Genomic DNA, 56,157 nt, shown 5'->3' with positions numbered 1-56,157 from the left:
TCGGTGTACATCGCCTCGTAGACGACGAATCCGAGGACGAAACTTCCCGTCACGTTCGCGACGAACGTGCCGGTCAGTCCAGGAGCGGCGAGCCCGACGGCGTACCGCGCGTTCGCCCCGAAAAAGCCACCGACGGCGACGAGTAACGGAACCTCGAGGTCAGCGAACCGGGACTGGATTGCCATCTCCTGATACGGGACGCTTCTCTTCCAAAGAATTTCTGGAACGGTCACAGCTCGTATCAGCCACGCTTCGGAGTCGACGCCGGGCGTCGGACGTGACCGCCGCTCGCTGTCTGGCAGCGGCGAGACGGCACCGCCACCGATCGAAGGTGGATGGCTCCGGCCTGCGCCTCCCCGTCGTCACTGGTCGACCTCAGATCGGTCGAACGGGTACTCCAGCCCACTCGGATACGGACTCTCGTCGGTCGTGTCGAGCGTGAGGGCGATCGAGAATCGATCGAGACCGACCTCGATGCTCGCGAACAGCGCCAGTTCGACGATCTCTTCCTCGCTGAACACTGTCCGGAGTTCGTCGAAGAACTCGTCCGTAATTCGGTGGGGGTCTTCGGACATCTGGTCGGCCAGTCGGACGGCCAGCTCCTCGCGTCGACTCAGTTCGTCGGCGTCGAGTTCCTCGCCGAACACTGCCTCCTCTCTCGGTGCGACGTCCTCGGCGACGGCCTGGGTCCTGACCGTCGCACAGTAGGCACACCTGTGGACCTCCGCGACGCGAAGTCGCATCAACTCGAGCAGTTCCGTATCTATCGTCTCACTCGCTGGAAACGCGTCGAACGTGTCCATCAACTGCGTGAGAAGCCCTGGCTGGTGTGCCATCGCCCCGAAGAACGCCGAATCGCCGTACCACCCCTCTCTGGCTTCCTCGAGCCGTCGATTGGCCTCTTCGTCGTCCGTTTCACCTGGCTCGAGGACGTCAATCCTGGACGTCATATCGTGGCGTATGATAACATGAACAATAACGATGGCGGTGATCGCCGTCGAAACAGCGTTCGTCACGTCGTGGTGTCACGCCTCGTCCGATGCCGGCGGTTGGAGTCGGGCGTCGGTAATCCGAACCCGTCCCCAGGTCCCGGACCACTCCCGTTCGAACTCGAGTGTGATGGGACGTGACATGTGCGGGCCGTCGGTGACGATCGTCTCGAACTCCCCGCCCTCGCCCAGGAGGTGGACGCCGTATTCGCGGTGGAGGTCGTCCAGGTCGGCCAGCGCGTCGCGATCCAGTCGCCGACCGAGCCACGACTCGTCGAATCCGGGTGCCGTCACCTCGACGACGAGTATCTCGAGGCCGCCGTCGATCATCGTTTCCGCGAGTTCGCGCGGGTCTGCCTGCCACAGCGGCGCGAAGAAGTCACAGCCGAGCAGGTCGCACATCGATCGGAGGCGATCGGCCTGGTGCTCGCTCTCGACGGTCCCGGCGACGACACCACCCAGCCCATCGTCGAATTCGGCGTCGAGCGTCCGGAGGGCGGACTCGAGCGGTTCGATCTCTGTGTCACGCTCTGCGCTCGAGTCGTGGTCGGCCTCCCGTGCGACGTTGGGAGGTTCGACGTCGGTGATGGGGATGCCGACGTCGACGACGGGAATCCCGATGCTCTGTGCGGCCAGTCGGGCGACCGACGTCGCGGGCGCGTGGTACCTGTGCGATCCCGCCGGTGGGTGAACGATCGCGAGTCTGCGGACGTCGTGCCCGGCCTCGAGAGCCCGATAGAGCGCCCACGAGGACTCCTTGCCGCCGGAGAAGAGCGCGACCCATCCGCCGTCGGATCCGGACATACGCCTTCTTTTCTATCGGAGAGTAAACACCTTTGGTCGGTCGGCAACGGACGCTCACGTATTTCTGTCTCTGTCGCGAAAGACGACCGATGTACGAGCGCATTCTTCTTCCGACCGACGGGAGCGACGAAGCGAAGCAGGCGGCCGACCACGCGATCGACCTCGCCGAGAAGTACGACGCGACGCTCGACGTCCTCTCCGTCGTCGACACGAGAGCGTACGACACCGAGGGGATCACGTCGGTGGTCATCGACGGCCTCGAGGAACGAGGACGACGGGCGGTCGACGAATTCGCGGAGATGGCGTCGGATCACGGCCTGGAGCGGGTCGAGACGGCCGTCGAGCGCGGGATTCCGTCCGAGACGATCCTCGAGTACGTCGACGAACACGACGTCGATCTGATCGTGATGGCGACGCACGGTCGGACGGGGTTCAGACGGTACGTACTGGGGAGCGTCACGGAAAAGGTGGTCCGAACGTCGTCCGTTCCGGTGCACACGGTGCGCGTGAATCCATCTCTTGCCGATTGAGGGGCCTTTCCACGTTCGACGCAGGCGGCGTAGGGCGCCGTCGAAATCCCGCTCTCCGGGCGCACCGTGGCGCGAAACGCCTGCTCGCGCCGGATGCGAACTCAGCGGAAGCGGCGGTACGCTCGCAGGAGAAGCGAAGCGACCGTCCCGGCGCCGGGAAGACGCGAGGAAAGCGCAGCGGCACCGATCAACAGGAATCCGCTCAATCGCCGCCCGTTCGCAAATTCCAGCATCGCATCGATCAGCGTCGTCACGGTACTTGCGTTCTTGAGCATCTCGGACCGATCACTCGTTACTGTCATTGCTATCGGATTGGACAACGACCCCGACCGAAAAAACACGGCAGGCTTGCGCTCGCCGGGTGCGATACGGCGATTTTCGTTCCAATTGCGTTCCCCTGTGCTCACCGCCGAGCTGCCAGCCACCACCTCGGAGGAACTCGACGGAGCCGGAGAACGGATTCGACGGCGGCGACGCCGCCTCGGCCGGCCCTCGACGATCGGGGCGGGCGTTCTCGAGTCGTCGTCGACGTCGGGACGACCTCGCGTCACCCGAAGTACTCCTCGTCTGTCGGCTTTTCTCGCTTGTAGATCTCGTCGCGCTCGGCCTGGAACGTGTTGATCAGTTCCGCGACGGCGGTCGTGATCGTCTCGAAGTACTCCTCGCCCCGTTCGGGAGTCGCCTCGCTCGGATCGCCCCACGTTCCGGATTCGCTCACCCGGTAGAACGACGATTTCCCGATCAGGAGGTGGTCCAGGAGTGCGCCCGGATTCGAGATATCTCGTGGCATCTCCGGATCGTCGTGTTCGGCGGCGTCGAGGTCGACGAGGTCTTCGTCTATCGCCATCACCGCCGCCGTTTCGCCGACGTTCGCGTGCCATCCCGTGTCGAACGAGAGGTATTCGGCCATGTCCTCTGGATCGAGAGCGTCCCAGTACGGGAACGCGTAGACGTACTTTTCGGGCGGGAGATCGTGGCTCGCTTTGTTCGCGCCGACCTTGGCCGCGTAGTCGTTCGTGAGGTGGCCCGAAATGAGGACGACGTCCGTAAAGCCGTTCTCACAGAACGAGTAGGCGACGTCTCGAAGCGTCGTCGCCAGCGTCTCGTAGTTGACGTACGTCACCGCATTGTAGCCCGCGTGCATGTCCGAGGCCCCGTAACTCATCCGGGGGGCGACGAGTGCGTCCACCTCCGACGCGATGCGCCGGCAGATCTCCTCGGGAATGAACGCGTCGGTGCCAAGCGCCAGGTGCTGGCCGTGCTGTTCGGTCGTTCCGACGGGGACGAGTACGGTCGGCACGTCGGTTTCGTCGATGTACGATTCTACTTCTGGTAGTCGCATCTGCTCGAGTTCTCGCTGCGGCATAGCCGCGTGCTACCACACGTGGTGGCAAATATTTATTTAATGATATTATGGGATAACAAGTAAAATATCGGATGAGGTAGATTCTAGAGAAAGGAACTGGCAAATCGCCAGCGTTTCGCAACGGCGGGTGGCTGGGGGAGTGTCGGGTACGCGTCGCCGTCGAACGACTCGCACGCGCGATCGGGCCCCGTCGGGAGCGCACCTCACCCGTCGACGGCGAGTTCGGCATCGAGTGGCGGAACGTCCGCCCCCACGCTGCGTGCCACGTCGTCGGCGGCTTTCATCTCGAAGACGAAGTACGCTGCTGGCACCGTCTCGAGGATCTCCCGGTACTCCGTCAGCGGGTCGTGCTGGTCTGCAGTCCCGTCGTTGTCGTGGAGGTGGCAGACGCGGATGCGGTCGCCGAACCGGTCTACGAACTCGCGCCAGTCGTACCCGTTGACCTTCGCGTGGCCCACGTCCAGCGTGACGCCGAGGTGTTCGCCGTCGACTGGGACGGCCGCGAGCGCGTCGGCGAGGTCGTCCGGGGTGGTCGTGTAGCGGCGTTTGTCGCCGCTCCGGGGCTGGTTCTCCAGACAGAGCGCCACGCCGACCTCCCGGGCGTACTCGGCGCACTCGAGGAGCGACTGTCGGGCGTTCTCGGCCGCCTTCTCGCGAACCCACTCGGGGTAGCGGTGGGGAACGGACCCCCCGTGAACGACGACGGCACCGGCCCCGGCGGTCACCGCGTCGTCGAGACTCGCCTTGACCTGGTCGACGCTCGCCCGCCGGACGTCGTCGTTGAAACTGCCCATGTTCCAGTCGCGAAACGGGGCGTGGTACGTGATCGAGACGTCGTACCTGTCGGCCAGCTCGCCGAGATCGTCGGGCGTCGGCGCGTCGGGGTGTCCCTCGAGGTACTCGCGCTTGAGTTCGACGTGATCGAGGCCGAGGTCGGTGAGGTAGGCGAGAAACTCCTCGACGGAAGCACCAAAGCGGACGTCCATGGCCGCACCGAGTCGGCTCACGGCGATCCCTCCGCGCGATAGATCGGCTCGCCCGCGACGAACGCCCGCGTGACCGTCGGCGTCGGCTCCTCGTCGATCACGACCAGGTCGGCCCGACAGCCCTCGACGATCCGACCGCGCTCCGTGAGCCCGACGGCGTCGGCCGGCCGTTTCGTGACGCGGGCCACCCGCTCCGGCAGGGGTTCGCCGGTGTCGACGAACGGCGCGGCGAGCAGCGACGTGGGGTGGTAGTCGGCGACCAGGGCGTCGACGACGCCGGCGTCGATGGCGTCCGCCGTCCGCAGATTGCCCCACTGGCTGCCGCCGCGGACGAGGTTGGGCGCGCCCATCGTGACGGTCATTCCCAGGTCGTGTGCGCGCGCGGCCGTCTCGAGGGTGATCGGGTACTCGCTGATGTCCACGCCGACGTCGGAGAGCCGTTCGACCTCCGTCACCTCCTCGTCGTCGTGCGAGGCCGTCGGAACGCCGTGGGCGTGGGCCGTTTCCACGACGCGGTTTACTCGCTCGCGAATCGTAGACAGGTCGAGGTCGCCTCGCTCTTCGATCAGCCTGTGGGCTTCCTCGACGGTGTGATTCTGGGAGTTGCGGTAGTACTCGAGGAACGCCTCCTGATCCCGGAACTGGCCCTTGCCCGGAACGTGGCTCATCACGGAGACGAGGTCGGCGTCGCCGGCCGCGACGACCTCCTCGACGGCATCGACGCACCGTGCCTGTGTCACCTCACAGCGGGCGTGGATGCGGTGGTCGGCCATGAGGTCGTCGGCGCACTCGACGGCGTCGGCGATCTCCGCACCCAGTTCCGGCGAGCGGTTCTCGTCGGGGTCGACCTCGAAGGAGATGGCGTGGAACTTCGTCGTGATACCGGCGGCGACGTTCGCCCGGTCGGCAGACGCAAGCGCCATGTGCGTATCGACGCGCGCGCCCGACCGTGGGTGGAGATGCGACTCGATGTCGTCGCCGTGGAGGTCGATCAGCCCGGGGCAGACGAGCCGTCCTCGAGCGTCGACGGTTTCGTCCGCGCTCCGCCCGACGTCGCCGACGCCGACGATCCGATCGCCCTCGATACGCAGCGCCCCCTCGACGACCGCCTCGGGAGTGACGATGCGGGCGTTCTCGAGGACCGTCGTCGCCTCGCCGGCCGCGCGTTGATGGCTCATACGACGACCTCCCCTGCGTACTCCTCGATCGGAACGATCCGCTCGACGCGCGCGTCCTCGAGGACGACGACGCGATCTGCGACCGCCTCGACGACGTCGCGGTCGTGGAAGACGCCAACGATGGTCGTCTCCTCGTCGAGGTACTCGTGGAGCAGGTCGATCGCAGCCGCTCGCGTCTCCGGATCGAGCGCGCTGGTCGGTTCGTCCAGCAATAGCAGTCGCGGCTTCGGCGCGATCGCCTGGGCGAGGTTGATCCGCTGACGCTCACCGCCGGAGAAGGTGGCGGGATAGGCGTCCCACAGTTCCTCGGGCAGGCCGAGCCGCGAGAGCAGCGTCTCTGCCGTCTTCCGTGCCTGCTCGATCGGAATCCCACTCTCGCGTAGCGGTCGGGCGACGACGTCCACGGCCGGAACGCGGGGAATCTCGTCCAGGAACTGCGACGTGTAGCCGATGGCGTCGTCGCGCAGGGCGATGACGTCGCGTTCGCCACACGTCGCCAGGTCGACGTCGCCGTCAGCGCCGTGATAGACGACGCGCCCGGCGGTCGGCTGGTAGGTCCGGTAGATACACTTCAGTAGCGAGGACTTGCCGCTGCCGGACTCGCCGACGATGGCGAGGAACTCTCCGCCGTCCACCTCGAAGGAGACGTCGTCGAGCCCGACGACGCGCGTTTCCCCGAGGACGTGCATGTCGAAGGTCTTCGAGAGACCATCGACGGTCAGTACCGTCATTTATATCACCGAGTTGATGAGCGTCTGCGTGTATTCGTGGTGTGGGTCCTCCATGACGCGGTCGGTCAGGCCGGATTCGACGACCCGGCCGTGGCGCATCACGAGGGTTCGGTCGGCCAGCAGGCGGACGACGCCGAGGTCGTGGGAGACGACGATGGCGGCGACGCCCTCCTCTCGCTGGATCCGCCGGAACACGTCGAGGACGCGGGCCTGGACGCTCACGTCCAGTCCAGTCGTGGGCTCGTCGAGGATGACGAGTTCGGGATCGTTCGCCAGCGCGCGGGCGATCTGGACGCGCCGTTGCATCCCGCCGGAGTACGTGTGCGTCGGATCGTCCATCCGGTCGACCGGGATCTCCGTCTCACAGAAGAGTTCTCGGACCCGCTCGCGGACGTCCTCGTAACTGCGCCAGCCCGAGGACAGCAGCTTCTCGGCGACGTTGCCGCCGCCGGTGAACTCGAGGTTCAGCCCGTCGCGGACGTGCTGGTGGACGAGGCCGACCTCACCGTTGCGGAGTTCGTGGCGTGTCTGGTAGTCCGCCTCGAGCAAGTTTCCGTCGTGGCCGGCGAGTCGAACCGTCCCCGCCTGGGTTCCCTCCCGTTCGGGCTCGAGCGCCAGCATCTCGGCGAGACTCGACTTGCCGCTGCCGGACTCGCCGACGATGCCGAGCACCTCGCCGGCCTCGAGGTCGAGGTCGACGTCGGCACAGGCGACGACGCTTCCACAGACCGGACACTGGTTGGTGCCCGCTCCATCGCCGGTGCGCTCGCGACAGACCGGACAGCTCTCGCCGTAGACCTTGCTCAGGCCGGTCGCCTCGAGCAGGCTCATTCGTCGTCACCTCCATCGTCAGCATCTCCAGCGACACCGCCATCGCCGTCGGCGTCGGGAGTGCCCGGTCCCCAGTCCACCCCGGATCGCTCGAGGTGGTGGTCTTTCGGGAGTGTGGGATCGTCCTGGCGTTTCAGGCAGAAACTCGCGTCGTTGCACGCGAAGTGGCGCGTGCCGTCGTCTGTCTCGACTTCGGTGAGGTAGGTGTCGGTCGAGCCACAGGCGGCACACGACTGCTCGGGGAAGCGTTCGACCTGGAACTGCCGATCCTCGAACGCGAGCGGTTCGACGTCGGTGTGTGGCGGGACGGCGTAGATGCGCGCCTCCCGGCCCGCGGCGAACACGAAGAGGTTGTCCGCGTCGTCGAGTTTGGGGACGTCCCACCGCGGGATCGGCGACGGGTCCATCAGGTAGCGGCCGGCGACCATCGTCGGGTAGCGGGCGGCGATGTTGATCTCGCCCCATTCGACGACGTTCTCGTAGAGGTGGACCCACATCTTCCCGTAGTTCTTGTGGGCGTGTCGCCGACGATTCGCCGCGTCCGAGGAGTCGACTTTGCGGAGCGCGTCGGTGACCGGCACCTGCAAGACGAGGATCTGCTCGTCAGTCAGCACCTCCTCGGGAATGCGATGGCGCGTCTGGATCACGTCGGCGTCGGTCGTGTCGGTGGTCGTCGCCACCTCGGCAGTGTCCACCGCCAGCCGGCGGATGTTGGCCGCGTTGACGGACTCGTCGGAGCCCTGGTCGATGACCTTGAACGTCTCTTCGGGTCCGAGTAGCGACAGCGACGCCTGGATGCCGCCGGTTCCCCAGCCGCGAGCCAGCGGCATCGGCCGCGATGCGTACGGCACCTGGTGGCCCGGGATGGCGATCGCCTTCAGGATCGCCCGTCTGACCTCGCGTTTGGTGTGTTCGTCCAGGTAGGCGTAGTTGTACCCCTCGAGACCCTCCCCCTCGAGGTCCTCGAGGGCGGCCTCGATGGAGTCGGTCGATACTGCCGTCTCCACGTCGATATCGTCGGTTTCAGTCATCGTCGCTCGCCTCGATCGTCTCTCGATCGCTCGGTTCGCTTTCGCTCGACTCGCGCTCGGTCGGGTCCGTGCCGTCGTCGGTTGCGGGTTCGGCTTCGTCGTCCGTGGTCCCCGCGACCTTCCGCTCGCGAATGGCGCGGATGCGGTCCAGGATCGACTGGAACGTGACGTAGTGAGGGAGTTTGAGGTGCTCGATGAAGCCAAACGAGTCCATCCCGTCGACCACGTCGAGGACGAACTCGGCGTTCTCCGCGGGTTCGTCCTCGCTTTCGAGCTGGATCGAGGCGTCGAGGATGGTCATCGAGATGGCCTTGCGCTCGTTTCGCCCGAACGTCAGCCCGTAGCCGAAGGCGAACTGGGGGTCGTCTCGTTTCGCGTACACCGGGACGACCGCCTCGCTCTCGCTGACCGCGACGTCCGCGACGGTCACCTCGTCGCCCGTGTAGGGGTGCTCGATTGTCAGCGGTAGCTTTCCGACGCGGACTTCCGCCAGCGTCGGATGGACCTGTCCGTACCCTCGCAGCGCGGAGTAGCCGAGCGCGGTCACCGCACCCGTCTCTCCGCGTGCGAGTTCCTGGAGGACGGCGTCGCGCTCGACCGGGAACGTGACCGGCTCGCGGGTGGTGTCCGTCGGCGCGTCGACGTCCGGTTCGTCGGGTTCGGAGACCAGCCCCTCCTCGCGGAGCACGTCCACGACGTTTGTGAGCGTCGTCGGCTCGGCGTCCTCGAGGTCCCAGTCTGCCGTCGGGTCTTCGCCCTCGTCCTCGTCCTCGAGTTCGAAGTCGAGCAGCCGCTGCGTGTAGTCTTTCGTCGGCCCGAGGATCTGTCCGCCAGGGACGTCTTTGAACGCTGGCGAGACGCGCCGGGTGGCGAACATCGCCGACGGTTCGACGGGGACCGACTCGTCCCACCGCTCCAGCGTCGAGCGGTACGCACGCAGCAGGAAGGCCGCCTCGACGGTGTCGCCTTGCGCCTGCTTCACGGCGAGTGCGGCCAGTCGCGGTGCGTACAGTCCTGCCTCGCTCATCGCCTGGGCGGTGAGTCGCTCGAGCTGTCCCTCGAGCTGGTCGACGGTTATGGGGGCGTCCTCGTCGGCGAGGCGCTGTTTCTCGAAGAGGTCTTCGGCCCGCTGGATGAGCTCCTCGCCAGCCTTGACGGCGACGTAGCCCATCTAGCGCTCACCTCCGTCGTCCTCGGAACCGCGTTCGCCGTCGTTCGCGACCCGAAAGGTGACCGATCGCGGGAGGGCGGCGACTGCGTCGCCGCTCGTGAAGACGGCGTCGACGCCGCACGGATAGTCCGATTGTGCGTCCGCGAGCGCGGTCACCTCCGCTTCGGGCAGTCCGACACCGAACGTCGTCGCTCCGTCGACGCCAGGGCCGGTGACGGTGACCGCGGTCTGTCCGTCTTCCGGACTCGCCGCCAGCCCGTCGACCCGGTAGACGACCGTCGCACCCTCGCTCGGCTCGACGAGTGACCCGCGCTCGAGGTCCCGGACGTCCCACGAGGGCACTCCCTTCGTGTGGACGACGTCCGCCTCGGCCGGAGGGGCCGCCTCGAGTCGTCCCTGGCTGGCCAGCGCCTCGGTGAGTTCCTCGTCGCTCGAGTGGAACGTCACCTCGTGGTCGACCAGGGCGGCGACGACGGCGTAGTCGGCAGGCGCAGTCCGCGTTCGGTGGACGGTTCCGGGACGACTCATCGCGTCACACAGCGTGCGGAACGTCCGTCGCGTCCCGTGGACGGGGTCGACGTCGATCGCTCTCACAGGTCGTCCTCCATGGTTTCGAACTCGACGGCGGTGTGTTTGCTCTCCGCCCACTCGCGGGCGCGTTCTTCCTGATGGTTTGTGGCGACCTCGCCCAGCCGCGTCGCGATGTCGTCGGCGAGTCGATGACCGCCGGCGACCGCTGCGTCGACGATGGCACCCGAGAGTGCGCCTCGCTCGTCTTTGCCGGAGACCATCGCGAACCCGCGTTCGTCGCCCAGTTTCACTTCGGCCGGGGTGACGACGACCTCGCCGAGGTTGAACGGCCGCCGCTCGACGGGTTCGACGACCTGTTGCATCACGAGCTGTGGTGTCGGTTCCTGCAGGACGGACAGGGAGGGATCGTCCGCCAGCACCTGGTTCGCCAACCGGGCGAGCACGTCGCCGTCACACGCAGCGATGAGCTCGAACCGATCCGAACGGTCGTGTGGATTTTCCATGCAGTCACTCGGTGAGAACCACAACACCAGTGTAAGGCTTCGCTGGGTACTCTCTATTCCCCGCCGGCGATCCTGGACGCTTCCCGGGATCGTAACTGACAGTCCGGACCGGTCCAGACTGGTACGGACGCTCGGTACTCCAGCGAGGTGTCGGTTCTCGTTTCGGGTCCCGTTCGAGACGCTCCGGACTTTACTCAGTCAAGGGTTATTCGATCCCGTTGCCAGCCTTCAGGTGATGTCAGACGAGACCAGCGCTGACGCATCTACCATGCAGGACGGGCGAGAACGGACGATGACCGAACGGCTGAGCCGTCGCCGATTCGCGATCGGTGCCGCGACAGGCACCGCGGCGTTGACCGGGTTGGCCGGCTGTTCGGGCGTCATTTCCAGTGACGACGGCGACGTCGTGACGATGTTGCTGACGCCGGATACGCCCTCGGACGTCCGTCCGCAGTACGAACCGGTCCACGACATGCTGGAGGGCGAGATCGACGGTCTCGACCTGGAGATGGAAGTGCCCAACGACTACTCGGCGGTCCGACAGGCCCTGAACAGCGAACAGGGCGAGATCGGGATGGACGACGTGACGCTCATCTCGAATCCGGACGTGATGGACCTCTTCGGCACGGCAGTGACCGGCGGGACTGCGTTTTACTTCTCGATGATGCTCACCAAACCCGACTCCAACATCCAGGAGCGGACCGATCTGGAGGGCAAAAATGTCGCGTTCGCCGACCGCCTCTCCACGAGCGGGTCGATCTTCGCCGTCTACGCCCTGAAAGAGGCCGGGCTCGACGTCGGGGACGCCCCCGACGGCGATCCCGTCGATTTCGACGGGACCTGGTCGAACCACGCAGACGCCGTCCAGCGGGTGATAAACGACGACGCCGACGCGTGCTGTACGTGGAGCGGCAACGGGATGTCGTACCTCGCCGAGGGCCAGGAACTCCCTGAACGGGTCGAAGAGGAGGACTCGTTCATCGATAACCGCGGGGAGAAAGAGGAGACGCTCCGTCCGTTCTGGTGGTCGTTCCCCATTCCGAAACAGCCGATCTACGCGAGGAGTTCGTGGGACTCGCCGATGAAAGAGAAGATCCGCGAGACGCTGCTCGCGTCCGACGAGGAGCTGATCCAGGAGTACATGCCCGACGATTACAACGAGACCGACCTGCCGTTCACGACGCTCGAGGAGACGGGGATGGACAACTACGAGCCGGTCATCACGCGGCTCGACGACCTCGGTATCGAACTCGGGTAACGACCGACCGCGACAATTTCTCACAATGAGTACACTCACAGTGGAGAACCTGACGAAGGAGTACGGAGACGTGACGGCGCTAGACGACGTCTCCTTCGAGATCGAGGACGAGTTCGTCGTCCTTCTCGGGGAGTCCGGCGCCGGAAAGTCGACGATGCTGCGGTGTATCAACGGCCTCACCGAACCGACCAGCGGCGGCATCTACCTCGACGGGAACCCTCTCGAGGAGTCCCAGCCGTCGATCGGGATGATCTTCCAGCAGCACAACCTCGTCGACGGCGTCTCTGCGTACCTCAACGCGCTCACCGGTTCGCTGGAACGGACGGGGTTCCTGTCCAGCGTGTTCCAGTGGCAGGATCGAGCCGACAAGCTTCGGGCGCTCGAAGCCCTCCAGACCGTCGGCCTCCTGGACGAGGCCCACCAGCGCGTCTCGCAGATGAGCGGCGGCCAACAGCAGCGCGTCGGCATCGCGCGAGCGCTCGTGCAGGATCCCGACCTGTTGCTCGCCGACGAACCCGTCGCGAGCCTCGATCCCGCAAGTGCCGAGACCGTGATGGGCTACCTGCGGAAGGCTGCGGGCGTCCACGAGGTGACGGCGCTCGTGAGCCTCCACCAGGTCAACATCGCCGCACACTTCGGCGATCGATTCATCGGGCTGCGAGACGGCCAACTGCTCTTCGACGTCGGACAGGGCGAACTCACGCCCTCGCTGATCGACGACCTGTACGGCAGCGTCGAGACGGTCGGGCTCGCCGAGCAGAACTCGGGTGACGGCCCCGGCGACCGGACAGAGCCCCACACCGAGTGGAGGGTCGAAGCGTGAGTTCCGGCTCGCCGTCCGACAGCCGGAGTCTCCGAGAGTACTTCGGATTCGACGACGCCGGCGGATCGGCCGTCGACCGGAAGTTGACCGAACTGAAGCGCCGGAAGACGATCCGACGGCTCTGGACCGTCCTGGGTGTCGTCGTTGGCGGGATCGTGTTCTACCAGAGCCTCCTGACGACCGAGTTTACCCTCAGCCAGCTGTTCACGCAGTTTCCGTTCTTCCTCGACGCGCTCGCCGAGTACTTTCCGCCGACTACCTACTACGGTATCCCCTTCATCGACGTCGGACAGTACTGGAACTTCATGCAGGAAGCGGAACTGTTCCGCGCGTCGGGCGTGACGATGGCGATCGCGTTCGCGGGGACCGTTCTCGGTCTGCCGGGTGCGCTCCTCTTTGGCATCCTCGCGAGCGAGCGCGTCGTCCCGTACCCCTTCAACTTCCTCTTTCGCGCGACGATGAGCTTCATCCGGGCGATTCCGGCACTCGTCTGGGCGCTCATCTTCATCCCGCTCGGCGGCGTCTCGCCGTTCACGGGCGTGCTCGCGATCATGGTCGACACGACCGGGTATCTCGGGCGACTGTTCACCGACGAACTCGAGGAGATCGCGGACGGCCCGATCGAGGGTGTCGAGAGCACGGGCGCGAGCAAACCCCAGGTCATCTCGTTCGGGATGCTGAGCCAGGTCTTCCGCCAGTTCATCGCCTGGATCGCGTTCGACCTCGAACACAACGTCCGGGTCGCGATCAGCCTCGGCCTGATCGGCGCCGGCGGGCTGGGACTGGAGCTGGACATCCAGCGGCGGACCTTCAACTACACGGAGATGATGGCCTGCATCATCCTCATCGTCGTGCTGGCGGGTTCTGTCGAACTCGCGAGCCAGCGCGTTCGGTCGTACCTTCGCGACGACGACGAGGTCGAACAGACCGGGATCCTGGAGGCGCTCTGGACGGCTCCCAGGAAGATCCTCGAGTCGACGGCCGGCCGGCGGTGATTCGATGACGTCTATCGACTTCGAACGACGAGACGACGGGTACTACGTTGCGTCGCACAACGCGCGAAGCGTCGACGAGCTGTCGCCCGAACCGACCGTACACGAGTCAGTTCAGATCAGCGACAGCAGCCTCGGATCGTGGACGGAAGTGCGTCCTGGCTGCCGTCTCCTCGAGTCGGACCTGGGCGACTACACGTACCTCATGGAGCGGGTCCAGCTCGACTACACCACGATCGGCAAGTTCGGCAACGTCGCCTCCGACGCTCGCCTCGGGCCGACGAACCACCCCATCGATCGCCCGACCGCCCACCACTTCACCTACCGGGCGGCGATGTACGGACTCGGTGAAGACGACGACGCCATCTTCGAGTGGCGGGCCGACCAGCCGGTCGAAGTCGGTCACGACGTCTGGATCGGTCACGGCGCGACGGTCCTTCCGGGGACCACCGTGGGCAACGGGGCCGTCGTCGCCGCCGGCGCGGTCGTCGTCGACGACGTTCCCCCGTACACCATCGTCGGCGGCGTCCCCGCCGAACCGATCCGCCGGCGCTTCCCCGAAGACGTCGCCGCACGACTCGAGGCCACCGAATGGTGGCACTGGGACCACGAGACGCTCGCAGACCGGCTCGCGGACTTTCGCGACCTCGAGACGTTCCTCTCGACGTACGCGCCCGAGCAGCCCGAGTCGTCCCGGACCGACTGATCGCGTCCAGAGCCGTACGGTTGGCGTCGCGGGCCTCTAGTGTGTCTCCTGCTTCCATGCAGCGACACCACGGGGTTCGTCTCCGTCTCCGTCTCCGTCTCACACTTTCGGAGTCGAGATGTCTCGATCCACGCGTTTTCCGTCAGCAACCCGTTGTGCCGACGATCGGCTCGAGTACTCCTCGAGTGGATCTGTCCCCGTCAGTCAGGACTGTCGAAGCGATTGCCTGCGGACTAGCCAGTATACGACGCCGAGGAGTCCGGCGAAGAGTCCGATTTCGGCGAGCCGACGACCACGCCCGCGTTCCCGGGGCGACGACTCGTGCTCGCGGTTCGTCGTTACCGACTTCCACTCTTGCACCGTGGCGGTACGGTCGTCGGTCTGTGACGTTTCGGCAGCGACACGCCGTTCGACGAGCGCGGCGAAGTCGGTGGCGAACGACTCGACCTCGTCCCAGTCGGTGTACTCGTAATCCCGTGAGGTATCCGTATCGCCGGTCGTTATCGCCGAAAACAGCCTAAAAAAGAGCCGCGTGAAGGCCCCGTATTGCGTGTATTTGACCGCACCGGCAAAGAGCCCGACGCGGCCGGGCTGCCATCCGGTGCGTTCGACGAGGCCATCCACCCACTCCTGAGCGCCGTCTCGAGCCCAGTCGGTTGGAATGGCCGAGGCAAAGGACAGCTGGAAAAACGCGGTTGGCCGCGTCGCGAGCGTCTCGCTGTTTCGCTCGACGAACGCGACGACTTCCGGCAGGTGTTTGCGATTGATGACAGGCGAGCCGACGAGCACCGCGTCGGCGTCGTCGACGAGCGCGTCCGACGCCTCCGTCACGTCTCGCGTTGTGACGTCGTGTCCACGGCCGATGAGAACGGTTTCGATGTACTCGGCGACGGTCGCCGTCTGTCCCTCGTCGGTTCCGTACGCGATGAGAAACGATACCATCCGGAATCACGCCTTCGCTACGACCTCGATGGTGGTAGTTTTGTGGGGCACTCAGATCAGCACGTGATCGGGCTGGACGCCGGAGTGGAGGTGAACCGCGATCTCGGCGGCGTGGACCCAGTAGTAGATGGCGCGCTCGAGCGCCCGCGTCACCGTCACCAGGTAGCCGTACATCTCCTGGTCGTACGCCGTGACCAGTTCGAACAGTTCGTCTAAGTCGCGGTGGACGGTCTCCTCCTGGACGATGAGGTCGTCGTGAGCCGCGAGGTCGCACTCGAAGAGGATGGATCTGAGGTGGCCGTTGATCGTCTCGCCCGCCTCGAAGATGTCACAGACGCGCTCCTCAACGACGCCGGAGGTCGCCACCGCCTGGCTGTCGACGACGTCGGCGACGAAGCAGGCGCGGTCGCCGACGATCTCGAGGTTCGTCGCGATCGTCGCGAGATCGGCGGCGACACGGTTGCCCGGCCAGTCCGTCGTCAGCGTGTACGACTTGAGCTCCGAGAGGACCGCCGAGTAGCGTTCGTTTGCCAGCGACTCGAGCGCGCCCGCCGGCCGGTCGGGTTCCTCGCCGACGAACGACTGGCGGGCAGCCGCGTACTGGGTCGCCGTCACGTCGTCGAGTCGTGCCAGCAGGTCCAGTACGGTCTGGGCTCGATCGCCGGGGTCCGTCGTCGAGTCAGTCGCACGTTCGCTTCGCTCCCCGTCGGCGGTCGCACCGCCGACGCGACGGCCAGCGTGGAGCGGCGAGACGGCGTCTGCGTTGGCGTACACTGCGGCGTCGTCGACGACGTACGCCTTCCGGACGACGTCGTCCCGTTTCAGTTCCTGGAGCAGTTCGGAGAGGTACTGTTCGGAGATGCCGACTTCCGCTGCCAGTCGCGCTTTCGTCTCCGGCGCGGTGCGGTCGATAGCTTCGACGACCTGCGCGAGCGTCGCGTCGCGACCCTGTCGGATCGCATCTCGCGGTCGGTGCCACATTTCCCGGGACATACCGGTGGGACTCGACCGACGAGGATAGCCCTGTGCAACAGACTGTCCAGACGACTATATAGCATCCGGACGTCCGGTGCGTCCTCGAGTCGCCATCCGACACACGTGGCGACAGTACCGATATGTAGCTGCCTATAGTGGATGTTTCCTCTCATATAAGACGTAATGAAGGAGTCGACCAGTCGTCTCGATATATGGAGACACGCAAGGTTCAGCTCTCCGGTGGCACGACGTACACCGTCTCGCTCCCGAAGTCCTGGGCGCGAGAACACGGTATCAAAGCCGGATCGGTCCTCTCCTTACACCCGAACGGGGACGCCTCGCTGCTCGTCGAGGCGGCGGCAGGCTGTGACACCGCCGACCGCACGACGTCGATCGACGTCGCGACCGATAGCGACGACGCGATCCGCCAGCGCATTCACGCCGTCCACGCGGTCGGCTTCGACTCGGTGACACTCGTCGACACGACGGGACATCCGGAGGGACGCCGCAAACTGATCGAGCGAACGCTGTCGGAACTCTCGGGGTTCGAACTCCTCGAGGCGACCGACACGCGCATCCGGCTGACGAACCTCATCGACGCCGAGAACGTGGACGTCAGAAAGAGCACCCTCCGGCTCCGGCTGGTGATGCTCGCGATGCACCGGGACGCGGTGACGGCCGTCATCGAGGGTGACGAAGAACTGGCCCGGCGGGTCATCGAACGCGACGGCGAGGCCGACAAACTGTTCGCAATGATCACGCGTCACTTCCGACGCTCGCTAACCGACCTCCGCGAAGTCGAGAAACTCGAGTGGGGCCGGGACGATCTCTTCGAGTACTACTACGCCGCTCGGCAGTTCGAGCGCATCGCCGACCACGCCGAGAAGATCGCCGAATTTACGCTCGAACCGGACGCGTCGATCCGCGACGCGTACGCCGACAGGATCTCGGCACTCGGAACTTCCTCTCGGCAGGTCGTCGACGACGCCGCCGACGCGATCCTCACCGACGCCGGCATCGAGGCCGCAAACGAGGCACTCGCCGGACGCGACCAGCTGATGAACCGCCTCGAGGACCTCGACCGTGACCTCTACGACCACGACGTGCCGGGCGAGGCCTACGTGCTCGGTCTCTTGCTCGACAGTCTACGCCGGACGGCCGAGTACGGCGCGAACGTGGCCGAGATCGCCCTCCAGCAGATCACCCGGCGGAACGTCGTCGACCGATAGCTCGCCCGATTCATCCCGTCGTCGGCCAGCCGCCCCTCACGCCCCTCCGGGTCGGCTCTCCGTCGCGTCGTTCCGAAGCGCGAGCGTCGCGACCACCCCGAGTGCCGCCGCGACGCCGAGCGTCTGAAACGCCAGTCCGTATCCGCCGGCATCGAGTGCCGCGCCGAAGACGACCGGTGCGAGGACGCCCGGGATCGTTCCGACGAGCGACTGGACCGCGAGGGCAGTGCCGACGCGGTCGGCGGCGACGACCTCGGTGATCGTCGTCGAGGTAGGCGCGCTGTCGAGCGAGATGACGACGCCGTACCCGAGGACGAGGCCGACGAGCGGCCAGAACGGCAGTCGAGCGAACGCGCCGAGCGTGAGGCTCACGAGCGCGCTCGCACCGAGACCGACCGCGATGACTCGAGGTCGACCGACGCGGTCCGAGATCCAGCCGCCGGCGAGGTTGCCGACGCCGCTCATCGCCGTCACTGCACCCGCGACCGCGCCGGCGATGGTCGCCGGCTGGCCCGTCGCAGCGATCGCGGTCGTCGAAACGAGAAAGGCCGGCAGCCAGTTGCGAACCCCGAACAACTCCCAGTTGTGTGCCGAGTAGACCCCGACGGTCAGCAGGTACGCCCGGTTGCGAAGCACCGAGAAGTCGATCGACGCCGTCGAGCGATCGGGCACGTCGGGATCGCTCCCGACACCGAGAAGGAGGGGGCCGGCACCGAGTGCGAGCAGGCCGGTCGCCGCCAGTGCCGCCCGCCATCCGAACCGGGCGGCCACCGACGACGCGAGAACGAACGAGAAACCGCTGCTGACCGAGAACGTCCCGACGTAGACGCCCATGGCACGGCCCCGATCGACGGGATACCAGTCGCTGACGAATCGCATTCCCGGCACGTAGACGGCCGCCATCCCGAGGCCGGCGACGAACCGCAGGACCGTCCCGGTGAGGAATCCTCGAGCGAGGAGCGCGAACGCGAGGGTCGCAACCGCCGAGACGGTCGCACCGACCGCGATGACGTGGCGCGTCGATCGACGATCCGCGAGCAATCCCACAGGAACCACGAGCAGGAGGTAGCCAGCCTGGAACGCGCTGTAGACGACGCCCGCCTGGACGCTCGAGAGGTCCCAGTCGTCGACGACCAGCGGGAGCACCGCGGAGTAATTGAACCACAGCAGCGACGAGAGCGCCAGCATCCCACAGATCGCCCCGAGATTCCGCGTTCGACCCTTCATCACGCACACCCTCGACTCGTTTCGACTCGCCTGTCGCTCATCGTGTCACCGTTCTCGACGCCGACCATATACGTTCAGTCCGAACAGTCCGGACCCGTCGTCACGATCGCTCGAGCGCACGACGTCGACAGCGTCGGACGAGTTCACTAGCCCTCGGCCATGCCAGTATATATAACACCTCAGCTAGCCGTCTCAATGCATACGGTTCTCGAACCGCTTCGTGGTCAATAGTGATTTCTCCTTCGGAGTTTTCGTAGCTTTCACACCTAACACTCTTTACAGCGGATGACGTACCCCATTCAACGATGTCCATCGACCGAGACACCTTCGAGAACACGAGCGAAGACGAGCTCGAAGAACTCTCCGTGCCTGATCAAGTCCTCGGATTTCTCGCCGCCAACCAGGATCGAGCGTTCAAGGCCCGCGAAATCGCCTCCCAGATCGGCGTCGACGAGGGCGCAGTCAGCACCGCGCTCTCACGGTTGAAGGACCGTGGTCTGGTCGAACACAAGGCGACGTACTGGGCGGTGACTGACGACGCTGAGCGCCTCGACGGATACAGCGGGTACGAACGAGCAACGGCTCTGTTCAACGACCAACTCGGTACAGAGGACAAGGAAGCGTGGCGCGAGCACGCACCGCAGGAACCCCACCCGAGCGTCGAGGACGAACAGTGACCGACGAAGAGACACCGATTTTCGAGCGGGGCGACGTCGTCTACGGTGATGATCCCTTCAAAGGCGAGGAAGACGCTCGGCCCTGGCTGATCCTCTCGAACCACGAAGGCCGTCCGTTCCACGGCGACCAGTATATCGCGCTAACGTTGACGTCAAAATCTTGGATGGACGGCCTCATCGACATCCCTGAAGAGCGTTGGCTTCGTGGTGGGATGCCGGATGAGAGTCGGATCGTCCCGTGGGGCGTCCAATCGATAGATCACGAGGACATCGACTTCTGACAGGGCCGCCTTGACAGTGATCTTGTTGACGAGGCGGTGACTGCGCTCGTCGAAGAGCTACAATAGCTTCTCCGATGGTTTGTTCGAGTCGCGATTTGGTGAAACAGCTGTAGATAAGTCTACTTATGGACCAGAATTGAACGGGGCCTCGCCTTCTCGATAATAGACGAACTAATACGCAATAGGCCAACAGATAACGAGCGCCGCGATACTCAACGGGGTCGTTGAGGACGATCGTAACGGCTGTCAACGGTATGGTGGTTTGTAGAATTTGAGATCCCGAAGTTGTGCACCAGAGGCGACGGACGGGTTCACTAGCTTTCGCTCATTTCATTAGATCATATTGGTTCTGCACGTCATCTACCTCAAACCGAACCCTTTGCGAGTGAGAGGCCTGTATGGTAGTGCTACGTTCCCGACCGTTTGTAATGACAAGTAAATACACGTCATAACATATATTACTCTCCACGCCGAACGTCACCGTATGAGTGGGTCAAGCTATGATAAGACGATTCAGTTCCGTGCCGGAGCTGAAAAAGAGGCCGCGGAGCTCCTCGATGAGATTCACATCGGTGGCGTCAACGTGAGCGAACTCGCCCGTGTCGGCTTGGTCGAAATGCTCCGACAGTCATTAGATGAACAAGACAAGATTGCGGTGTACGAACGATACAGTCGTGGTGAGATCGGCGAGGACGTGGCCCGTGTCCTTCTCGGTGAGAAACTCGATAGGATGGAAGAAGAGAAAGAGTCGTTCGAGGCGGCTATGGAACGAGACACGTCTGAATTCTTGACGGGCAGCGATGGCGAGTGAGGCTCGCTATCCGATACTGGCTGATACGAGTTCCTTGATCGCGGTTGCAAACACCACTCAGTGGAAACGACTGAAAGACGCGATCCACCTTACAACGACAAACGTCTGCAAGCACGAACTTCAAAACCACGTCAACTCGAACAAATACCCGCCTGAGGGCAGCCGTGAGCACTATTTGAAACGAGGGAGCCAACGCGTTCTTGAACATCTAGACGAGGATTCATCGCCGTGGTCGTGCGTCACTGTCGTTCCCCGCCCGCATGGACAAGATGCAGGCGAGCAATCGCTCAAGCAGGAACTTTCTGAACACGGTTCGTCGTATCAGATCGTATCGATTCTTGACTCTGCTGCGAGACGGTCAATTCGGCGTCTCATCGATGGCAACGGGTACGACACTGTCTTGTGAAACTGCCCAACGTCAGGGTGACGAAATTGATATAGCATATAATAGTTTATTGATGGCTGTATGGAGCTGCTGTCTCGAGGTAGCGAAAGCTACTACGAAGGCTGCTATCCACGAGCGATTCGGAGTGACGCGACACGTCGATCGATTTCAGATCGAGTAGCGATCGCTCTCCGACGGGCCCGAACTGGTGGACGTAACGACCCTGTCGTCGACTTCGCCGAGCGCTTCCGTCGCGAGGTCGCCGAGCTCGCCTGCCTCGATGTGTGAGTACCGTTCGCGGACCATCTCCTCGCTGTTGTCGAGATACCGCGCCGCGACCGTGTAGCCGAACGCACGGACGAGTACTTCGCCCATTCCGCGGCGGCCACCGTGAGGAGCGAGATAGTCGTGTTTGGGATGGTCGACGTCGATGCCCGCGTCGGCTGTCAACCGCTGTAACACGCGCCGGGATCCGTCCGTCGTCAACGACGGCGGTCGAACGCCCTCGTCGACCGCCAGCAGGAGATCACGGGGATACTCCTCGCGGCGCTCGTCGATCTCGGTCGGTTTCAGCCCGTGATCCTCGAGTGCGTTCCGAACGAGTTCGGCGAGCGTTCGCTGGTCGAACGTCGGGAAAACCGGCCACCGATCGGACGGCGGGTCGAGCAGGCGTCTGTACGACCGCAGTGGCGTGATCACCGGATCGGGCAGGCTCGCCGAATCCCACTGCTGTTTCTTCCGGTAGACGTCCATACTGCCCTCCTCGAGGTCGAGTTCGTCCCACCTGACTCCTCGTCGTCGAGGATCGTTCGGATCGCGAAGCAGTTCGCCGATCCGGACGGCGGTGAAGGCGATCACGAAGACGAGTGCGCGATCTCGAGCTGCCCGAATGGCGTCGTATCGCGCTCGTTTTCGGTCCAGTGGGTCCGTCTCGGCCGGTAGCGTCGTGTACGCCTCGATGGCCTCTCTGGCCTGTTCGTCGACGTATCTCGTGAACGCGAGGCGTTGCTCGGAGTCCCAGGCTTGCTGATCTCCCGGTTTTCGGCCGTCGTCGTCCGGAAGCGGCTCGGTCGCGCTCGCCCGTTTCGCGTAGTGGACGGGGAGATAGCCCTCGTCGACGCACCAGCCACACCACGCAGAGACGTAGGCGTAGTACGTCTTCACGGTGTTCTGTTTCAGTCCACGATCACTGGCGAGGTGGCGTGCGTAGTCGCGGAAGACGCCGGTCTCGAGGTCGCGAAACTCCGGTTTCCGGCCGTCGGGAGCGATCCCGTCGTTGTACTCACCGCGTTCCCCTCGCGTCCACTCCCGGAAACGCTCGAGTTCGCGTTCGGCGTTCCGACGGTAGTTTCCGCCGTCGCCGCCCCGACCTTTCCCTTTGTCCTGGAGATAGCGCTCGAACGACTCCTCGAGGCTGCTCCGTGCCGACCGCTCAGACATACTCGCCTCCGAAGAGCACAGCCTGTAAGACTCGAGCCTCCGACCGGGGTGAAACGGCGATTTCAGGTGATTTCATCGTTCGTGTGTCGGGGAGGGCGTCGACCAACATAAAAGTGATCGTGATTATCAGAGTAATCACGACCATCACTCAAGACCGACATATTGCCCGAATTCGGCGTCTACGGATGCTGTTGCGGGGTATCCCAGAAGTGTATATCACATACTGCTATATCAAATCGACCGTTGGGGAAGTTGAGACTACAGTGGGTATAGCGGGCCTGTGATGCACAGTTTTGGCCGAATCGGAGAGCGGAATCTGACTCAGATTGCTCTCCAAACGGCCAATATTGTTGAAATCTCAACTATATACGCGAATTTTGGCCACTTTCGACAGCGTAGCCACTCAGAGTCGGGCTACCACGGGGTGAGTACCGCTATACTATCCGATTCCCGTTTCCTTCTTCACCAGCGTCAGCGTATTATCGGCTGTCAAAATGGGCGAGCGTTCGTATTCACCGGTTAATTCGACCTGCACAAGCAGGTCCACAGCCCGCCAGATCGAGTACAGAAGACACGCAAACGCGAAGTAGAAGAACCGCAGGCCGAAGTTCTTCGAGGTTGTCGCGGCCATGAACCGCTTGATCGACTTGTACCCGCTCTCAATTTCCTATCGGTACTCGTACTCTGTGAGCAGGCCGCTGCCTCGGTTCGTCATGAAGACCGAGTACTGCCGATGATCGGTGTGTTCGGAGTTCTCTTTGCGTCGGTAGATCAGTATCGTCGAATGCCACTCGTTATCGCCGAGATGTAACTTCCGATCGGTCTCGTAGCGGTCCTTTCCCTTCTTGAGGAGCCGTTTCGCCTGCGCTTTCTCACTGGTCTGCATCCGCTTCGGGACGACGTAGGAGAGGCCGCGTTGGCTGATCATCTCCAGGATATGCTGGCTGTCGAACTCGCGGTCCATCAGCACATTATCGACATGAACAGCCGCCTCTGCCGAGTCCAAGAGGTCCTTGACGATCTCCTTCCGCGTGTCGCCTTTCCAAACTGGGCGCGCATCGAGGACTATCGGAACAGCATTCCCGACCAGCTGGACCGTCGCCCACTGGTAGGCATACTCGTCGGTTTTCTCCTTCGTCCCGATAATCTCGTCTTTGTGGTCCGTCCTATCGCCGGTGAACGGGTCGGACTCGGTAATGTCGATGGCGACGATGCCGGCCCGGAAGAACTCCTCTGTGTCTGCTACCCGGTCCAGCAGTCGACTCACCGCCTGGCGATACATCTTCCGTATCTGTTCGATTGAGAGGTCGCGTACATGCTCGCGATGGGCGTGGCCAAGTGGTGTACGGTCTCGGTTCGACTCGTGAATAAAGCTCCGAGCGCCTTCGTTGACAGCCAAGTTCTCGCGAAGTCCGAGATGGGTCTGGAGGCCCCAGTAGGCGTTCTCGTGGATTTCACAGCCCTCGCCACGGTCCAGTGAGAACGCTGGGAACGCAACATCACCGATCTGCTCAGTGACTGTCTCGGCCTGTTTCAATACGGTCTGGTCATCGGGGTCCGATTCCCGACCCTCGTCACAGTGTCTGCGACTCTGTCGGTTCGGCTCGCGTGGGACCGTGACGCCCGCGTTCTGTGCTTTGATGAGGATGGTTCGCGCTGCGGTCTCAACAGTATCTTGGAGAGTAGCTGTGAATCGGTGGTGCCAGCTGCGCCACAGCGTGGACTGATCGGGGACCGACTCCAAGCCAAGTTGATCACAGAGATCGGGGTGCTGAGTGAGGTATTCGACGAGGGCAGTTTCGTGGTCCCATCCGTGGCATTCTTTCAGCAGGAACAGGCGAAATAGTGTCTCCATCTCGTAGCTCGTCGAGCCTGCGTATCGGTCATGGGCATCGAACTGAACGTATGCGAGCGGCACTGCGTGGATGAATGGATCAACGCCATCGTGATCGTCAAGCTGGAACCATATTTTCGCAACGAGACGAACATCCGACTCTAATCCGGGGAGTGACGTGCGATCGAACAGTGGACTCGACTTGTACGTGGGCCAGTCGATGTAGGATAGCTGGGCGATCTGTCGGAAGACGGTACGGCGAGACTCACGGGTTGGAGCCACGACGAGAGGTTGACCACGACACGCTCAAGTATTCGTCTAACTGCTCGATATAGAGGAACTATCCAGTATTCTGGCCAATGTCAACCTAATCTATGACTATGGGCGATAATCCATCTATCGAATCGAGAGTATGGAAACAATCCCACCCGCTATTCCTGATTTAATTGTCTGGGACAGGGCGATGAGGAGCCCCTGTAGTAGTATCTAGTACTTCATCATTAAATTGATTAACCATCTGAAATAAGAGGCCGTGTGGACAGACGTCACTTCCTCTCAATAGGGATGGGGTCCCTGTTAGCCGGGATAGCGGGCTGTACCCGAGAAAACAACGAGACCGATCAACAGGCTACCCGGTCGATAAACCAGCCATCAAAGACAGAGCACTCAACGACGGCCACCGAGACGGAGCCATCCACGACAGACGATACGACGACAACCGAGCGAGATGTCTCGACTGTCCGGGTTCAACATGGCGATGGGGTCGTTCAACTTGTGTCTGCCGAGTTCGAGACACTCCTCACCGAAGACACGAACGCCCGGCGGGCAATTCAAACTGCGATTCAGACGGTGGCACCAGGCGGAACAGTCGATGTCACGAAAGGTACGTACCCCATCGAAGACAGGCCTGTTCGAGTGACTGAAGGAGTGACGCTCGCTGGTGCAGGGCCAGGAGAAACCGTGTTTACACTCCCGGGAGGTCTCCATGAGGAAGCCCATTCTGTCGTCGCGGTTCGGAGTGGAGATGACGATGTAACAGTTCGTGACCTCGAAATTCACGGGAATGAAGCGAATAATCGAGATATCAAACCATTCCCAGACGCCCCCCACAGTCACGGTCTTCTGATTCATGAGTCTAGCGAGGGGGTGAAACCGAAGCGGACGACCGTTGAGAACGTACACGTTCACGATACGATACGATCAAATATCGTTCTGGGTGGGGTCAAGTGCCAGATCAACTCCGCTACACTCGCCAACGCAGCGGTTGATCACTGGCTCTACTTCGCTCGGGCTGAGGAGTGTACAGCGCAGAACCATCCGTCTTTAGCTAAGCCAAGAACCGCATGACAGCGGCGGCTTATCGGAGTTGCTTTTCGGAAGGAATGAGGAGGTGACAGCTGTGCACACCGAAACCTCCTCACGTCACATTGAACGCCGTCTCACTAACCTCCTTCCCTCTGAAGCGCTCGAAGACCACGCCGATGCCGTCGGCGTGGTCGAGCGCGAGGGGAAGCTTCAGCTCCCGCCACTTGTCTGGTCGTTTGCGTTCGGCTTCGCCGCAGGCGAAAGCCGAACGCTTGCGGCCTTCAGACGTACCTACAACTCTACCGCTGACGAGTCACTTTCTCCGGGCGGCTTCTACCAGCGGTTGACTCCGACGCTCGCAGAGTACCTCCGCGACCTCGTCGAATACGGGTTCGACGAGGTCGCTGTCCCTCACACCGTCTCTGATGAGTTCGACCGGTTTCGAGACGTGATGATCGCTGATGGAACCGTCCTGCGGTTGCACGAGTTGCTCTCTGAAGCGTACAAAGCACGTCACGAGGAGCAGGCTGGAGCGAAGCTCCACCTGCTCCACAACGTCACTGACCAGACAGTCGAACATTTCAACGTCACAGACGAGAAAACCACGACAGCACGTTGTTTAACACAGGATCGTGGCTGGAAGGACGGCTAGCGATCTTCGACCTCGCCTATTTCAAGTACCGGCGGTTCGCGTTGATCGACGAGAACGACGGCTACTTCGTGAGCCGACTGAAAAAGAGCGCGAACCCGGTTGTAACGGAGGAATTACGGGAATGGCGCGGCCGCGCCATTCCCTTAGAAGGCGAGAAGATCTTCGACATCGTGGATGATCTCTCCCGGAAGTACATCGACGTGGAAGTCGAGGTCGAGTTTGACCGACGAGAGTACGCGGGCACGCAGTCACGTGATACGAAACGGTTCCGCGTCGTCGGCGTCCGCAACGAGGACGCCGACGACTACCATCTGTACATCACGAACCTTTCTCGGGAAGAGTTTCTCCCGGCCGATCTAGCGACGATCTACCGATGTAGATGGGAAGTAGAGCTGTTGTTCCGTGAACTGAAGACGCAGTACGAACTGGACGAGTTCGACACGACGAAGAAGCACATCGTAGAGATTCTGCTGTACGCAGCGTTGTTATCCTTGGTCGTGAGTCGTGATTTACTCGGTCTGGTCATAGAGCACGCTGATGATGGGATCGTGTTTCCGCCGGAACGCTGGGCGGCGACCTTTCGGTCGCACGCCCAGCTCATCCTCCGCGAACTGAGAGAGTATCTCGCCTACTCACCGCCGCCACTGCTACAACGACTGATCGAAGACGCTCAGAAGATCCACAGGCAACGACCAATCCTGCAAGAACAGCTCGCTACTACCATCCAACCGGCTGCTGAGGCTTAGCTAAAGACCAATGAGCGCAGAACATTCGGGCAAGCGGGTTCGCCCGGGAAGGAATCGTGTTCTCGACGCCGAACCATACAGCAGTCGAGAACACGGTTTCGGGGTTGGTGATTGAAGACACCAAACGGACGCCGTTCGATGAGGCAGCTGGGCGCGAGAATCTCGAAGCAATTGCGCCACTGTCACCAATCGTCTTCCGGCCGGACGGAGAAGGCCGTGGTAACACGATTAGAAACGTCGAAATCCGTCCGCCGAAAGACGATCTGAGCCATCGGGTTCGTGTCCTACAACCTGAAACGACTATTGAAGGGCTCACGATAACTAGTCCCGTGGGCTACACGCCGAACGTAATTGAGATCGGGAATCCGGCGACAGATGTCTCCGTAGAGAAAACGACGATTTCAGACATCACGCTGGATGTTGAGACTGCAGAAACCCAGTTCCCTGGCCATGCCCTTTTCGACATCTACGGGTCAGATGTCGATATCGAGGAGGTTTCTGTTCCCAAAGAGGTAGAGGAATTCTTCGGATTCAGGATAAAGGCTATCAATCGCCCGATTTCGAACTGCAGGATTCGCAATGTCGAGATGCGTTCCGGCCGCGAAGCACTGTTCATTAACGGGCGCGAACAACCAGTCACCGGGCTCGTCGTTGAGGAGTTTAGAGATGTGTTAGGTTCAGGGATCGTCACCAAAGGGGACGTAGAGTTTGTCTCGGAGCCCTGAGAGTTCGAACTGTTTTGGGCTACTGCTAATCACAAATCCAACCACACCCAGCCCGGATAATGTGATAAGTAATAAAGACGGTCTTGTTACTCCTCTTTCATCTATGCTATTGATACTGTAATAGGGCTCTTGCAACAATCAGTTATGGCGGGAAATATTAGACAAGCATTCTAACTAACGGCTGTTTCAGCGAGAAGGCATCAAACCAATAGAGTTTCTACAGAGCCTATCGCCCTTAACTAGTCGAATAAACGCCATCCCCTCTTCCAAACTCTACGGTGCCGATCTCCTCATCTTCGACACTAATTACCGCTTGAATATTATTAGCAGGTGCTCTGCCAGCGAATCGTATTTGATCAATATCTCCCTGGTTCACAAATAGCTCTGTTTTCGAGTTTGCCCCCCCAAACCATCGAAAAGTGGAGTTCGAATCGGATTCCGGCCCATAGCTCCCGGAAAGACAAATAAAGGATTCATCGACAGAACCGACGTCTAGATCAACAGTTCCCGTTCTTGTCCCCAATATAATAGAACGGCACATGAACGCAAGTTTGCGATCGTCAGCAGAATCTGGTGTGATTGTCTTGTTGAAATCAATCCTGACACGAGTGAATTTGTCTGTGCTTAGAGGTGTATCCGACTGAGAGGTGAGCTCTTCGCCGATGATTTCCAAAAATGTCGTACCCTCCGATACCGTCGGTTCGACTACTGAATACTCTGGCCACTCATTGAATGACGTCACTACTGTCGCATTTCTATCCCCCAGCCCACTGAGGGAGCGACATTCATTTCGGAATGCTTCCGGACTGCGGTCAAGGAAGGTCGAAAACGCACCGGAACCGATCTCAGATGTCCGTGCTGACGTATTGTAACCCGGTGTAACTGTGGGGATAAAGTCGAGGTCGTACACATCAGCTGCAACCCGCCATCGTCGATGGCGATTAACAATCAAGTCCCGATAATTACGCATATACTCATCATCTGGATAGATGCCGTGGTAATCGAGAATTGCATCATAGATCTCGTGCTTATCTCCCATGGCTGCCGGCTGTGAGTAATATTTCGGGCCGCCAATAACGTATGGGTCAACCTGTTGCTTTTCAAATGATTCTTTAAATTTATTTACTACACCACCGACGTACGCTTCAGAATCCCAAAAGTAGAGAGTCGGACGACCATCAAGGTGAAGATAATTCGAATCAGAGACGAACTCGTCTTTCCAGAACTTCACAAATTCTTGTAGGTTCTCTTGGAGACTGGGGTCGTCAAGATCATATTGACCCTTTTCGTTTTGCTGAGAGGGAACAAACCCGGTGAGTATGGTAAATGCCATATGATCAGCCAAATCGGCCTCAAAAATCACATCAGTAATCGCTTCGTGTGTTGCTGTATTTCGTCCCCCAACAGTGATTATCCACCAATTGATGCCATGTTCCAGGCTCCAGCGCATATGCTGATTTACCACGTCAGGATTTCGTGAATCATATGCTCCCAGTTCGGGCACTCCAGGCGTTTGCGAAAGCCATCCATTTGATTGGTCACCGCCGAACCCTTGGCCAGCAAATCCATCCTCACCGCGGTACCACGCATAGTAGTGCGCGCCCACTAGGTTTTCGTGATCTAGGATGTCTAGCGAATCTGGTGTCTCTGTTGGTTGATCGGTCTCTGATGGCTCCGCTGATGTAGCGTTCTGGGTTACCGATGGCGTAGAAGATGGAGTGTCCGTTGGTTGTTCGCTTCCCGAATCATCACGGGTAGAGCACCCGGCGAGACCGGCAATGCCCAAAGTCCCAAATTGAAGAAATCGTCGGCGCGGAATTGACTCTTTCACGGCATAAGGAATTTATTGAATAATTATAAATCTGAGGGGAATCGGCAGTAATGGAGTCCGGCTGTCTCAGTGCATGCGCGTCAAGCCTTCTCGGCTCAGCCGAATCACGAATCATAGGCCTCCTAAACCCAGTTTAGTCTCAACTCCCACAATCTCGGAGGATGGGAGTGATACGTGCCTTCTCTTCCCGGCAGATGGGTCTAGACAGGTTACTCGGTGATGGTACCTATTCGAGGGACTCTACAGAATCCCTCAGCTAAAGAGAGGTGTGCAGATGGTCGGTAAGTACGCAGACACTCTGAGCAGGTGTTCCCCCCGCAAAACCAGCGAAAAGATATGTGCCTCCAAACCTGTCCCCAAAGATCCTGAGTAGTTGTAACAGCGCAATCAGCCAGACAGTTATTTTGATTTAGCACCAAAAATACCAATAGTGGCGGGCATATTCGTAGGGATACCACTAATGGAGCGAGATGACTTCGACGAGGCAGCACCCGGTGAGATCATTCCCACGACGACATCGAAGGGGACGTATTCGGCATTTCGACCTGACCCGCTTCCGCCCTCAATCAATACTGAACAGCTCATTACGCCGCTAGCGGAGGCAACACAGGCACTCGGTCGACTCCATGGCATTGGTCCACGTGTCGGCTCGAGAGAAATCCTTATCGAGCCGTTCATCCGAAAAGAAGCGCTGGAATCCTCCCAAATCGAGGGGACACATGCTACTCTCTCGGATATCTACGCCTATGAGGCAGGACAGGAGGCCCTCATCGGTGAAGACAGACAGCAGGGAACCCAAGAAGTCGTGAACTATCTATACGCGCTGACGCACGGATTGGATGCGATCACAGCTGGCGATCCAATCACCGTCGAATTGCTATGCGAGATGCACGACCGGTTGCTTTCGGGTGTCCGTGGGGATGAGGCTGACCCAGGAGAACTCCGTACGACTCAGAACTTTATCGGCAGTACGCCATACATCCAAGACGCCAGGTACGTGCCGCCGCCCCCGAACGAGATCCCCGACCTTCTCGAAGACTTGCTCGAGTATGCGAACCAAGAGACAAATCTGCATCCACTTCTCCGAATCGGGCTGATCCACTACCAGTTCGAGACGATTCTCCCGTTTCTCGATGGGAACGGACGACTCGGGCGGCTATTGATCAGTCTCCTTCTGCAACGAGATGGTCTCTTGCCCGAGCCGTATCTCTACCTGAGTTCCTATTTCAACGCACGACGTTCAGCGTACGTCGATCATCTCTTGGCAGTCAGTCAGCACGGTGAATGGGAAGAGTGGCTCCTGTTTTTCCTGCGTGGCGTGCAGTCGCAAGCAGACGAGGCCCACCAGCGGGCCAACCTGCTAGTCGACCTCCGAGAAGACTATCAACAGCGCTACCAGAACGAGCGGTCTATGAACATTCTGGAACTGGTGATGCGGCTTTTCGAAGATCCGTACCTCGACGTGAATACGGCGGCCGAGTGGTTGGATGTCGAATACAGTACGGCCAACCGACTGATCGGGCAGCTCGAAGATGATAGAATACTCGAAGAACTCACCGGCAAAGACCGGAATCGGTTCTACCGGGCGAGCGAAGTCTTCAAGATCATCAACAAGCCGATCGACCAACTCTGAACGACTGAGCAGAGAAGCCTTGAGGCGTATGCATTGAGATGATCGGTCTCAACTACCAGACCGTTGAGAAGTTGAGACTACAGCAGGTTTAGCGGGCCTGTGATGTGTGGTTTCGGCCGAATCAGTAATCGAGAACAGCACCAGATCAGCTCTCAACCATCCTTTCCTGTTGTACTACCAACTATATCGTCGAATTTCGAAGACGTCTGGTAGTGTAGCCACTCAGCCACCGGGCTAACTCAGACCGAGTGCCTCTCTACCCAATTCCGGTTTTCTTCTTCAGCAGCGTGAGTGTATTATCCGCCGTCACGATCGGTGAATGTTCATATTCACCCCTCAATCGACCTGCACGAGCAGATCCACTGCTCGCCAAATCGAGTACAAAGCGACCGAACACGGGATTCCCGTGGCGACCGTCGAACCAGCGTACACGTCGAAGACGTGCCACGCGTGTGGCGAGAAAGGCTATCGCCCGCGACAGGGCACGTTCAAGTGTACGAACGAGGAGTGTTGGGTGTCTGAGTATCAGGCGGATATCAACGCCGCGCTCAATATTGCGGATAGATACGACCCCGCTGGAGAGAGCCAGCCCCAAACGCACTCGGATTCGAGTGAGAAGGTGGCTGGCGATGACTCTGGCGGGGATGGGGCCTGTTTGACCGGGCCACAAGACACGCTCGCAGATACTGAGTCTAGCAACCAGAGCGAAACTGGCACTGCGGGGACGAGGTAGATGATGCGAGCGCGTATGCGTCTTGAAACCGTGAAGGCCTCCCAGCGAGAGGCCGAAATCCCATGGTGGGATTCCACGACCTTCAGGGCGTGGAGGAGGTCAATGGGAGCCGGTCAACGAGAGGTCCGGCAACGATTTGCAGCAGGAATGGGAGGAGCAACAGCGAGTTCGCAACCCCAGTGAGGAACGTCGACCCGCTGAGTTCGAAGACCGCCCACAGGATAGCGACACTGTAGAGACTATCTCCGGCGTTCGTTACGAACTGCCCAAAGAAAAACCGCAGAAAATCTCGATTTTGCCAGAGTGGCGGATACTCACCTTCGCTGGCTTTGGACGTCTCTCTGTACTCACTCATCGCTCCAACACCTCGAGTTCGGGCAAACGAGGCTACGTGGGGTTGTCCTAGTGGTGGCTGCTTACGATGTGTCCACCGAGGTCGGTCAGTGCTGTGTATCGATACGTCTCTTTTTCCGTCCTGGTCGTGACGTCTCGAGGACGTGGTGGCGAGCGACATTTACGTGGATGATCGGTGGGGCGACGTTGCAACTACGGAGTCCGTAGCGAAGCGACCCGGGTGCTGCAGCTATCCGGCCTAATTTGCGGCCGGACGCGGGAGAGGTACAAAATACGGCCGACCGACCAGTCGCCGGGTCATATGCCGCTCGTTTGGATTTTCTACGTAACTACCATAATCGGTACTTCCCGAACGTCGCTTCGTGAACTGTGCTGAGTCATGGACGAACAGAGCGAATGCCGGTGTGGTAACTGAGTGAACAGGAAATAGAATCCACGGATGAGGAGAAGTGAAGTAAGAAGGCTGAGATACGCTGTTCTAGGCGAATGCTGTTGCTCACCAGGAGCTTGCCCACGGCCGCGGGCTGGCGTCAGCCCGCGGCCGGCGCGTATGCTTCTGGCACACCTGTTCCGTTCATCTCGATCTCCCAACTCCGCTCTAGCTCTTCCTCTAATGCATGTCTGATCCAGTCAGAGAAGGTCTTGAACGTGAATTCCTCGGGCAGGTCGCGCCCGCCCCGCTGGGGGCGGGCGACGACCGCCCATCGAAGCACAAGCCAGAGGTTCTCCAACAGGAATCCAACCAGGACGAACGCGAAGCGGATGATTGGGTCTTGTGTCGTCGTTACCACTCGTGCTTGGCGAAATACACGGTAGCTCGTTTCGATCGCTGACCGTTTTCGATAGAGCCGTTCGACTTGTTTCGGCGTGCGATCGGCCAGATCGCACGCCACATAGCCTCGAACGACCTCGCCGCTTTTCCCGCGATCTCCGGCGTGATATGATACAGCGACCGCGAGCGGGAATTCCAGTTCCCGCTCGCGGCCTTTGTACATCCGATAGGTTGTCATGTACGAGCAGTGCGTATCCAGCTTCTTCCTCATGCGCTTGCCCTTCTTTTGGACGGGAACGACAGTCGCAGCAATCTCCCGTGAGCGGCGCAGAATACGTTCGTTGTAGAAGCCACGATCAGCCAACAGAAGCTCTATCTCGAAGGGATAGGCTTCGACGCGGTCGAGGACGCGCTCGACCGCGTCGGCCTCTTTCTCATCACTACGGACGTACGTCATCGCCAGCGTCACTGGCTTTCCGTTCGAGACGAGATACGCCGTGCAGTACCGGTGGCACGTCGTTGTTCCGTCTTTCGCGTGCATGCGGCAGAGTTCACCTTCTTCATCGGCGTACGTTCCGTGGTAGGGGTTATCGACGAAGTCAATGGAGACGATCCTCGACCGATCAGGGTCGAGGATCGTCATCGCCACCTCCCTGAGAAGGCGGTTAGCAACCCGCTCAAGCCACTCTCGGTTGAGCGTATGGAGCCAGTCCATGACAGTATCATCACAGGCAGCGTTGTCGTTGTCCTTGCACGTCTCCCAGATGGACGTCTGATTGACTGCTGCAAGAATGACAACAACCCAGATATCGCCGGGATCGAGGGGCGAGCCCTCGATCCCTGGCAAGGGGAGCTGGCAGATGACGTCTTCCGCTAAATCTTTCACGTCCGAATCCGAAAGAACACCGTCTGGCTGAGGGATACTGAACACATTCACTCAACCAGACATCTTCCTCATGAGACCAACGCTTTAGCTCCAGCTCTCACACCAGTCGGGAAGTACCGATAATATGCCCATCGGTCCGGTCGCCGATATCGGAAATATCTGTTAACTTCTCTGTGGTGGCTTCAAGAGATCTCAGAGTCTGCTTCCTGAGACTGTACTCCCGCTGCTACTGGGTTGACTCAGGGAGCGTCGGCCACGTCGTCGCTACTATTTCCTCGATGAGCTGTGTTTGAGCACGACGCAACCGCTCTGTTACCGACGAGGCAGTGATATCCAACTCCGTAGCGATCTCCTCGAGTGAGACTTGTCTCGGAATCTCGAAGTACCCCCGCTCGTAAGCAATCCGGAGTGCCTCGTATTGCCGGTTAGTTAGCCCTTCCCCTGGCGGTTCTGGCGTCTCGTCCCGATTGAGACGGTCCAGTTGAAAGTCAGCGTTGTGCTGCCAGAACGATGAGAATTTGCTGAGTTCCTCTCGGTCAGCGAACCAGCCTGTTTGTCGCCAGCCATCCGGTTCGACCTTAATCCGGTCGATGAACGCATCTGCTGTGGCTAGCTCTTCAAGTCCAGCAAGATCGTCGATATCGTCCCCGAGTTGCTCCTCGAAACTGAGTGCCGGTTGGATCTGATACCGGCTGGTATCACCGGCCTGCCCGATCTGAGTCCAGTCCCCTACGTCGTACGTGTCAGTGAGTGCTGTCTCGAGTGTTTGCTCGGACCCGCCATTCACCGTGATGAGGAACAATGGTCGCTTGCCGTGATTGTATTGGAGATTGAGAATCGCCCTCGCTTCGGGTACTGCAGCGACTACGTCGACGAGGGGGAGCGCATCGCAATAGATTTTGAATTCAGCGACAATTCCCATACCAACCGGTTTATATCAACGATAATGGAGATGGCGATTGAGATGATCACCGGTACCTGCTGCAAGGGCGGATTTATAAAGAGCACCACCAATTCGAGAAGGCGCTACCCAGTCCCGACTGAAACGATACAGTGCGATGACGAGCCGACAAACACACCTACAACAGAATGCCGCCAACCAGTCTCAGGAAACAGACCTCGCAATTGACGCGCAGAACGTCACTGTCACTTACGAAGACGGAACCGAGGCAGTTCGTGGCGTCTCCTTACGCATCGAGAACGGCGAGTTCTTCGGCTTCCTCGGGCCGAACGGAGCCGGAAAGACGACCACTATCAAATCGCTCGTCACACTCCTGCATCCAACGGAGGGGTCGGTACGAATCAATGGCTATGACACCGCGACGGAGCCCGAGAAGGTCCGGCGATCAATCGGGTATATGGCCCAGGAAACGAGTATCGACAGAGAGTTGACGCCGCGAGAGAACCTCCAGTTGGCCTGTAAACTGTACGGCGTTCCGGGAGACCAGCGCGAGGACCGCATCGAGGCGCTGCTTGATCTGGTGGATCTGCAGGACGTCGCTGACACGCGGTCGGAGAAGTTCTCCGGCGGGATGAAAAAGCGACTGGATGCCGCGAGTGTCTTGGTGCATCGCCCCCCGGTGGTCTTTCTCGACGAACCAACGACCGGTCTCGATCCAGAAGCACGATTGCGCCTCTGGAACTACTTCGAACGGATCAACGAGCAAGGGACGACAGTGTTCCTCACGACGCAGTACCTGGAAGAAGCCGACCAACTGTGTGACCGACTCTCCCTGCTCCAAGACGGGCAGATCATCGTAACTGGATCGCCGGACACACTCAAGTCCGAATTTGGGACGGACGTCTTCGAGATTGCACTCGATAATCCGGTCGAAGACCGAATCGAACGCGCCGTGCAGGCCGTTCGTCGCATCGAAACACTCGGTGAACCAACGATACGAACGACCGAGGACGGATTCACCGTCAGGTCGGCGCGGGCCCGCGAGGCTGCAAGCGATCTTTTCGCTGCCCTCGACGACGCAGGCGTTTCGGTCAGCGACTTCGACGTTCGCTCGCCCACGCTCGACGATGTCTTCCTCGCGCTGACGGACGACTCGTCCGACACCGCTGGCAGGGCAGACACAGGTATGGCGTCGCTCTCCGCTCAGGAGGTGTCGACATGAGCAGTCACTCGGCTGACGAAGGTCTTGTCGTGAACGACACCGCACAGGAAGCATCAGGCAACAGCGTAACAGCTGACATTCGCATCAGTTTCAAGCGGTGGCTGGTCAAGAACTTGCGAAACCCCTACGTCATATTCACGTCGCTGGTACAACCGGTCATCTTCTTCGTCCTGTTCGTCGAGGTATTCGGGGCGATCGCCGGCAGCGCGCTCGCGACGGCGCTTGGCCCCGACATCAGTTACGTCACGTATCTGTCTCCGGCTATCATCATTATGTCCACACTCTCGTCGGCAGCCACCTCCGGCATCGGACTCGTCGACGATATGGAGGAGGGAATGTTCGAGAAGATGCTCGTCTCGCCGATGAACCGGTCGGCCATGTTCTTCGGCAAAGTCCTGTCCGAGGTGGCCCGAATCGTCGTCCAGACGGTGATAATTCTCCTCCTTGGATATCTACTATTGGTTCTCAAAGATGGCGCAGCGTTCGATCAGTACCTCCGTACCGGCGCCGCTGGTATTTTCGGCGTCGTTCTCGTCACGGTGATCTTTGGCGGCGCGTTCATGGCGTACTCGAACATCGTTGCCCTGGTTTCCCGCGATCAGGAGGCGACGATCATGTTCGCGAACCTGCTCACGTTCCCGCTGGTATTCATTTCGAGCGCCTTCCTCCCTCTCAGCGTACTCCCGGGATGGATCAGAACTGTCGCCGTGTTCAACCCGATCACGTACGGTGTCGACGGCGTCCGTGCTATCATGCTGGGACAGGACGTGATGACGGTCTTCGAGATGACGGCATTCGGTGGAATCTGGAACACGGTCGTGCCCGCAGTAGTCATTCTCGTTGGATTCAACGTTCTATTAGGTTCGATCACAATCCGTCTACTGCGTCGCGCTGCCAGAATCAAAGTACAGTAGTCCAAGACTCCCTCCAGTCATGGGAAGTTGATCCCGCTCTCGATTTCCCACCTGTAGCCATACTCTGTGAGGTGTCCACTCCCTCTATTCGTCATAAACACCGAGTACTGCCGGTGATCGTCGTGCTCTGGATTCTCTTTCCGGCGGTAGATCAGCGTGGTCTGGTGCCATTCGTTCTTCCCGAGGTGCAGCTTCCGGTCGGTCTCGTATCGGTCCTGGCCCCGTTGGAGCAACCGCTTGGCCTGGGCCTTCTCACTCGTCTGCATCCGCTTTGGGACCACGTATCAAAGCCCGCGCTGGCTGATCATCTCCAGAACGTGCTGACTATTGAACTCACGGTCCATCAGTACGTTTTCGACGTGAACGAGGTCCTCAGCCGAATCGAGCAAGTCCTCGACGATTTCCTTCCGTGACTCACCCCGCCGAACTGGCCGTGCATCGAGTACCAGTGGAACAGCGTTGCCGACCAACTGGACTGTTGCCCACTGGTAAACGTACTCGTCGGTCTGCCCCTTCGTCCCGATAATCTCGTCCTCGTGGCCCTTGCGGTCGCCTGTGAAGGGATCGGCTTCAGTGATATCGATCGCCACGATTCCGGTACGATAGAACGCCTCCGTCGCTGCGACCTCCTCTAAGATGCGGCCCACTGCCTGCCGGTACATCTCTCGAATCTGTTCGAACGAGAGATCACGAAGATGGTCACGATGCGCGTGCCCTAGCGGGGTTCGGTCACGAGTCGACTCGTGGATGAAACTGCGAGCTCCCTCGTTCGCGGCGAGATTTGCTCGCAAATCAAAATACGTTCGCAAGTCCCAGTACGCATTCTCGTGGATCTCACAGCCCTCACTACGATTAAGCGAGAAAGCAGGGAGGATGATGCGGCTGACGTGGTCGGTGATCTCGCTCGCCTGCTCGAGAACGGCCCTATTGTCTGGGTCCGGTTGACCGGGTTCAGTATCGTGGTGCCGGAGCGTTCGATCCGGTTCACGCGGGACTGTGATGCCCGCATTCTGGGCGGTGATGAGGATCGTTCGAGCAACCGTCTCGATAGTCTCGCGGAGATCAGTCGTGAAGCGTGTGTGTGCCAGCTTCGCCACAGCGTTGACTGATCGGGAATCGGCTCGATACCCAGTTGTTCACGCATATCAGATCGACGATCGAGGTACTCGACGAGTGCTGTCTCGTGGTCCCACCCGTGGAGTTCTTTCAGCACGAACACGCGAAAGAGGGTGGCCATCTCATAGCGTGTCGAGTTCGCATAGCGATCGTGAGGATCGAATCGAAAGTAGGCCAACGGGCACGTACAGACGAACAGCTCGACGGAGGTATGGGCGTCGTGATCGAACCACGCCTCCGAAACAGTACGAATGTCCGACTCCAAGCCGGCTAGGGAACTCTGTCATACAACGGCGTTGAGTCGTACTCCGACCACTCAGCGTGCGACTTTCGGGCGATCTGACGAAAGACACTCCGGCGAGACCTACAGGTTGGTGCCACTACGGAACGCTGGACACGTCACAGCCAAGAACTCGTTCTCTTCGACAGACAGTCAAAAGAATATGTTACAGGTGGCCGTACCCCCTGCGTTCGAGTTCCGCCTCCAGTTCGACGTGCATCGCTTCGACGGTCTCCTCGTCGAAATACTGTCCCGTCATCGCACCCGAGATCTCCGCGATTTCAGCGTGCCACTCGCGTACTGCGTCCGCAAGGGCAGCGAGGAGTTCTTCCTCCGTCTTGCCTGCCCCGTCAACTTCCTCGACGACCTGCCAGCCCGGCTGAAAGTTTTCGAGGACGTATCCCCTATCCTCGAGCTGAATCGCAAACCGCTCGCAAACCGCTCCAAACCCCGTTTCGAGACTGAGTAATGGAATAACGTGGACGACATCATCGCGCTTCTCTAGCTCACGAAGTTCCGCGACGGGGACAGCAGTTTCGGGGAGCACTGAATAGAGTGGATCAGGGAGGGGAGGACCGCTTTCATTGGTTCCCGGAGAGGCGTACTGGGCGTCAATGGACTCGCCTTTCTCTTTCACGATCTCCGGTTCTTTGCCGTTCGGCTCGTCGCTGAGAACTTCCTTCAAGATAGCGTAGAAGCGCCATTCGTCGCCATAGTCGTAGAGATAGCAGATGCGATCGTACTGTTCGAGACCAAGCTGGCGGGTCATCTCGCCGATCGTCACGTCACCGGCGTTCTCGATCCGCTCGGTACGCAGTACTGGATCGCCACCAAGCGACTCCTCGTACTCCTGCGGGCACTGGTATTTGACAGCACTGTCCCAGTAGTCTTCATCCTCCCCAACGAACCAGAGGTGACCCTGATCGAGTCCGACTGCAGGGTTGATCGCCAACTGGAACTCGGCGATCGTTCTACCCGCGCCGACAACGATATCCCGCCACAGTGATGTCGGATCGGGGTCGAATTTGACGCGAAAGCGGTAGGCAGTCATCCTTGCATCTCCGTACCTGTGCGGAAACTGGTGAGGTCGTCGATACGCTGTTCGAGCTCCTCGATCTCCGATCGGAGCTGGTTTGCCTCATCATCCTCGCTGGCAGCGAGGCGGTCTTTCAACCCCTGCAATCGGGACTCTTTGACGTCTTCATCGACCTCCGCTTTGCGAACGTATTCGCTTTCTTCGACCTCGTACACATCGGATTCGGAGAGCGTGGTGACTTCAAGTGCTTCATCGACTTTCGAGCGGTCGACGCCCAGCACACGTTCGCGGTCGATGCCAGCGCTCTCGAGGCGTTCCAGTACCTCCTCGTCGTCTTTGAGCGAGCGGTTGCGGCGACTCGTCCGTTGGACGGAGCCATACTGCCCGGAGACTGGACGGTCGTGATGGAGTCGAGCGAGGAGGATATCCGCGACCTCCTGGCGGAAATCGTTGGCATCTCGCTGGACGTCCGAAAGCAGGGTGTAGAGATTCACCAGCGCGTTCGTCTCCAGCTCAGAGAGGTCAGTCACATCGTGGCGTTCGAGTGCGTCGATGAGGAGGAGCGCGTCCGAGTAGACATCCAGTCCGTCGGGTTCAGTTCGGTCCTCGTCCGTGGATTCCTGTTCCGCACCGACCACCTGCGTCGCCGTCGCAGCCTCTGATTGGGTGATGACACCAGCATCCTCATCAACCTCGAACCGTGGATGGACACTCCACACCGCCGGATATGGACCGGCATCCGCGGGAAGACGATCAAGTTCAAACCCGTCCTGGGCGTCTTGGATTCGTCGATAGAGCGTTTCGAACTGGTCGCGCTGGAGCGGGCGGGTCTCGTCTCTGTCTTCGAACTGGATGATGACGCGAGCTTCCTGGACGTCAGTAATACGAAATCGGTGATGGGAGAGCGACGTGATGAGCGGCGCACTCTCGGGAAGGTCGTCGAGTTCGTCGAGAAGCGTGTGCCAGCTGGCGGTGAAAGACATATGCCGTGGTTGTGCTCCAGACAGACTAAATCTTGTTCACGATCCGGCCCCACTGGTGGCAGAATCCGTAACAGACAGTCTGATGCGTGTCTCGAATGAACAGCCGATATGGCTGAGACGTACGCACTCCGTGTTCAAATCGAGAGTCGTGTTGAGAACACCCGGGGTCGCTGGAATACCGTCACCTGTCATTTCGCAGGTGATTCCATGTCGTCTGAGTCCTCATCATCGAATTCGAGTTCGTGTGCTGCCTCTGCCTCGTAGGCTGCGTCGTCTTCGTCAATGAGTCCGAGGCGAAGTTCAACGCCATGCTCGCGGAGAATGTCTCTCATCGTCCAGCGGTCGACATCAGCGAGTCTCGCAGCATCACCGAGCGTGATTCGCTCGCGTTCGTAGAGGGCGACCGCAGCTGCAATCCGTTCGTTCTCGTGGTCCTCGAAGTACTCTCGCACAAACTCCCGCAACGCATCGCTCTTGCCACCAAACACACCAGCCTCGACAGCACCTTCGATAAGGAGATCGAGGTCATCGGGATAGGAGCCGGTAATTCGCGCCATCGTTCTATTTCTGACTACGCCTTCATACTATTTATGAACTGTGCCAGACTGCCATATGCATGGAGACGGCCAGTCTCAACTTCTGCCCGTGCTTCTCGAGACGAGACTACAGCAGATCGCTCGAGGCTGAGAAAATTCTCTCTACGACGCTACGATTCACAGACTGAACACGTCCGTCCGTGACGGACGTAGATCAGTCCCACCAGGATCCCGACGGAAATCGTGCCGAGGAGTGGACGGAGTGGATCGAAGTACGTCATGAGTGCGGACGAACTGAACAGGGTGAGCAGGAAGACGTTACAGATCGGACAGCCGACCGCGAGGAACCCCCCGATTAGCCCTCCCATCGCCCACCGGTCCTCACTGCTCGTTCGGTCGTCCTCACCCTCGAGTCGCGATTCGGCCACCTCGGTCGCCAATCGTTGCGCAGTGTAGACGCCCGCCAGTAGCGCGGTCAGCACGAGAAACAGGTAATCGATCGGCGTTCGGGGAACCATCCGGACGTAGAGCGGGTTCGGAATGAGACCGGTGACGATTCCGAACAGCAGGAACACGCCGATTCCGGCAACTGTCCCCCACGCGATCGCCCGTCGATCCGATCGGATCGGTTGGAGGAGCCCAGTCATGGCGTTGTCTCCGTGGTAAACGAACACCGTTCGAGATTGCTCGCCCATCCCGACACGAACAGCGACATGACGACGCCGCTGACGCGAAGTAGTGCACCGCCGTACGCCATCTGAGTGAGCGAGACACGGATGTACTCGAGACGACGACGTCCGTCTCCGAGCGTTCGAACCGAGAGTTCCCGCGTCGGCAGACCGTAGATGGCAATCACCGCGAGTACCGGCTCGAGCATCCATCGCCACGGTTTGAACAGGTACGAGAACGCTACAGAGCAGTTCGAGAGACACCCCCTGATCGAGTCGTACGAGATCATTCGAGTAAACAAACGCAACACTGACTAAAATCTCCGACTCCGTTTTGCTGACCCAGCAAACCACCAGTTCCGTTACAGTCGTGGGCGTTCGCGCTGTTTCCGCTGTAACGTCGACGGCTTTGATCGCTACGTCCGTCCTCGCCGCTCTCATCGCGATACCGACCGTTGCGGGAGCGCTCGCCAGAGCATCGTTGCTCCGTCACCGACTTAGTCGTCGTCCGGAGTCGGTTCTGAAACAGATGTCTCGAGTTGTCCGGTTGTGGCACTACTTCAGTCGAATGTGCGCTTGAAGTACAGCGCGACGTTAACCAGCGCGAGTAGTACGGGCAGTCGATGAGCGGACCGACGACGGTTGTGAAGGCGACGCCAGAACCGACGCCGAAGACCGCAACCGCCAACTCGAAGCTGTTCAAGGCGTCCGTGAACTCGATCGCCGTCGTCGAGTAGTCCGCACCGACTCCGTTGCCCATACCGAAACTCGCGAACAACATTACGACGAAGTAGATCGGCAAGATCGTCAGCGCACTGCGATGAACAGTGTACGGCGACGCTGGCACGAACGCGGAGAGCTCCGCTTTGCCGCCCGTATCGGGGCGGCGAGACGACGGTCGGTGAGAGCGTCACTCGGTCACTGGTGCCTCCCACGAGAGAATTGCGCCAGATCCAACGACGAGGACGGCTCCTGCGACGGCGAGCGCAAACAATGGGGACACGATGTCAGAAATGACGCCGCTGCCGAGCTGGAACGGAACGACGGCCAGGCCGCTGACCATCGCCATCGCGCTCAACACGGTGGCTCGACCGAGCGTTTCGACGTGATCGTTCACGTACTGGCCGGCGAACGACCGCGTGACGTCGGAGAGCCCGCGGGCGACCAGAAACGTCGGCAGCGCAAGGACGGGAACGTAGTACATCCCGATCAGCGCCGCGCCAACGACGAACGGCAAGACGAGAAACCACGTCCGGATGCCCAGATGAGCTTTTATCGCGCCGGTGTAGTAGCTGAGCACCGCACCGACGAGACTGTACGCCGCGTAGAACCACCCTAGCAGCGACTCGACTCGAGCGGGTGACACACCGAGATCGACGACGACCGTCTGGAAGATCGGCTGGAGGAACACGAACACGAGGTACGTGACGGCGGCGTAGAGGACGTAGTAGTAGAGGATGAACGCTCGAAGATTCCGGCGTGAGAGGGCCTCCCTGACGATACCGACTGTCCTGCGGAAACTCAACGCGTCGGTGTCGGTCTCCCTGTACGTCTCTGGTTCGTCCAGTGTGAGAAGGACGACCGCACCGAGTCCGGTGACGGCGGCGGCGACGAACCACGGGTACGAGAGATCGATGGTCCCGAGATACCCACCGACGATGGCTGCGCCAGCGCCGACTGCCAGCGAAGCGGCTTCGCCACGTCCTCGGACGTGGGCGAACTCGTCTTCCGAGAGGTCGTCGGTGAGCGTGTCGTAGAGCCAGGCGTCTTCGCTCCCCGATCGAAAGTTGTACCCTGCAGACCAGAAGACGTAGAGGACCGCCAACGTTGGAAACGACCCAGCGAAGCCGATACCGAGTAGCGTCACGGCGATCAGCACGGTCCCAATGAGGAGGCTATTCCGACGACCGATGCGGTCGCCGACGTATCCGGTTGGGATCTCGCCGAACAGCGTCGTCAGATTGTAGATCGCCTCGAGCATCGCGATCTGCGTGAAATTGAGCCCCTGTGCCAGAAAGAAGAGGTACATGATCGGCCGGTAGAACTCGACTGCTTTGGTGGATTTATAGAGGTAGTACTTCAGGACGCTCCCACTCGTCGAACCCCACCACCGACCTCGAGAGCGAATATTCATTGCAGAGAAATCGACGAGAGCCCTTCAATTGCGTTCCGTTATTTCGATTTTCGAGTATCGTAATAACGGAGGCTAAGTATCGCCCGACGCAAGGGCGCGTATGCGAACGAGCCTCAACGTCCCACAGGAAGTACTGGAGACGTTCGACGAGACGTGGAAGGCAGAGGGACTGGAATCGCGCTCACGGGCCGTCCGCGAAGCGATGCAGGAGTACGTCGAGCAACACACGCAGCTAGAGGATCTCGAGGGGGAAGCCGTCGCGGCGATTGCGTTCGACTACGAACACACTCTCGTCATCGGAGACCTCCACACGATCCAACACGAGTTCGAAGACGTCATCGGAACGACACAGCACATGCACCGCGGAGACTGGTGTCTCGAGACGATTTTCTGCACTGGTTCCGCGGGCCGGATCCGCGAACTGGTGTACCAGCTCCGTGACTTCGACGCTGTCGGACGGGTGAACGTCATGTTTCTCCAGCCCGTCGCCTGATACGACAGTTTGGACGTACTGTCCACGTCGACTCGATCGTCGGTACTTCCCGAAAGTCGCTTCGTGAACTGTGCTGAGTCATTGACGAACAGAGCGAATGCCGGTGTGGTAACCGAGTGAACAGGAAATAGAATCCACGGATGAGGAGAAGTGAAGTAAGAAGGCTGAGATACGCTGTTCTAGGCGAATGCTGTTGCTCACCAAGAGCTTGCCCAAGGCCGCGGGCTGGCGTCAGCCCGCGGCCGGCGCGTATGCTTCTGGCACACCTGTTCCGTTCATCTCGATCTCCCAACTCCGCTCTAGCTCTTCCTCTAATGCATGTCTGATCCAGTCAGAGAAGGTCTTGAACGTGAATTCCTCGGGCAGGTCGCGCCCGCCCCGACGCGGGCGGGCGACGACCGCCCACCGAAGCACGAGCCAGAGGTTCTCCAGCAAGAACCCGACCAAGACGAATGCAAAGCGGACGACTGGATCTTGTGTCGTCGTTACCACTCGTGCTTGGCGAAACACCCGGTAGCTTGTTTCAATCGCTGACCGTTTCCGGTACAGCTGTTCGACCTGCTTGGGCGTGCGATCAGCCAGATCGCACGCCACATACCCTCGCACAACCTCCCCGCTTTTCCCTCGATCTCCAGCGTGATAGGACACAGCGACCGCGAGCGGGAATTCTAGTTCCCGCTCGCGGTCTTTGTACATCCGATAGGTTGTCATGTACGAACGGTGCGTGTCCAACTTTTCCTTCATGCGTTCTCCCTTCTTTTGGACGGGAACGACAGTCGCAGCAATCTCCTGAGAACGACGCAGAATACGTTCGTTGTAGAAGCCACGATCAGCCAACAGAAGCTCTATGTCGAAGGGATAGGCTTCGACGCGGTCGAGGACGCGCTCGACCGCGTCGGCCTCTTTCTCATCGCTACGGACGTACGTCATCGCCAACGTCACTGGCTTTCCGTTCGAGACGAGATACGCTGTGCAGTACCGGTGGCACGTCGTTGTTCCGTCTTTCGCGTGCATGCGGCAGAGTTCACCTTCTTCATCGGCGTACGTTCCGTGGTAGGGATTATCGACGAAGTCAATGGAGACGATCCTCGACCGATTAGGGTCGAGGATCGTCATCGCTACCTCCCTGAGAAGGCGGTTAGCAACCTGCTCAAGCCACTCTCGGTTGAGCGTATGGAGCCAGTCCATGACAGTATCGTCACAGACAGCGTTGTCATTGTCCTTGCACGTCTCCCAGATGGAGGTCTGATTGACTGCTGCAAGAATGACGACCGCCCAGATATCGCCGGGATCGAGGGGCGAGCCCTCGATCCCTGGCAAAGGGAGCTGGCAAATGACGTCTTCCGCTAGATCTTTCACGTCTGAGTCTGAAAGAACACCGTCTGGTTGAGGGACGCTGAACACATTCACTTAGCCAGACATCTTCCTCATGAGACCAACGCTTTAGCTTCAGCTCTCACACCAGTTGGGAAGTACCGATCGTAAATCTCCGAGAACGGCAGTTCGGCGATCCCACCACCGGACTGTTCCGCCTCGTTTTGTGCGGTGGCAACGGCCCGTAAAACGTCGACGCGTATCTCGTTAGACAGGAGCCCGAACGCAGCGTCCGCCGTCTGCTCTGTGGCCAGACGGGGTCGTACCACAGCACGCGGTAATGGGATTGGGGCGGGAGGCACAGCACCGACACACCTACCCTGAAACGCTCGATGCCGGTGACGGTCCTCGTCCTCGTCGACTCGAGCAGGACTCGAATCGTCGACGACGCAAACGGTGTGGGGGACAAGTTATAGCACTGTTTTTTGTGATTAGTGATTCATCAATTGTTATGAAGTGTGAGAGCTTCGTCGGCCACCTGCGGATTTTGGGGGGACACCCGATAGCGGCTGGCGTCGTTGTCAGATTCTTAACTGGACTAATGGGTCTATTCGCAATAGCAACACTTTGGGAGGGGAATCCTCTAGGAGGGCTTGTCGGTGCGATCGGCTGTGGCATTACTGTGGCATACTTATCTGAAGAGCGACTCTTCACCATTATTGTCTATGCGGCTATTGCGGATGTATTGAGTTCGATTGTGTTTTTCTGTCTTGTTCTTGTCACCTATCTTATGATGGTCGCGTTAACCGAGGGTCTCGCATTTATTTCAGCCGTTTGGTTTGCAATGTGGTACGTGGTACTTGGTGGTATGGTGGCAGTAATTGTTGGCAGTATCTCACTTGTTATCACGGGAATCTCTGCAACAGTCACCACTCTCGTTACGCGACAAAAAAGATACAGCGGTGAGTAGGCAGGGGCAGCTCACCGCTACTATCTCGCCTAACGATTGAGTTCAGTTTCGAGAAGAGAACTGAATAAAGAAATCGCGCTACCAACTACTGATATTGAGTGGATAATTCAATTCGAAGAGCGTGAAAACAAGCCATGCGAAGATTCTAGCATTCGGAACTACTGCTTTAGGGGCGGGTAACTCAAGTCACCACGACGATTGTATCTCTGTCTATGGTGAAATCCTCGGTCACCGTTCGTCACCTCGAGCGAAGTCCCATCTCCGCACGGTCGACGGAGTTCGTCGAACGGAAGGGACTCGGGCATCCGGACACGATCTGCGATGGCATCGCCGAAGCGATCTCGCGTCGTCTCTCGCGACACTATCTCGACGAGTTCGGGCAGATTCTCCACCACAACACCGACAGCGTACAACTCGTCGCGGGAACGACGGAGCCAGCGTTCGGCGGCGGGGACATCGTCGACCCGATCTACGTCCTCATCAGCGGGCGGGCGACCAGAACCGTCGATGGACGGGACGTGCCGGTCGACGAACTCGCAGTCGACGCCGCCAGAGACTACGTCGACGCGAACTTCGACGAGCTGCCCGCCGACGCGGTCGAGTTCGACCCACGCATCGGTGAGACGTCCGCAGACCTGAAGGCGCTGTTCGACAACCGGGCCGTTCTTCGAGCGAACGACACCAGCATCGGCGTCGGCTACGCCCCCCTGTCCGAGACGGATCGCATCGTCCGCGGACTCGAGTCGGAGATCCGCGAGGAAATTCCGGCAGTCGGTGAGGACGTCAAGCTGATGGGCTGGCGCACGGACGATACGCTTCGGCTCACCGTCGCTGCCGCCGTCGTCTCCCGGTACGTCGCAAGCGTCGAGGAGTACGTCGACGTCAAAGAGCAGGTGGCAGACCTGACCAGACGGTACGCAAGCGAGCGAACCGAGAGAGCCGTGCAGGTAGACGTCAACGCGGCCGACGACGTCGACACCGGGACCGTCTACCTCACCGAAACCGGCCTCTCCGCGGAGATGGGCGACGACGGAAACGTCGGACGGGGCAACCGCGTCAACGGACTCATCACGCCCCACCGGCCGATGAGTCTCGAGGCAGCGGCTGGCAAGAACCCGGTCACTCACGTCGGCAAGCTCTACAACCTCGTCGCGACGAACGCCGCAGCACGGATCCATCGAGAACTCGACGCCGAGTATACCGAGGTCAAACTCCTCTCTCAGATCGGCACACCGGTGACGGATCCGCAGGCTGTCGACGTCGAGACGACGGCACGCGACGACGAGGCGATTCGACGTCTCGTCACTGCCGAACTCGAGGACATCGACTCGCTGTCTCGCGATCTCGTGGCAGGTGACGTGCAACTATTTTAACGCTGGGCGTCGACACCTCGAGGATCGACGATGAACGCGTCTTACCCAGGCGATCGACGATTGCGGAGCGAAGACCCGGTGGCCGACGGCGGCTCCGGGATGGCTGGCACGCTCGTGGGACTCACCACGCGAGGCGGCGTCCTCCTGGCAGCCGACACGCGCACGAGTGAGGGCACCGTCGTTCGCAGCGAGCGCGTCCAGAAGATCGAACGAGTTCATCCGACTGCCGCAATGGGATCGACCGACCACCTCGGCACTGTGCAGTCCTTTATCCGAACGATCCGTCTCGAGGCCGGCCGCTACGAGACGGATCGTGGCGAGCCGATGACGCTGGCAGAACTCGGTACGGTCGCAGCCGAGGAGCTTCGGTCGGCGTCCGCTCCGGGGACGTTCGTTCTCGGAGGCGTCGACGACGACGGTTCGCACGTCTTCAGCCTGCGTCGGGACGGCGGCGTCCTCGAGGACGAGTACGTCGTGGTCGGCAGCGGACAGCAACTCGCCGCCGGCGTCCTCGAGGCCGAAGCGACGGAATCGCTCACGATGGCCGAGGCACCACGGATCGCCGGTCGCGTCCTCGAGAGCAGTGCCAAGCGTGACGCCCAGACCGGTGTCGGGGTGCGCGTCGCCGAGATCACGGCCGCTGGCGTCGATCTCCACGAGTACGAGTCGATCGACGACCGCTAGTCACTCGCCCTGTCTGGCTTCTCGTCCGAGTCGTCGTTCGACGGCGTCGACCTTCTCGCTGGCACGCTGGTCGACCGTCCGTTTGTCGTCGACTTTCAGCGTCGTGATCACCCGATCTTCGTCGACGGCCGCGTGTGCGGCTTCTGCGGCCGCAAACAGCTCACTCGCGTCGTCGGCCTCCACGATCGTCCCCATCGGATTGGTCTCGTAGGCGACGTCGAACGCCTCGAGTGCGTCGACTGCCTTCGCGATCTCTTCCGACATGCTCCCCTCCCGAATGGGAACGACGTTTAGCTCGCCAATTGCCGTCATGTGTCGTGGTACGTCATCCCCGGATAGAATCTTTCCGTCGTTCAGTGGCGACGTCGGAGACGTCTCGAACTAGGTACCCAGAAGAGAGTCTGACTTCCGCGGCGACAGCCCACAGTTCGAACCGCGGATGGAGATCAAGACGACACTACAGACGTCTCGGAAGCGTTCTCCGGTGAACGACGACCGCAAGACCGAAGGCCACGAGAAAGAAGCAGAGAAGCCCCACGAGCCATCTGCTCACACCACCGTCGGCTCCGAGGCCGAATTTCGTCACCTTGACGAAGTAGGTCAGCGGGGACACGTAGGCCACCACACGGCCCCACGACGGCAAATTCTCGACGGGAACGAAGATGCCACTGACGAAAATTACAGAGAACTTGACCAGGGTGGCAAGCATCATCACGTTCGCCGTCTGATCCGTCGGGACGGCGGCTAGTAGGACGCCAAGCGCCGAAAATCCAATCGCAGCGAGAACCAGACCAGTACCAAAGGTAACGGGGTGGGCTATCGAGAACCCGAGGGCAAAAGAGAGTGCCACGGTAGCAAAGCCAGTGATAGCAACGCCGACGACGGCGGACGCCAAGACGTCCCCGAACAGTATCTCGACGACCGTGATTGGAGCAGAAACGAGGCGCTCCAGCGTGCCATCTCGTGTTTCCCACGGCGCAATAACCGGCGAGATCGACGTAGAGGTAAACCAGAGCGTCATCCCGACGAGACCTGCGACGAGTTGTGTTCCGGACATCTCTCGGCCCATAGTGAACGCGAGAAAGAAAAACGCCGGGAGGAGGAGGCCAGAGATGATGACTGGGCCCTTGGCGTAATAAATTCGAACGTCTTTCTTCGCGACGGCCAATACCCGGTGCAATCTCATCGGGTCCCCTCCGTGAGTGCGGTAAATGCGTCCTCGAGGCTCGGGCCAAGTGTCCGGAGCGAACGTAGCGTCAGGTCCTCTTCCTGCGCGACGTTTGCGACGGCTTTGACGACGGCATCTGGATCGGGCGTCGCGAGACGAAACGTGTCGCCGCGCTTTTCAGTCTCTTCGACTGCACTGAGCCCGGCCAGGACTTCCCGCTCGAGTTCCTCGGCGAAACTCACCTCGACAGCACGGGTTCGCTCGATCGTCTGCTTCAGTGCTTCGGGCGCGTCGATCGCGGCAATCTCGCCTCGATTGATGATCGCGACTCTGTCGCACAACCGGTCTGCTTCTCCGATATTGTGGGTCGTCAGAAACACGGTTTTTCCCTCCCGATTCAACTCTGTTATCCGCTCTCGGATGAGTTGCTGACTCTCGACATCGAGCCCGGTAATCGGCTCGTCCAAAAAGAGGACTGCCGGGTCGTGTAACAGTGCCATCGTCAACATCAGCCGCTGTTTCATTCCCTTGCTGAACTCGGCCGTGGTGGTGTGACGTCGCTCGAACAACCCGAAAGAGCGTAGTAGTTCCGTCCCCCTGGATTTCCGCGTCTGTCGAGGAACACTGTACAGTTCGCCGACGAGCATCAGGTTTTTCCAGGCTGTCAGGTCTGGATAGGCGTTGAACTGCTCGGGCACGATCCCGATTTCCGACTTCGCCACTTCGGTATCGGCACGAATGTCCCAGCCTGTGATCCGAGCAGTTCCCGCGTCGGGCCGCAAAATGCCGGTCAGCATCCGGATCGTGGTCGACTTCCCCGCACCGTTCGGACCGAGAAAGCCAAACACTTCGCCCTCCTCGATTTGAAAGGAGATACCGTCCACGGCCGTGAGGCCGTCGAACTGCTTGACGAGATTCTCTACCGTGATTGCTGGTGAGGGTGTTGTCATGGTCTCATAGTGTGTCTGCAAGTAGGCTGTTACCATCACCCACAGACAAATATTCTTCTCCTGCCTTCCCCTGCAAGGACGTCCTGTTTACGCGCTGAGACAGTGTGGTGTACACGGCTATGACTCGCTTCGACGTGCAGTCGGCGAATAGAGTAAGCATCGCTTCGACGTTGATCGACAGTGCACTGGCGTTTCTGCGTGGGCGTCGGAAGAGCGGGATCTTGCTCCTCGCAGCGGCCGCACTTTCGACTCGAGTCCCCGGCCTCGGGACGGTGGTCTCGCTATTCCTCCGACTCGGTCGGCGGCTTCGATAGCTCGAGTGATCGTATGGTCGACGTGACTGGACACTTCGGGATGGCGCTGTTGTTCGCCGCGCCAGCGTGGTTCGTCTGGGGTCGACGAGGTGCGCTCGGTTTCACGGCGTTCGCGCTAGTGACGGCGATGCTTCCGGATTCCGACCTGGTCCTCCAGCAGGTCCTTCCGATCACCCACCACGGCGTGACCCACACCCTCCTGTTCGTCGTTCTACTGAGTACCCTCGGCGGGTTCGTCGCCGCCAGGTGGCTCACCGACTATTTCAACACCCACAGCCGGATACGAAGCACCGACATCGCGAGCGAGACGGTCTTCGTCTTTGCGACGACCGGCTTGCTCGTCGGCGGAACCAGCCACCTGTTCGCGGACGTGCTTTCCGCGCCGGACATCGCGCCACCGCTCTCGCCATTCTGGCCCTTCTATCCGGAGCCGGTGATCGTCGACGTCATCTATTACGACTCGCCACTCTGGAACTTCGGGTTGATCGGCGTGGCCCTCGCCGTCCACCTGGTGCTCGCCCGACACGAGGGAGTCCCGCTCGAGACGCGGTATCGGATCGGGAACCGGGAAGATAGCGAGGCGCTCGGGGCGAAATGACTAACGCTCAGCGGGCGAGCCTCGAGGCGAGGACTGGTTCGCGTTTCCTTCCCGCGATACGCCGAAAGCGGTGCAAGTAGAGTTAGGGAGTTGCTCCGTTCGTGTCCGTGTGGTGTGTCTACTGCACCGTGTCGGTGCCGTCTCTCCCATCCCTTTCGTACGGCGTTCGTCGTTCGATCCTTGTGGATGGAGGTTGGCACCATCGTTCTGTGCTACCGATGGCAGGCGGTTAAGACGGTAGGTAACGTGTATTGGCTGTAGGATGGCGGTCGAGGGGATTCAACCGGCGGGAGGCGTCGAGGAACAACTACTCACGCTCCTCGCCGTGTTCACCATCGCAGGGGTCGTCGGCACGCTCACGACGAGATTCGTCCGCATCCCGTACACCGTCGGTCTCGTACTTGCGGGGCTAGCGGTGTCTATTCTCCACCTGCCGCTGGCGACGCCGCTTACGGGCGAGTTTATTCTGCTCGTTATTCTTCCGACGTTGATATTCCAGAGTGCGATGAACATCGACGTCGAACGGTTGCGCGAGGATATCGTCCCCATCCTGCTGCTGGCCGTGGTCGGACTCGTCCTTTCGGTCGCGGTCGTTGGCGTCGTCGGGTCGGCCGTGTTCGGATTCCCCATCATCGTCGCCCTCCTGTTCGGATCGATCGCGATGCCGACCGACCCCGTTTCGGTCGTCGCCCTGTTCGAGGAACTCGGCGCACCCGAACGGCTTTCGGTCCTCGTCGAAGGAGAGAGCATTCTGAACGACGGCGTCTCGATCGTTCTCTACTCCGTTCTTCTGTCTGTCCTGTCGCAAACGCAGGTAGAAGGGGTCGACACTGCGGGGGTAGTCACGCCCGGCTTTCTCGGCAGAGAGGTAGTATTCGGCATCGTGGCAGCGATCGCCGGCGGTACGCTCATCGGCGTGGTCGCCGGGTACGCTGCATATCGCCTCCTCGAGGCCGTCAACGACCCGATGACCGGAATCGTGTTCACCGTGGTACTCGCCTACGGGGTGTACATACTCGCGGAACAGCTCGAGGTCAGCGGCGTCATCGCGACACTCGGTGCAGGACTCGTCATTGGGACTCAGAAGACCAGCGATCAAGTGAGTGCACGGACACGGTTGACGCTCGGAACGGTCTGGTCGAGTGCGGCATTCATCGCGAACACGGTCATCTTCGTCGCGATCGGCGTCGCTACCCCACTTGGCCTGCTCGCGCAGTACGCCGGGGGGATTCTGATTGCCGTCGTTCTCGTGTTCCTGGCGCGAGCCGTCGTTATCTATCCGCTGGTCGGGGTGACGAACAGATGGCTAACGGACTCGATTCCACGATCGTACCAGCACGTGATGGTCTGGAGTGGGATCCACGCCTCCGTTCCGATCGCTCTCGTCCTCGGCCTTCCGGAGAGCCTTTCGGTAGGACTCCAGGAGGAACTCGACGCACTCGTCTTCGGCATCGCGGCGATCTCCCTCGTCGTCAGCGGGCTCACGATGGACGGGCTCCTCGATCGCCTCGGGATCGTCACGAAATCGACGGCAGAACAGCGCTACGAACTGTTGATGGGCCGACTTCACGGCGTCGACGCGGCTCTCGCGGGGGCTGAGGAACTGCACCAACGAGACGACATCCCACAGGAGTTCTACGAGGATATCGTTATGCGGTATGCGACCCAGAAACGGCGACTGAATCGTTCCATCTCGGAACTGCTCGACGAACATCCGCACCTGCGCGAGAAAGAGGAACTCGCCGCAGAGAGTGAAATTCTTCGGCGCGAAATTCTCGGTATCAGGACGGCAGTCGAGCGAGGAATCATTAGTCCCGACGTCGGTGACCGTCTCCTCGCGGAAACGGAACGGCGACTCGAGCGCGTCGACGCCGACAAGCACGTACTCGATACCAGAACGTACGACGAAACGGAGTGGGAAGCGATGGATACTACGTTCGACGACGGACACTCGGAAGGGACGTCGGCTGACGACGAACGGTCGGACCGTGACTCGAGTTCGTGACGACCGCTTTGAGTCGATTTGCGCTACAGTTTCGGAAGAGACGTCGACAAGAGCACGAACGCGTTCACTGTCAGGAGCACGAGTACGAGCCAGCCGAACAGACGTTCGGAGATGTTGTCAAAAATCCAGACGCCGATCCAGGCACCAAGGAACACCATCGGGAGCGCGATTGCTGTCTCGATTAGCAACGGCATCTCGACAGACCCGGTGTACGTCAGGCTACCAAAGCGGTACAGCATCAGGGTCCCGAAAAACGCGGTGAACACCGCCTTCATTTCCTTGTCACTCCAGAACCCGCCGGCGGCCATGAACGCGCCATAGACGATCATCGGCGGTCCGGGTACTGCGACTGCTCCACCCAAGATGCCAGCGAACAGGCCCGCGGTAGCACCGGTAAGCCTACCGGGTCTGTATCCCTTCCGATCTATCCAGTCGGTGACGGCGTCAATCTGTCGCATCGCACCGACGACGATAACTGCGATTACCAGTACGACACCGATAGCTGCTCGCATCTGTGCCCTGTTGAACTGCTGGAAGACGTAGATCCCCAGCGGCATACCGACGACTAGGCCGGCCATCGGAACGATCCACTTCCGCCAGTCGAAAGCGTCGCGGACACTCCACCAGACTCTGCCATTGCTGACGACTGCAGCCACGGTGAAGATGATGGAGGCACTCGTCGGCGATCGGAACAGCGGTAACAATCCCATCGACACCTGGGCAAACCCGAAGCCTGCAATGCCGTGAACGACCGACGCAACAAGAATGACCAGCGCTGTCAAGCCTGAAATGAGCCAGTCGATAGCCATAGTGATCTTAGTTATGAGCCTCGTCTTCGCAAGGTGAGTACTACGTGAGCGTCCACGCTGGCGATAGGTGAGCGGCCTTTATCTGCGTTGTCGCTGCAATTTCAGTGGGTCTGGATTCTAAGCTCGTCCTGTCGGTCGTATCGGACTCGGACTGACGGCACAGATGCGGGAATCTCGGAATAATAGCTGCACGAGGCAAAATAGGTGCGTGAGATAGAATAGTTACATGGGGTGGAATAGTGGGGATTTACAAAATAGGCACCTCGAGGGAAGTGATTCCAGGAGATGTCTCGAGACCGTCGGTATCACTCCACATCAGTAAGTGTGAGATCCAACTCCAGGTCGACCTCACCAGTATCGTGGTACCAATCTCGAGAAGCACAGCCGCCGGTACAGCCGCGGCGTTATCGTTCCGATTTGATCAGTTCGGCGATCCGGTCTGGTTCCTGTGCGGCCAGCCGAAGGACGGCGTCGTGAATCTCGCGCTTTTCTTCGTCGCGAATGCCTGCTTTCCGGAGTTCCGGAACGACCGTGATGCCGACGGCGTCCTCGAACTCGTCCCACGTCTCGCCGCGAGCGTATAACGGCCGCTGGCGGACTTCGGAGTACTCGAAGGCCGGACCCGACGACTCGTCGGCTGCGTCAGTGGCATCTCGTTCCGGCTCCGCACTCGAGGTCACCGACTCGTCCGCATCTGTCGCCGAGGCCGTCGTTGGTTCGTCCGTCGTCGGCGTCTCTCCGGCTGAGTCGTTCGAGTCCGACGGCGAGTCGTCGTCGGAGACGGTCCCGAGGTCGTCGAACGGATTGTCCGTCATCGATCGACACCACCCGTTGCGACGATGTCGGCGAGCTCCTCGAAGTGCGGTATCTGATCGTTGTCCGGGTCGTAGTCCTGGAGCGGCTGGTTGTACTTGAGCGACTTGGAGATCGCGGCCCGGTGACGGATGCCCGGTTTCGGTGGTCGACGCTCGCCAGCGTCGATCGCGTCGAACTCGTCGGCCGTGATCCGCGCGAAACTCGGCACCTTGTCGGCGGTCGCATCGGCCGTGTTGAGGTTCTCGAGCAGTTCGCGATCCTCGGTCTGCTGATCGATCCGGTTCTGGATCTGGTTGGGGACGATCGTGAGCACGTCGACGTCGATGTACTCTCGAGCTGGCAGGATGAGTCGCTCCATCGTCCGCTTGTAGCCGCCGATGGAACTCGAGCCGGGTGCGATCGGGATGACGACGTTGCCCGTCGCGACCAGCGCGTTGTTGTTCAACATCCCCGGGTACGCCGGACAGTCGAAGACGATGTAGTCGTAGCGATCGCCCAGCAGCGGATCGACGATCTTCGTCTTCACTCGCGCCGACCCCTGGAGTGCGCCGGCGAGATCTTTCTCGACGTCCTCGAGCGTATCCGACGACGGGAGGAGGTCGAATTCGAACTCCGTCGGCTGGATCAGATCCGACAACGTCGCGGTGCCGTTGTCGAGGATGACGTCGCCGAGGTTCGTGTCGCTCTGGTATGCGTCCTCGAATCCGAGCCCGTTCGTCGCGTGGCCGTTCGGATCGAGGTCGGCAAACAGGACGCGACCGCGCTCGCTGAGCTGGCGAGCGAGATTCATCGAGATAGTCGACTTGCCGACACCGCCTTTCAGGATCACTACGCTTACCGCGCGCGGAGTTTCGACGTTTGTTCCCATCGTATGACACCACCCGCTGTAGCCACACGAGGTTCAGTAGGTACCTATTGGATCTCGTGCGGCAGTATCAACGGACGTGAGAATCATCATACGCGAGGTGCTTAACTCTACCGCAGTAGCTACAATAGGTGGTGTAG

Annotated in this window: 53 protein-coding genes and 7 pseudogenes (1 of these 60 only partly in view); 23 read left to right on the top strand and 37 right to left on the bottom strand. The window is 60.3% G+C overall.

What is annotated here, in order from left to right; genetic code table 11:
• The 3 genes from MU558_RS19145 to MU558_RS19135 all read right to left on the bottom strand — a co-directional run.
• Window positions 1–185, bottom strand: the start of a protein-coding gene (locus MU558_RS19145) for a fluoride efflux transporter FluC (RefSeq protein ID WP_246975882.1). 202 nt of this gene lie to the left of the window's left edge; 185 of the gene's 387 nt are visible here — the first part of the coding sequence; its start codon is at window positions 183–185; its stop codon lies off the left edge, out of view.
• A 177-nt stretch (window positions 186–362) separates the two neighbouring features.
• Complete coding sequence (locus MU558_RS19140; RefSeq protein WP_246975879.1) at window positions 363–950, bottom strand: carboxymuconolactone decarboxylase family protein; 588 nt, start codon at window positions 948–950, stop codon at window positions 363–365.
• A gap of 75 nt (window positions 951–1,025) precedes the next feature.
• The gene (locus MU558_RS19135) at window positions 1,026–1,793 is read right to left on the bottom strand and encodes a diphthine--ammonia ligase (RefSeq protein WP_246975876.1); all 768 of its coding nucleotides are present in this window, start codon (window positions 1,791–1,793) and stop codon (window positions 1,026–1,028) included.
• Window positions 1,794–1,882: 89 nt separating this feature from the next.
• Between MU558_RS19135 and MU558_RS19130 the strand changes: the two genes are divergently transcribed.
• Window positions 1,883–2,323, top strand: a complete 441-nt coding sequence (locus tag MU558_RS19130) for a universal stress protein (protein ID WP_246975873.1) — start codon at window positions 1,883–1,885, stop codon at window positions 2,321–2,323.
• A gap of 101 nt (window positions 2,324–2,424) precedes the next feature.
• Here MU558_RS19130 and MU558_RS19125 read toward each other — a convergent pair whose 3' ends face one another.
• The 10 genes from MU558_RS19125 to phnG form a co-directional block, all read right to left on the bottom strand.
• A complete protein-coding gene (locus MU558_RS19125) occupies window positions 2,425–2,625 on the bottom strand; it encodes a hypothetical protein (RefSeq protein ID WP_246975870.1) in 201 nt (66 codons plus the stop codon).
• Window positions 2,626–2,870: 245 nt separating this feature from the next.
• Window positions 2,871–3,689: a creatininase family protein gene (locus tag MU558_RS19120; protein ID WP_246975868.1), complete on the bottom strand. Its 819-nt coding sequence runs from the start codon at window positions 3,687–3,689 to the stop codon at window positions 2,871–2,873.
• Between the two features lie 203 nt (window positions 3,690–3,892).
• Complete coding sequence (locus MU558_RS19115; RefSeq protein ID WP_246976646.1) at window positions 3,893–4,675, bottom strand: sugar phosphate isomerase/epimerase family protein; 783 nt, start codon at window positions 4,673–4,675, stop codon at window positions 3,893–3,895.
• A 17-nt stretch (window positions 4,676–4,692) separates the two neighbouring features.
• Window positions 4,693–5,853 carry an alpha-D-ribose 1-methylphosphonate 5-triphosphate diphosphatase gene (locus tag MU558_RS19110; RefSeq protein WP_246975865.1) on the bottom strand — a complete coding sequence of 387 codons (1,161 nt, stop codon included), beginning with the start codon at window positions 5,851–5,853 and terminating at the stop codon, window positions 4,693–4,695.
• Window positions 5,850–6,584: a phosphonate C-P lyase system protein PhnL gene (locus MU558_RS19105; protein WP_246975861.1), complete on the bottom strand. Its 735-nt coding sequence runs from the start codon at window positions 6,582–6,584 to the stop codon at window positions 5,850–5,852. The genes MU558_RS19110 and MU558_RS19105 overlap by 4 nt, the downstream gene beginning before the upstream one ends.
• Window positions 6,585–7,415, bottom strand: a complete 831-nt coding sequence (locus MU558_RS19100) for an ATP-binding cassette domain-containing protein (RefSeq protein WP_246975857.1) — start codon at window positions 7,413–7,415, stop codon at window positions 6,585–6,587. It lies immediately after the preceding gene.
• On the bottom strand, window positions 7,412–8,446 hold the full coding sequence (locus tag MU558_RS19095; protein WP_246975854.1) for an alpha-D-ribose 1-methylphosphonate 5-phosphate C-P-lyase PhnJ: 1,035 nt from the start codon (window positions 8,444–8,446) through the stop codon (window positions 7,412–7,414). The genes MU558_RS19100 and MU558_RS19095 overlap by 4 nt, the downstream gene beginning before the upstream one ends.
• Window positions 8,439–9,617, bottom strand: a complete 1,179-nt coding sequence (locus MU558_RS19090) for a carbon-phosphorus lyase complex subunit PhnI (RefSeq protein WP_246975851.1) — start codon at window positions 9,615–9,617, stop codon at window positions 8,439–8,441. Before MU558_RS19090 ends, MU558_RS19095 begins: the two co-directional genes overlap by 8 nt.
• A complete protein-coding gene (phnH, locus tag MU558_RS19085) occupies window positions 9,618–10,211 on the bottom strand; it encodes a phosphonate C-P lyase system protein PhnH (protein ID WP_246975848.1) in 594 nt (197 codons plus the stop codon). It abuts the gene before it with no gap.
• Complete coding sequence (gene phnG, locus MU558_RS19080; protein ID WP_246975845.1) at window positions 10,208–10,651, bottom strand: phosphonate C-P lyase system protein PhnG; 444 nt, start codon at window positions 10,649–10,651, stop codon at window positions 10,208–10,210. The genes phnH and phnG overlap by 4 nt, the downstream gene beginning before the upstream one ends.
• 235 nt (window positions 10,652–10,886) lie before the next feature.
• Here phnG and MU558_RS19075 point away from each other — a divergent pair, with 235 nt between their 5' ends.
• The 4 genes from MU558_RS19075 to MU558_RS19060 are packed head-to-tail and all read left to right on the top strand — an operon-like array spanning window position 10,887 to window position 14,430.
• Window positions 10,887–11,909, top strand: coding sequence for a PhnD/SsuA/transferrin family substrate-binding protein (locus MU558_RS19075; protein WP_246975842.1), 1,023 nt, complete (start codon window positions 10,887–10,889; stop codon window positions 11,907–11,909).
• Window positions 11,910–11,934: 25 nt separating this feature from the next.
• Window positions 11,935–12,732, top strand: a complete 798-nt coding sequence (locus tag MU558_RS19070; protein ID WP_246975840.1) for a phosphonate ABC transporter ATP-binding protein — start codon at window positions 11,935–11,937, stop codon at window positions 12,730–12,732.
• Entirely contained in the window at window positions 12,729–13,727 is a 999-nt protein-coding gene (phnE, locus tag MU558_RS19065; protein ID WP_377070838.1) for a phosphonate ABC transporter, permease protein PhnE, read from the top strand. The genes MU558_RS19070 and phnE overlap by 4 nt, the downstream gene beginning before the upstream one ends.
• A gap of 4 nt (window positions 13,728–13,731) precedes the next feature.
• Window positions 13,732–14,430, top strand: coding sequence for a DapH/DapD/GlmU-related protein (locus MU558_RS19060; protein WP_246975837.1), 699 nt, complete (start codon window positions 13,732–13,734; stop codon window positions 14,428–14,430).
• 204 nt (window positions 14,431–14,634) lie between these two features.
• On the opposite strand, the gene MU558_RS19055 is transcribed toward MU558_RS19060, so the two are convergent.
• Entirely contained in the window at window positions 14,635–15,372 is a 738-nt protein-coding gene (locus MU558_RS19055) for a flavodoxin domain-containing protein (RefSeq protein ID WP_246975834.1), read from the bottom strand.
• A gap of 51 nt (window positions 15,373–15,423) precedes the next feature.
• Entirely contained in the window at window positions 15,424–16,365 is a 942-nt protein-coding gene (locus MU558_RS19050) for a PhoU family transcriptional regulator (RefSeq protein WP_246975831.1), read from the bottom strand.
• Between the two features lie 194 nt (window positions 16,366–16,559).
• On the opposite strand from MU558_RS19050, the gene MU558_RS19045 reads away from it, so the two are divergent.
• Window positions 16,560–17,576, top strand: a complete 1,017-nt coding sequence (locus MU558_RS19045) for a phosphate uptake regulator PhoU (RefSeq protein WP_246975828.1) — start codon at window positions 16,560–16,562, stop codon at window positions 17,574–17,576.
• Between the two features lie 36 nt (window positions 17,577–17,612).
• Here the strand turns inward: MU558_RS19045 and MU558_RS19040 are convergent, their stop codons facing one another.
• On the bottom strand, window positions 17,613–18,803 hold the full coding sequence (locus MU558_RS19040) for an MFS transporter (protein WP_246975826.1): 1,191 nt from the start codon (window positions 18,801–18,803) through the stop codon (window positions 17,613–17,615).
• 305 nt (window positions 18,804–19,108) lie between these two features.
• Here MU558_RS19040 and MU558_RS19035 point away from each other — a divergent pair, with 305 nt between their 5' ends.
• From MU558_RS19035 to MU558_RS23560, 4 genes and pseudogenes are all read left to right on the top strand, one after another.
• Window positions 19,109–19,480, top strand: coding sequence for a MarR family transcriptional regulator (locus tag MU558_RS19035; RefSeq protein ID WP_008015529.1), 372 nt, complete (start codon window positions 19,109–19,111; stop codon window positions 19,478–19,480).
• Window positions 19,477–19,827 (top strand): annotated as a pseudogene (locus tag MU558_RS19030) (type II toxin-antitoxin system PemK/MazF family toxin). Before MU558_RS19035 ends, MU558_RS19030 begins: the two are co-directional and overlap by 4 nt.
• Window positions 19,828–20,245: 418 nt before the next feature.
• Window positions 20,246–20,572 (top strand): DUF8065 family protein, encoded by a 327-nt coding sequence (locus MU558_RS19025; protein ID WP_246975823.1) that lies wholly within the window; start codon window positions 20,246–20,248, stop codon window positions 20,570–20,572.
• A complete protein-coding gene (locus tag MU558_RS23560; protein ID WP_486642008.1) occupies window positions 20,562–20,978 on the top strand; it encodes a hypothetical protein in 417 nt (138 codons plus the stop codon). The genes MU558_RS19025 and MU558_RS23560 overlap by 11 nt, the downstream gene beginning before the upstream one ends.
• A gap of 147 nt (window positions 20,979–21,125) precedes the next feature.
• Here MU558_RS23560 and MU558_RS19020 read toward each other — a convergent pair whose 3' ends face one another.
• Together MU558_RS19020 and MU558_RS19015 are read right to left on the bottom strand one after the other, a co-directional pair.
• Window positions 21,126–22,397, bottom strand: coding sequence for a tyrosine-type recombinase/integrase (locus MU558_RS19020; RefSeq protein ID WP_246975820.1), 1,272 nt, complete (start codon window positions 22,395–22,397; stop codon window positions 21,126–21,128).
• Between the two features lie 439 nt (window positions 22,398–22,836).
• Window positions 22,837–24,513: pseudogene (locus tag MU558_RS19015) on the bottom strand (transposase).
• A gap of 252 nt (window positions 24,514–24,765) precedes the next feature.
• On the opposite strand from MU558_RS19015, the gene MU558_RS19010 reads away from it, so the two are divergent.
• The 3 genes and pseudogenes from MU558_RS19010 to MU558_RS19000 all read left to right on the top strand — a co-directional run bounded on the left by MU558_RS19010 (window position 24,766) and on the right by MU558_RS19000 (window position 27,659).
• Complete coding sequence (locus MU558_RS19010; RefSeq protein WP_246975817.1) at window positions 24,766–25,578, top strand: right-handed parallel beta-helix repeat-containing protein; 813 nt, start codon at window positions 24,766–24,768, stop codon at window positions 25,576–25,578.
• Window positions 25,579–25,630: 52 nt separating this feature from the next.
• Window positions 25,631–26,934: pseudogene (locus MU558_RS19005) on the top strand (IS4 family transposase).
• Between the two features lie 56 nt (window positions 26,935–26,990).
• A complete protein-coding gene (locus tag MU558_RS19000; RefSeq protein WP_246975814.1) occupies window positions 26,991–27,659 on the top strand; it encodes a hypothetical protein in 669 nt (222 codons plus the stop codon).
• A 235-nt stretch (window positions 27,660–27,894) separates the two neighbouring features.
• Here the strand turns inward: MU558_RS19000 and MU558_RS18995 are convergent, their stop codons facing one another.
• On the bottom strand, window positions 27,895–29,490 hold the full coding sequence (locus MU558_RS18995; protein ID WP_246975812.1) for a glycoside hydrolase family 71/99 protein: 1,596 nt from the start codon (window positions 29,488–29,490) through the stop codon (window positions 27,895–27,897).
• Between the two features lie 430 nt (window positions 29,491–29,920).
• On the opposite strand from MU558_RS18995, the gene MU558_RS18990 reads away from it, so the two are divergent.
• Window positions 29,921–31,123, top strand: a complete 1,203-nt coding sequence (locus MU558_RS18990; RefSeq protein WP_246975809.1) for a Fic family protein — start codon at window positions 29,921–29,923, stop codon at window positions 31,121–31,123.
• Between the two features lie 370 nt (window positions 31,124–31,493).
• Window positions 31,494–31,856: pseudogene (locus tag MU558_RS18985) on the top strand (transposase); the annotation flags it as partial.
• A gap of 100 nt (window positions 31,857–31,956) precedes the next feature.
• Here the strand turns inward: MU558_RS18985 and MU558_RS18980 are convergent.
• From MU558_RS18980 to MU558_RS18970, 3 genes and pseudogenes are all read right to left on the bottom strand, one after another.
• Window positions 31,957–32,211 (bottom strand): annotated as a pseudogene (locus tag MU558_RS18980) (MFS transporter); the annotation flags it as partial.
• Window positions 32,212–32,740: 529 nt separating this feature from the next.
• Window positions 32,741–33,913: an ISH3 family transposase gene (locus tag MU558_RS18975; protein WP_246972190.1), complete on the bottom strand. Its 1,173-nt coding sequence runs from the start codon at window positions 33,911–33,913 to the stop codon at window positions 32,741–32,743.
• Between the two features lie 181 nt (window positions 33,914–34,094).
• The gene (locus tag MU558_RS18970; protein WP_246975807.1) at window positions 34,095–34,790 is read right to left on the bottom strand and encodes a helix-turn-helix domain-containing protein; all 696 of its coding nucleotides are present in this window, start codon (window positions 34,788–34,790) and stop codon (window positions 34,095–34,097) included.
• 136 nt (window positions 34,791–34,926) lie between these two features.
• On the opposite strand from MU558_RS18970, the gene MU558_RS18965 reads away from it, so the two are divergent.
• Both MU558_RS18965 and MU558_RS18960 read left to right on the top strand, forming a co-directional pair.
• Window positions 34,927–35,991, top strand: a complete 1,065-nt coding sequence (locus tag MU558_RS18965) for an ABC transporter ATP-binding protein (protein WP_246975804.1) — start codon at window positions 34,927–34,929, stop codon at window positions 35,989–35,991.
• On the top strand, window positions 35,988–36,905 hold the full coding sequence (locus MU558_RS18960) for an ABC transporter permease (RefSeq protein WP_246975802.1): 918 nt from the start codon (window positions 35,988–35,990) through the stop codon (window positions 36,903–36,905). Before MU558_RS18965 ends, MU558_RS18960 begins: the two co-directional genes overlap by 4 nt.
• Window positions 36,906–36,937: 32 nt before the next feature.
• Here MU558_RS18960 and MU558_RS18955 read toward each other — a convergent pair.
• From MU558_RS18955 to MU558_RS18920, 8 genes and pseudogenes are all read right to left on the bottom strand, one after another.
• Window positions 36,938–38,402, bottom strand: a pseudogene (locus MU558_RS18955) (transposase); the annotation flags it as partial.
• A gap of 65 nt (window positions 38,403–38,467) precedes the next feature.
• Window positions 38,468–39,352, bottom strand: a complete 885-nt coding sequence (locus tag MU558_RS18950) for a DUF7964 domain-containing protein (protein ID WP_246975799.1) — start codon at window positions 39,350–39,352, stop codon at window positions 38,468–38,470.
• On the bottom strand, window positions 39,349–40,320 hold the full coding sequence (locus tag MU558_RS18945) for a DUF7983 family protein (protein WP_246975796.1): 972 nt from the start codon (window positions 40,318–40,320) through the stop codon (window positions 39,349–39,351). The genes MU558_RS18950 and MU558_RS18945 overlap by 4 nt, the downstream gene beginning before the upstream one ends.
• A gap of 188 nt (window positions 40,321–40,508) precedes the next feature.
• On the bottom strand, window positions 40,509–40,877 hold the full coding sequence (locus MU558_RS18940) for a UPF0175 family protein (RefSeq protein ID WP_246975794.1): 369 nt from the start codon (window positions 40,875–40,877) through the stop codon (window positions 40,509–40,511).
• Window positions 40,878–41,026: 149 nt separating this feature from the next.
• A complete protein-coding gene (locus MU558_RS18935; RefSeq protein WP_246975791.1) occupies window positions 41,027–41,503 on the bottom strand; it encodes a hypothetical protein in 477 nt (158 codons plus the stop codon).
• Window positions 41,500–41,814: a hypothetical protein gene (locus MU558_RS18930; RefSeq protein WP_246975776.1), complete on the bottom strand. Its 315-nt coding sequence runs from the start codon at window positions 41,812–41,814 to the stop codon at window positions 41,500–41,502. The genes MU558_RS18935 and MU558_RS18930 overlap by 4 nt, the downstream gene beginning before the upstream one ends.
• A gap of 207 nt (window positions 41,815–42,021) precedes the next feature.
• Window positions 42,022–42,326, bottom strand: a pseudogene (locus MU558_RS18925) (arsenic resistance protein); the annotation flags it as partial.
• Window positions 42,327–42,434: 108 nt separating this feature from the next.
• A complete protein-coding gene (locus MU558_RS18920; RefSeq protein ID WP_246975773.1) occupies window positions 42,435–43,658 on the bottom strand; it encodes an MFS transporter in 1,224 nt (407 codons plus the stop codon).
• Window positions 43,659–43,758: 100 nt separating this feature from the next.
• Here MU558_RS18920 and MU558_RS18915 point away from each other — a divergent pair, with 100 nt between their 5' ends.
• Window positions 43,759–44,151: a CopG family ribbon-helix-helix protein gene (locus MU558_RS18915; protein ID WP_246975771.1), complete on the top strand. Its 393-nt coding sequence runs from the start codon at window positions 43,759–43,761 to the stop codon at window positions 44,149–44,151.
• A gap of 231 nt (window positions 44,152–44,382) precedes the next feature.
• Here the strand turns inward: MU558_RS18915 and MU558_RS18910 are convergent, their stop codons facing one another.
• On the bottom strand, window positions 44,383–45,555 hold the full coding sequence (locus tag MU558_RS18910; RefSeq protein WP_246975769.1) for an ISH3 family transposase: 1,173 nt from the start codon (window positions 45,553–45,555) through the stop codon (window positions 44,383–44,385).
• A gap of 421 nt (window positions 45,556–45,976) precedes the next feature.
• Between MU558_RS18910 and MU558_RS18905 the strand changes: the two genes are divergently transcribed.
• The 3 genes from MU558_RS18905 to MU558_RS18895 all read left to right on the top strand — a co-directional run bounded on the left by MU558_RS18905 (window position 45,977) and on the right by MU558_RS18895 (window position 48,492).
• The gene (locus tag MU558_RS18905) at window positions 45,977–46,435 is read left to right on the top strand and encodes a hypothetical protein (RefSeq protein WP_246975767.1); all 459 of its coding nucleotides are present in this window, start codon (window positions 45,977–45,979) and stop codon (window positions 46,433–46,435) included.
• 212 nt (window positions 46,436–46,647) lie between these two features.
• Window positions 46,648–47,808, top strand: a complete 1,161-nt coding sequence (locus tag MU558_RS18900) for a methionine adenosyltransferase (protein WP_246975765.1) — start codon at window positions 46,648–46,650, stop codon at window positions 47,806–47,808.
• Window positions 47,809–47,838: 30 nt separating this feature from the next.
• Window positions 47,839–48,492, top strand: a complete 654-nt coding sequence (locus MU558_RS18895) for an Ntn hydrolase family protein (RefSeq protein ID WP_246975763.1) — start codon at window positions 47,839–47,841, stop codon at window positions 48,490–48,492.
• On the opposite strand, the gene MU558_RS18890 is transcribed toward MU558_RS18895, so the two are convergent.
• The 3 genes from MU558_RS18890 to MU558_RS18880 all read right to left on the bottom strand — a co-directional run bounded on the left by MU558_RS18890 (window position 48,493) and on the right by MU558_RS18880 (window position 50,610).
• Entirely contained in the window at window positions 48,493–48,804 is a 312-nt protein-coding gene (locus tag MU558_RS18890; RefSeq protein ID WP_246975761.1) for an MTH1187 family thiamine-binding protein, read from the bottom strand. It abuts the gene before it with no gap.
• Window positions 48,805–48,949: 145 nt separating this feature from the next.
• The gene (locus tag MU558_RS18885) at window positions 48,950–49,678 is read right to left on the bottom strand and encodes an ABC transporter permease (protein WP_246975759.1); all 729 of its coding nucleotides are present in this window, start codon (window positions 49,676–49,678) and stop codon (window positions 48,950–48,952) included.
• A complete protein-coding gene (locus MU558_RS18880; protein WP_246975757.1) occupies window positions 49,675–50,610 on the bottom strand; it encodes an ABC transporter ATP-binding protein in 936 nt (311 codons plus the stop codon). The genes MU558_RS18885 and MU558_RS18880 overlap by 4 nt, the downstream gene beginning before the upstream one ends.
• Window positions 50,611–50,937: 327 nt before the next feature.
• On the opposite strand from MU558_RS18880, the gene MU558_RS18870 reads away from it, so the two are divergent.
• Both MU558_RS18870 and MU558_RS18865 read left to right on the top strand, forming a co-directional pair.
• Entirely contained in the window at window positions 50,938–51,522 is a 585-nt protein-coding gene (locus MU558_RS18870) for a metal-dependent hydrolase (RefSeq protein ID WP_246975753.1), read from the top strand.
• A gap of 262 nt (window positions 51,523–51,784) precedes the next feature.
• A complete protein-coding gene (locus MU558_RS18865) occupies window positions 51,785–53,527 on the top strand; it encodes a cation:proton antiporter (protein WP_246975751.1) in 1,743 nt (580 codons plus the stop codon).
• 23 nt (window positions 53,528–53,550) lie between these two features.
• Here the strand turns inward: MU558_RS18865 and MU558_RS18860 are convergent, their stop codons facing one another.
• The 3 genes from MU558_RS18860 to MU558_RS18850 all read right to left on the bottom strand — a co-directional run bounded on the left by MU558_RS18860 (window position 53,551) and on the right by MU558_RS18850 (window position 56,020).
• A complete protein-coding gene (locus tag MU558_RS18860) occupies window positions 53,551–54,336 on the bottom strand; it encodes a sulfite exporter TauE/SafE family protein (protein WP_246975749.1) in 786 nt (261 codons plus the stop codon).
• Between the two features lie 404 nt (window positions 54,337–54,740).
• A complete protein-coding gene (locus MU558_RS18855; protein ID WP_246975747.1) occupies window positions 54,741–55,151 on the bottom strand; it encodes a DUF7970 domain-containing protein in 411 nt (136 codons plus the stop codon).
• A complete protein-coding gene (locus tag MU558_RS18850; RefSeq protein ID WP_246975745.1) occupies window positions 55,148–56,020 on the bottom strand; it encodes a ParA family protein in 873 nt (290 codons plus the stop codon). The genes MU558_RS18855 and MU558_RS18850 overlap by 4 nt, the downstream gene beginning before the upstream one ends.
• Between the last annotated feature and the right edge of the window lie 137 nt (window positions 56,021–56,157).

This window comes from Natribaculum luteum (assembly GCF_023008545.1).
In the GTDB taxonomy this organism is placed as follows: Archaea; Halobacteriota; Halobacteria; order Halobacteriales; family Natrialbaceae; genus Natribaculum; species Natribaculum luteum.
The sequence above is the reverse complement of the archived record's forward strand: the minus strand, read 5'-3'. Positions and strand labels throughout refer to the sequence as shown.

Bases quoted from the DNA above. Each gene is read 5' to 3' on its own strand.
- MU558_RS18915 (WP_246975771.1), top strand. From the start codon at position 43,759: ATGCGAACGAGCCTCAACGTCCCACAGGAAGTACTGGAGACGTTCGAC.
- MU558_RS18870 (WP_246975753.1), top strand. From the start codon at position 50,938: ATGGTCGACGTGACTGGACACTTCGGGATGGCGCTGTTGTTCGCCGCG.
- MU558_RS23560 (WP_486642008.1), top strand. From the start codon at position 20,562: ATGGCGAGTGAGGCTCGCTATCCGATACTGGCTGATACGAGTTCCTTG.
- MU558_RS18960 (WP_246975802.1), top strand. From the start codon at position 35,988: ATGAGCAGTCACTCGGCTGACGAAGGTCTTGTCGTGAACGACACCGCA.
- MU558_RS18860 (WP_246975749.1), bottom strand. From the start codon at position 54,336: ATGGCTATCGACTGGCTCATTTCAGGCTTGACAGCGCTGGTCATTCTT.
- MU558_RS19095 (WP_246975854.1), bottom strand. From the start codon at position 8,446: ATGACTGAAACCGACGATATCGACGTGGAGACGGCAGTATCGACCGAC.
- MU558_RS18880 (WP_246975757.1), bottom strand. From the start codon at position 50,610: ATGACAACACCCTCACCAGCAATCACGGTAGAGAATCTCGTCAAGCAG.
- MU558_RS18890 (WP_246975761.1), bottom strand. From the start codon at position 48,804: ATGACGGCAATTGGCGAGCTAAACGTCGTTCCCATTCGGGAGGGGAGC.
- MU558_RS18895 (WP_246975763.1), top strand. From the start codon at position 47,839: ATGAACGCGTCTTACCCAGGCGATCGACGATTGCGGAGCGAAGACCCG.
- MU558_RS19105 (WP_246975861.1), bottom strand. From the start codon at position 6,584: ATGACGGTACTGACCGTCGATGGTCTCTCGAAGACCTTCGACATGCAC.
- phnG (WP_246975845.1), bottom strand. From the start codon at position 10,651: ATGGAAAATCCACACGACCGTTCGGATCGGTTCGAGCTCATCGCTGCG.
- MU558_RS19135 (WP_246975876.1), bottom strand. From the start codon at position 1,793: ATGTCCGGATCCGACGGCGGATGGGTCGCGCTCTTCTCCGGCGGCAAG.
- MU558_RS19110 (WP_246975865.1), bottom strand. From the start codon at position 5,853: ATGAGCCATCAACGCGCGGCCGGCGAGGCGACGACGGTCCTCGAGAAC.
- MU558_RS18965 (WP_246975804.1), top strand. From the start codon at position 34,927: ATGACGAGCCGACAAACACACCTACAACAGAATGCCGCCAACCAGTCT.
- MU558_RS19020 (WP_246975820.1), bottom strand. From the start codon at position 22,397: ATGTCTGAGCGGTCGGCACGGAGCAGCCTCGAGGAGTCGTTCGAGCGC.
- MU558_RS18865 (WP_246975751.1), top strand. From the start codon at position 51,785: ATGGCGGTCGAGGGGATTCAACCGGCGGGAGGCGTCGAGGAACAACTA.
- MU558_RS19050 (WP_246975831.1), bottom strand. From the start codon at position 16,365: ATGTCCCGGGAAATGTGGCACCGACCGCGAGATGCGATCCGACAGGGT.
- MU558_RS18945 (WP_246975796.1), bottom strand. From the start codon at position 40,320: ATGTCTTTCACCGCCAGCTGGCACACGCTTCTCGACGAACTCGACGAC.
- MU558_RS19070 (WP_246975840.1), top strand. From the start codon at position 11,935: ATGAGTACACTCACAGTGGAGAACCTGACGAAGGAGTACGGAGACGTG.
- MU558_RS18905 (WP_246975767.1), top strand. From the start codon at position 45,977: ATGAAGTGTGAGAGCTTCGTCGGCCACCTGCGGATTTTGGGGGGACAC.
- MU558_RS19060 (WP_246975837.1), top strand. From the start codon at position 13,732: ATGACGTCTATCGACTTCGAACGACGAGACGACGGGTACTACGTTGCG.
- MU558_RS19045 (WP_246975828.1), top strand. From the start codon at position 16,560: ATGGAGACACGCAAGGTTCAGCTCTCCGGTGGCACGACGTACACCGTC.
- MU558_RS18855 (WP_246975747.1), bottom strand. From the start codon at position 55,151: ATGACGGACAATCCGTTCGACGACCTCGGGACCGTCTCCGACGACGAC.
- MU558_RS19130 (WP_246975873.1), top strand. From the start codon at position 1,883: ATGTACGAGCGCATTCTTCTTCCGACCGACGGGAGCGACGAAGCGAAG.
- MU558_RS18885 (WP_246975759.1), bottom strand. From the start codon at position 49,678: ATGAGATTGCACCGGGTATTGGCCGTCGCGAAGAAAGACGTTCGAATT.
- MU558_RS19035 (WP_008015529.1), top strand. From the start codon at position 19,109: ATGTCCATCGACCGAGACACCTTCGAGAACACGAGCGAAGACGAGCTC.
- MU558_RS18850 (WP_246975745.1), bottom strand. From the start codon at position 56,020: ATGGGAACAAACGTCGAAACTCCGCGCGCGGTAAGCGTAGTGATCCTG.
- MU558_RS19090 (WP_246975851.1), bottom strand. From the start codon at position 9,617: ATGGGCTACGTCGCCGTCAAGGCTGGCGAGGAGCTCATCCAGCGGGCC.
- MU558_RS19140 (WP_246975879.1), bottom strand. From the start codon at position 950: ATGACGTCCAGGATTGACGTCCTCGAGCCAGGTGAAACGGACGACGAA.
- MU558_RS18930 (WP_246975776.1), bottom strand. From the start codon at position 41,814: ATGATCTCGTACGACTCGATCAGGGGGTGTCTCTCGAACTGCTCTGTA.
- MU558_RS19125 (WP_246975870.1), bottom strand. From the start codon at position 2,625: ATGACAGTAACGAGTGATCGGTCCGAGATGCTCAAGAACGCAAGTACC.
- MU558_RS18920 (WP_246975773.1), bottom strand. From the start codon at position 43,658: ATGAATATTCGCTCTCGAGGTCGGTGGTGGGGTTCGACGAGTGGGAGC.
- MU558_RS19025 (WP_246975823.1), top strand. From the start codon at position 20,246: ATGAGTGGGTCAAGCTATGATAAGACGATTCAGTTCCGTGCCGGAGCT.
- MU558_RS18950 (WP_246975799.1), bottom strand. From the start codon at position 39,352: ATGACTGCCTACCGCTTTCGCGTCAAATTCGACCCCGATCCGACATCA.
- MU558_RS19120 (WP_246975868.1), bottom strand. From the start codon at position 3,689: ATGCCGCAGCGAGAACTCGAGCAGATGCGACTACCAGAAGTAGAATCG.
- MU558_RS18935 (WP_246975791.1), bottom strand. From the start codon at position 41,503: ATGACTGGGCTCCTCCAACCGATCCGATCGGATCGACGGGCGATCGCG.
- MU558_RS19075 (WP_246975842.1), top strand. From the start codon at position 10,887: ATGTCAGACGAGACCAGCGCTGACGCATCTACCATGCAGGACGGGCGA.
- MU558_RS19115 (WP_246976646.1), bottom strand. From the start codon at position 4,675: ATGGACGTCCGCTTTGGTGCTTCCGTCGAGGAGTTTCTCGCCTACCTC.
- MU558_RS19055 (WP_246975834.1), bottom strand. From the start codon at position 15,372: ATGGTATCGTTTCTCATCGCGTACGGAACCGACGAGGGACAGACGGCG.
- MU558_RS18970 (WP_246975807.1), bottom strand. From the start codon at position 34,790: ATGGGAATTGTCGCTGAATTCAAAATCTATTGCGATGCGCTCCCCCTC.
- MU558_RS18900 (WP_246975765.1), top strand. From the start codon at position 46,648: ATGGTGAAATCCTCGGTCACCGTTCGTCACCTCGAGCGAAGTCCCATC.
- MU558_RS19040 (WP_246975826.1), bottom strand. From the start codon at position 18,803: ATGAAGGGTCGAACGCGGAATCTCGGGGCGATCTGTGGGATGCTGGCG.
- MU558_RS19100 (WP_246975857.1), bottom strand. From the start codon at position 7,415: ATGAGCCTGCTCGAGGCGACCGGCCTGAGCAAGGTCTACGGCGAGAGC.
- MU558_RS18940 (WP_246975794.1), bottom strand. From the start codon at position 40,877: ATGGCGCGAATTACCGGCTCCTATCCCGATGACCTCGATCTCCTTATC.